Here is a 40,818-nt window from a genome sequence, read left to right on the forward strand (position 1 = left end):
TACCATTGCTCACCCACGGCGCGCTCTTTGCGCCAGCAGGTCAGCATCCAGGAGCGATACTCTTCGACATCCTTCTGTTGATCCTGAGTCTGGTGATTGCCGCGCGCGTATTTTGGCTGCGGCATCCGGCTGCCGATCACACATCCTACATGATTTACACCTACTGGTACTGTTTTCTACTGGCTGCCGCTATTGTCGTGCTCTAAAGCTAGATCCGTTCACCAGCCAATCATTTGGGGCACAGTGTTTTCCTGTGCCCCAACACCATTAGCAGGTTGCGCAGCGCTTAGAACCGACTCCACAGATACTGGTTGGTGACCTCGTGGTGGAACTGCACTTCTGCGCGCTTGATCAAGGTGCCGAGTTTGCGCGGACAGCGATCGGCAACCGTCGTCTTCAGATCGGCGAAGCGCGTCTGTACCTCTTCGCCGAGCAGGGCAGTGATCCATGCGCTCTGGCGGAAATTGGTAATCGCGTCGTAGATGTTGTCAGGCAGGGTAGCCGTGCCATTGCGCACATCGGTGGTAGGGAGTGGCCCTTCAAGACCGGTGCGCAAGAGGGCATAGATCGCCAGATAGGGGTTGGCATCGGGCGCAATCGAGCGTACTTCAATGCGGGCCGAGCGGGCATTGCCGATGGGGATGCGAACCATTGAGCCGCGATCGGTCGGTGAAGCCTTGATCTGGTTGGGAGCCTCGAAGTGTGGATCAAGCCGACGGTAAGCGTTGACGCTTGAGTTCAGGATCAGACAGAGATCTTGAGCATTGTTCAAGATCCGGTCGATAAAGCTCCAGGCCAGCTCTGATAGGCGCTCAGGGCCGTTGGCATCGTAGAAGAGATTCACTCCCTGTCGCGAAAGCGAGATGTTGGTGTGCATGCCATTGCCGTTCACGCCGGTGACCGGCTTGGGCAGGAAGCTGGCAGTCATATCAAGCTTGCTGGCAATCTGGCGACAGATCAGCTTGTAGAGCAGAATCTGGTCGGCGGCAATGGTGGCTTCGGTGTAGCTGTAGTTCATCTCGAACTGCGATGGCGCTACTTCGGGGTGATCCTTCTCGTTTTCGAACCCCATTGCCCGTTGCGCTTCAGCCGCCATGTCGATGAACTGGCGCAGCGGATCGCCGGGGAGCGAGTGGTAATAGCCGCCGGTGCTGACCATCGTGAATTCACCCGTCTCGCGGAAGCGCTGCTCGGCATTGCGACCCTTGAAGAGAAACCCTTCAATTTCGGTAGCGATGTTGCAGGTGAGGCCGTCGCGCTGGTACAGCTCATGCGCGTAGCGATGTAACCGACCGCGCAGGTCGGCTTCGTATGGGGTGCCGTCCTGGTTCAGCACATACCCGAAGACCAGCACTTTGCCCGGGCCGAAGATGTCTGCTGGCAACCAGTAGAAGGCCGACCAGTCAATGGCGAGGCGCAGATCCGACTCGGCCTGCACTGAGAAGCCACGCACTGATGAGCCATCGAAAGTGAGATTGTCGGCGGATGATAGCAAAAACTTCTTGTCGTAATCGAGCATGTGCAGGCGACCTTCGAGGTCGGTAAAACAGACGGTGACGGCCTTGATCCGACGCTCGTCGGTCAGGTAGCGCATGCGTTCCTCGCGCATCACGTCGGGCGAGACGCGGGCCAGGCGCTGGCGCTTGACACTCAGGTTTAGTTCCTCAAGTTGCTCGTAGGGAATTTCGAGAAAATCGCGCAGCTCGGTCATAGTTGGATTCCTTCATGCTACGAAGTCGATAAATTGTTGAGGGGTATTATACCCGGATGAGCAACAACCGCTGTTGATTTGGTGAATGATACAGATGTGGCGCAGAGTTAGCCTGGTAGACGGATTTCGTCGATCTGCCAGCCTGATAGCGTGAATCTGACCACAACTTCAAGCCGATTTGCGCGGTGATGACAGGTAAAGCGCAGGGGAATGGTCAGTCGGGCGCCGGGCATCGGCCAGTCTGGCGCGCGGTATGGCCCCAACGCCAGATTGGGTTGATGCCGGGCGAGTTGCCGTTCGGCGATCAGGATGTGGAGTGAAGCCGGCGTTTGCATCCGATCGGCAAAGTCAGTCAGTTCCGACGGGTTATTGCGTTCGATTGCAGCAAGCAGGTCGTAAATGGCTGCGGTGGGCATGCGATATGGCCGCGTGACTGCCATCAGGCCGCGCGCAATCCGAGCCGGTAGCGCGTGGTCAAGTGGCAAAAGGGCAACGCTGGCGATGACGCTGAGCGCGCAGCACCAGTAGCAAAGCAGGTAACTTGTTCGCATGACGGCGTGCCTTTGGCGTGCCGGCAAGAGCCAGATGACGCTCTTGCCGGCAACGCAATCTATTTCAGTGTGCGCAGATACGCCATCAAATCAGCCATCTCCTGGTCGGTGAGATTGTGGGGTGGCATGTAGCCGATACGTCCGGTGCCACCGGTGCGGATCCATTCAGCGACGTTTGCTTCGCTCCGCTCTTTACCATTTGGCAGCAAACCATTGTAATCAACACCTTTGGGCAATACCGGCCCTTTGGCGCTGAAGAGGCCAGCTAAGCCTGGCCCGACTAGCACTTCTCGGTTCGTGGTGTGGCAGGCTGCGCATGGCCCGAAGAGATCTTTGCCACGAGTAGCATCGCCTTGCGCTGAAATTGATGTATCGGCAAGAGCTGCTGGTAGCTCGGTAGCGGGACCGGAAGAGGCGTTATTGCGATTGCTGCCACAGGCAGAGAGCAGCGCGATGAACACGATCAACAACAACCCGAAGATCTTTGCAGTCCAGTGCGTCATAAGTGTGCTCCTTGCGGATAGCTAAATCTATCACCTGCGCTCATGCGCAGACATCATCATTTCTGCAAACCGGGCAGGCCATTCCTGTTGACCAGGACGGTTGATTTGGGCTTGCCGCCGACTCTGCGTATGGGTGGCAGTCGGTCGGCGTCAGGTGAGAGAGAAACGCAAGGAGTGAGCGCGTGGCGGTGGCGTCGGTGGCGATAGGTCGCAAGTCGGTGGTCGTGATTGAGGGATAATGATAACGAGCAGGATTAGCGGCACGATAGCCAAAAGAGCCAGCGCGAGAGGCGGCAATGATTCATATATAGCGCGCGGCCGTGCCGTTTCGATCGGCGTTGGTTCAGTGGCGGTCTGGTCGGTGGTCGCGCCGGGATGCAGAACGCATAAGAAGTAATTGGTGGCGGACTGGCTTATCAACCACTCCTGAATCAGACAATGCAGCACACAGCTTAGTGGACTGAGCAGAGCCAGTTCGAGAACAACAAGGATGGTTAGGGCATGTAAACCCCGGTTGCGCAAGAGATTCAATTGCCGGAGCAGCCGGTTCATGCGAAAGATCGTGCTGTTTTTCACAGCATTATCCTAGCGAGCGGCGCTCAGGATGTCAAGAGTTCAACATCAGACTCTGGAGGAAATGCCGGTGAAGAAGTGACCAGACAATTGCAAAGGCGCAACTATGAGGCGCAAGATTGGTGATGACACGCAAATCTTGCGCCTGGCGCCAATCTAACTGTGGGTAAAGGTCGATCGGGGGTGAGTTGTCGGATCGGGTGTGACGGTTGGCTCAGGAGTGGGGCCGGTATCGCTCCAACCTTGATTTTCGAGCGTCATCGCCACCTCGGCGATGGTCATATCATGGTTACATACAATTTGACAGGCGAGACGGTATTCACCCAGCAGATTACGCTCTTGGAGCTTTGCATATTCAGCCGCCGTCATCTCATCTGGCTCGCCAGCGGCAAACTTAACCCGGCAGGTCGTGCAGCGCGCATAACCACCGCAGCGGTGTCCAATCGCGATTCCGGCCTGCTCGATTGCCAGCACCAGCCTCGTGTTGGCGGCAACCTCAATCGAACGGTCACCAATCGTAACAGTGGGCATACTACCTCCACCAGCTTTTCAGAAAACGATAGTAGTGTATATTCAAACTACCATCAGAACGTGATCACGTCAATCGTTGGCATTGCAGGCGCAAATCGGATTGCGGTGTTGAGGCGATGAGCGAATGGACAGGCGAAAGCGACGAGGGTAGACAGCCCTTCCGTGGTCTGCGCGATGGCCTGGATCAATCGCAGTGCATGAACTCCGTAGTGAACAAGAGCAGACTCGTCAGTTGCAACGCTTCGCCGCTTCAAGCCCGGAGATACGTCACCGCCTTGCCTCTTACGCCCGGCCATACGCAGTCGTGGCAAAAGCCGGTCTGCGCGCGTATCGGTGAGCTTGAGGCGGCGCTGACCGATCACCGCTGCTCGCGGTCAGGTTATGGCTTCAGCGATTGAGCTGCTGAAGCAGGTGATTCAAATACGCGCGCAGCTCGGCAGCATTGGCGGCGCTATGGCTATCAATGATTTGATCGTCTGGTAGTTGTTCGATCAGTCTGAGCGCTCGCTGTGAAGAGCGACGAGCAGTATCGGGTTGTTTGAGCCGCGCTGCGACATTTGCCATCCCGACATACCCCATGATGAACTGTGGGTTCAGATAGACGCTACGGCGATAATCGGCCAATGCGGTTTCAAAGTCACCGTGATGTTCGGCTATCTGGGCCTGGAGGTAGTAAGCCGGAGCAAAGAGCGGGTATGCCTTCAGCAGCGCTCGCAAAATGCTCTCGGCGGTATTCCAGTCACCCTGGTCGGCGGCAGTTTGGGCCGCGCGCAGGAAATCTTCGGGCGACTCCGCCGGAGCTGTAACTGGGGCTGGCGGCGCGCTGGCGCGCGATGGGGCGGGCTTTGGCGGAGCAGGCGGCGGTGTTGCCAATGGCGCTGGCGTTGGTTCAAGGGATGATGGCAGCGCTGACGCGGGCGCAAAAGGCGCTGCCGATAAAGGTTTGCGGTAGAGCACAGTGCCAGGAGCGTTGTGAGTTTCAAACTGGCGGTACAGTTCAACGTTTGGCTCGGCGTGCCCGACCACCAGCCAGCCGCCAGGAATGAGTGAGTCGTAGAGGCGTTGGACGACCTGACGGGTTGTCGCTTCGTCAAAATAGATCATAACGTTGCGACAAAAGATAATATCGAAGGCGATGATACCCAATTGCGGCGAGGGGTAGACCGGTTCGACCAGATTGAGCTGAGCGAAGGTCACATCGGCTCGAATCTCGCGTCGCAACTGCCATTGCCCTCCTACCGGCACAAAGTAGCGGTCGCGCACCTCCGGCGGAGTTTCACGAAACGACCAGTTTCCGAAACAGGCTTCGCGCGCACGGGCGAGAAAATGCCGGTTGATGTCGGTAGCGAGAATGCTGATCTGCCAGGGCGGATCGGATGGCAATTGCTCGCGGAGGGTGATGGCAATGGAGTAAGGCTCTTCACCGGTAGCGCAGCCTGCGCTCCAGACGCGCAGATAGCGCACCATGGAACGGCGCTGGATCAGGTCAGGCAGAATGATTTCACGCAGGGCGGCAAATTGGGCTGCGTTGCGAAAGAAATAAGTTTCGCCAATAGTCAGCTCGGCGATCAATTCATCCCAGGCCGCAGGGTAGCGTTCTATCAGCGAGAAGAGCTTGCAAGGATCGCTAATGCCAAAGTGCTGGGCCGCGCGCTGTAATCCATAGATCAGGTCAGCGCGGCGCTGCTCTGGATAGTGCAGGCCAGCGCGCTCGCGGATGAGCGTGGCAAAGCGGTCATAAAGCTCTTCTGTGATGACATTCATAGTCGCTCCCTCATACCTGGCGCTGAAACGATTCTTACCGTGGCGATCCAAGCAGCGCAGCAATTGATAGCCCTAATCGTTCGAGCGGAAGCTCGTGCCGCACGGCGCCAAGCGCTTTGGCCGCTTTAGGCATACCGTAGACGACGCACGAAGCTTCATCCTGGCCGAAAGTTGGGCTGCCAGCCGCTGCCAGCGCAGCGAGTCCATGCGCGCCATCTTCGCCCATGCCGGTCAAGATAACGCCAATCGCGCTTGCGCCGTAATGTCTGGCCACGCTTTCAAACAGGTGATCGGCGCTAGGGCAATAGCGATCGGCTTCGCCAGCAGGTAGCACACCGGCGCTACCGCGTTGGGTAATGACGAGATGCAGGCCATCGGCTGGCAGGTACACGTGACCGGTTTGGAGCGCTGTTTCGCGATTGATCACGTGAACCGGCTGAGGGATAACGCTCCCCAGCCAGCCGGCCATTGCCGGCACGAATCCGCTGGCTACGTGTTGGGCAATCACAATCGGGGCAGGCACGCTGGCGCCAAGATCGGTCAATACCGATTGCAACGCCGCCGGTCCGCCAGTTGAAGCCGCAATTGCCAGTAGTTGATAATGTGAACCTGGTTCGCGTTTGATCGCCACCGGTGTTGAACGTGGAGGATGACGGGTAACGACTTTGACTCCTGACATGAGGCGCAAGGTGCGGATAAAGTGTTCGCGGTCGGTGGCGCTGGTCGGATCGGTCGACGCTATCGGTTTGCGCACCACAGCCAGCGCGCCGGCGGCCAGCGCTGCCATTGCGCGTTGTTCGGCATTGCCGGCGCTGGCGCTGAAGAGCACAATCGGCGTCGGTCGTTGCTGCATAATCTGGCGGGTTGCTTCGTAGCCATCAAATACTGGCAGATGAATATCCATCGCAACCACGTTTGGGCGCAAGCGAATGGTTGATTGCACGGCCTCGTGTCCGTTCATCGCGGTGCCGGCAACTATCAGGTCTGGCGTTGCTTCGATATACGAACGCAGTAATGTAAGCTGACTGGGCGAGTCTTCGACTAACAAAACCCGAATGGGATCGCGACGGTCGCTCATGATGCGCACTACCCTGGCCACATCAGGAGTTGATGTGACGATAATCAGAACCGACATGATGAGTATAGACAGTCGTGGTAGTGTTGTCGAGGTATGCAAGCAACGCCGGGGGATCCAACACCGGAACAATCCCTTCGGGAGTGCGAAAGGAAGCCTTCAGCAGATCAGTGCCAAAGGTGAGTGGCGTAATATTGTCAGACGAGATTTGCTGGACGCCATACACCCCATCAACCAGCAATCCCAGTTGAGGCTGGTCGGTATCAATGCTGAGTACCATCACCATGCTCTGCAAACTGATGCTCAATGGCTGGTCAAGCAGCCGATGCCCGATCAACACCGGGATGAGGGTACCGCGCAGATCGAGCAGGCCAGCAATGATCGGTGGCGCGCCAGCAATTGGGGTTAGCTCAGGCAACCGCGCGATCTGCTGCACGGCTGTCAGAGGTAGCGCAAAGGTTTGCCGACCAACTTGAAAGGTGACAAAAATGGAGGTTGTCATAATACTCACTCGTATCTGAGATTGACGCGCTAAACGGTGCGGAATTTCATCGTGACCAGGTGACCTTGTGGCGAAGAAGTGACATTTGTCTCATCAACGAGGGAAAACGCTGTTTGCACAGGTTCCTGGCGGGCAATGTGCTGGTACGCTTCACGTTCTGACTCACATTCGACAACGAGAGGATGGTGAACATCTCTATCATCGCAGTGGATCACGATAGCGCTGGCGTAGCAGTGATGGATCAATGCGCGCGCCACTTCACTGACCGCAGCGGTAATGCGAGCCTGTTGCGCTGGCGGCAGTTCCATCGCTCGCGCACTCTGACGTAGCGCCTGCCGAAGCTGAATCAGGTCAGCTTCCGTGCTGATGATGAGTTGTTGGGGCGGCACATGTTTCATAACGCATCTCAGAGTAAACGCTCAATTGTTGCCAGCAGCGCCTGTTGATCAAACGCTCGCTTCACGATGTATGCATCGGCGCCAGCGGCTAGACCCCGCTCGCGATCGGTTGGATTATCAAGTGATGTGACCAGGACTACCGGTATAGCGCGGAGATGCGGATCCGAGCGAATCCGCTCGGTCAGCTCAAAACCGTTAATGCGTGGCATATCTACATCGCTCAGCACAAGCTGGCACCCTTGCTGATCGCGCAAAGCGCGCAGACGCTCAAGCGCCTCCTGGCCATTGGTGGCAAGAACAACGTGATACCCCGCCGACTCGAGAATATTCTTTTCAAGGGTGCGAGTGGTAATTGAGTCGTCAACTACCAGGATCGTGGGTGTTCGGCGTGGCTCGACCGGACGATCAGGGGGTAGCAGATGCTGCGATGAGGTCATTGCGGCGCGCAATAAATCAACCGAATCGAGAATGGGAGCAACACTGCCATCGGCCAGAATGGCAGCACCACTCACAAATCGCACTCGCTGCAATGGGAGCGGCAGACGATGAACAACCAGCTCTAGTTCCTCGCTGACGGCATCAACCAGGAACGCGACACGGCGTTCGTTAACGCCGAGCAGAATCGCTGGCGATGGCGTATCCAGGTCAATGGCAGTCGGTGTTTTCAATCCTAGAAGCTGACCGAGCGCAATCAAGGGCAAGGGCCGACCTTCGACCAGCAACGCAGTGCGACCTTCCAGCGCGCGGATATGGTCGCGACGAGCCTGAACAATCCGCTGCATGCTATCCAGTGGCAGCGCAAAGGTGTGCCCGGCAACTTTCACGAGCAGGCCGTGCGAACGTTGCAAGGTCAGCGGCAGGCTGAGATTGAAGGTAGTGCCTTGCCCAGGAGTGGAGGTGACAGTCACCTGCCCACCCATCCGTTCAACCGTTGTGCGCACAACATCAAGACCGACGCCGCGGCCTGAAAGAGAACTTACGCTAGTCTTGGTCGAGAAACCGGGCATAAAGATGAGATCAAGCGCCGCATGATCATCAGCGCGATCGGTGTCGCGGGCGCTGACAATGCCGGAAGCAAGCGCCTGCTGCCAGATCCGGGCCGGATCGATACCGGCGCCATCATCGCTGACACTCAGGTTCAGTCGATCGGCAGTGGCGCGCGCTGTCAGCTTGATCAAACCTGTTGGCGCTTTGCCGGCTGCTTCGCGTTCGGCGGGTAATTCGATCCCGTGATCAACGGCGTTGCGCAGCAGATGGAGGCAAATCATCCGCACTTTATCGAGCACTTGCCGATCGGCTTCAGCGCCGCCGTCATCGATGACGAATTCAACCTGCTTGCCTGCGCTGCGGGCCAGTTCGCGCACGTGCAGGCGCAACGGGCCAATAATTTCGGTCAGTGGCGCCATCCGGGTTTGCTGAATCTGCGCCTGCAAGCGCGCGCTAATTGCGGCCAGGCGGTCGTGATCTTCGCGCGCGCGCGTCGCCAGTTGGGCAACCTTCGTTTGCAGAGTATCAATAAGCTCATTTGCCAGTTCCAGTGTTGTTAGCAGCGCTTGCTGGTCATCGATAACACTGCGCGACGAACCGCGACGCGAGTCCGTTCGCAGTAGTGGTCGGGCTTTGCGCCAGGCTCGCCGCCAGCGCTCAGTGAGCGGCGCCAGATCGTGTAAATCGCGCGCCAACTGGCGTGAACGCAACGTGCAGGTGAGCAATTCACCGGCCTCGTGCATCAGGTGATCAAGCACGCTCACTTCGACGCGAACGCTCATATCAGTGGTTGCGGCGCCGGTTGTGCTATCGCTGACGGCGCGCGCAGGTGTGGTCGGCGGAACAGTAGTGGCGGGGGCAGGCGATTGAACAATGGCTGACAACTGTGCCAGCATTGCTGCGAAGGCCGCTTCGTCGGCAATGTTGCCCGGCACGGCCTGATTCATCAACTCGCCGATCAGATCGAGCGATTGGTAGATCACATCGCAGATGTCTGGACTGAGGGTGAGCTGATTTTGACGCAAGGCGGCAAAAATATTTTCTACCTGATGGGCAAGCTGTTCCACCGTTGCCACGCCGGCGGCGCGCGCGCCACCTTTCAGACTATGGGCAGCGCGAAACAGGCGGTCGATCATCTCACGCCGCTGCGGATGATCCGGCTGGCGTTCCAGGTCAAGCAGAATATCGGCAATCGCTTGACGATGTTCGGCCTGCTCAGCCCGGAAGACGGCCAGCACTTGCGATTGGATGTCGTCAGGAGAGAGCATAGCATCCTCGCCTCGGCGCAATAGAATTCCTCAAGCAATGGCGATAGCCGTTTGCGCTTTCAGAGCCGGTAAGAGGCCACTGTCTGCTGCAACTTCTGCGCCAGGATATGCAGGTCTTGGGCGGCGCGTTCAGCCTGCCGGGTCGAAGCCAGCGCCTGAGTTGTAGCTTGCTGAATGTTCGTCATAGCCTGACCGATCTGCTCCATACCGACCATCTGTTGCTGGGCTGCGGCGGCCATCTGGATGTTCGCCTGGGCGCCGCTTTCGACCTCGCTGGCGATGCGATGAATGATCCGTCCGGCCTGCGCGGCCAGGGTAACACCTTGTTCAACCCCTTTAGCGCCCTCCTCGGTGACCATCACTGCCGCATTGGTGGCCTTCTGAATCTCGGCCAGAATATCGCGCACCTGCTGCGCAGCCGCCTTCGAGCGTTCTGCCAGCTCGCGCACGTGTTGAGCAACGACAGCGAAGCTGCGTCCTTGCTCGCCTGCTCGCGCCGCTTCGATGGCGGCATTCAGGGCCAGTAAATTGCTCTGATCGGCCAGTTCGCTCACGGTGGTCATAATCACGCCGATAGCCTGCGTCTGTTCGGCCAGGCCAAGGATGGTCTGGGCAATTGTCTCGACGCGCGAACGAATTTGATTCATGCCATTAATCGTATCCTCAACTGCCTGCGCGCCCTGGCGGGCAATCTCAAGCGCAGTTTGGCTGTCGTTGGCGACCTGGGTGGCCTGTTTGGCTGTCTGCACTGAGATGGCCTTGACCTCATCAATCGTGGTTGCGGTCTGCGTTAGCGCCGCTGATTGCTCGGCAGCAGACGAGGCCTGTTGCGTGGTAGCGGCCAAAATCTCGGCGGCGGCGGTGGCAATATCGGCATTGGCGTGCTGAACCTGAGCCGCAATTGCGCGCAAACCTTCGACCATGGTATTCAGTTGCTGGCCGAGGAGAGCGAGATCGTCGTTATTGTTCGCGACCGGGAGGCGAACGGTGAGATTGCCGCGGGCCACTTCGGCTGCAAACGCACTATAGTCACGCACCACCTGTTCGAGATACTCTTTGGCGATTTTGGTGGCACTGGCGGCGCGCAATTCCTCATTGGCGCGTCGTTGTTCTTCCAACTGATTGCGGATGGTGCTGGCCATCTGGCTGAAAGCGACTGCCAGCCGACCAACTTCATCTTTCCCGTCAGGGAGGTGATAGTGTTCGCTGATCTTGCCGTTTGCCATCTGCATCGCGGCGCCGGTCACCATCCCCAGCCGTCGATCAATGCTGCCCGCAATAAACAGTGTGAGCAAGGTGCCCAGCGTGATAGCTGCAAATGTGCCGCCAATCAATACCATTTGTAGATTACTCGTTGCATTTGCCGACTCCGCCAGCATTTCATCGAGCAGATCCTGTTCGAAACTGACCAGTTGTTTCATCAGGTCGCTAATGCGGATGAATCGGTTGCGACCGATCCGGCTGGCCACCATCTGAATCACCTGGTCAATCGAGGCTTCACCGCGGATCACGGCATAGCGCAGCTCAATCAATGGTTGGGCAGCTTCAGCTTTCCATAATGTCACTTCATCGTCGATTTCGTTAATCAACTGATAACCAATGGTCTGATCTGGAACGATGTCGCGTAACTCGGCCAGCAGATCGTTGTACTGCTTCTGCCCACTTTCATATTTGTCAAGGAAGGTCGGATCGCCCGTGATCAGAAAGCCGCGCTCGCCCGATTCCATCATGTGCAGGCTGGCTTCCATCTGATAAGTATGTTGAATCACTGCATATGTTTTTTGCAACTCTTGTTCGCGCTCTTGCGCAGTCTGGAGCGCCTGGAATGCCGCAACTGCGACGAAGATCATTCCGATCAGGATGAGACTGACAATAAGCAGGATTTTATTGCGCAGACTGATTGAATTGAGGAAGGCCATAGCCGGCTCCTTCTCGATACTTATGCCTGATTGGCATCGGCCAGGGCAATTGCCTGGGCTACGACGTTGTGCAATTCCAGAGCCACGTCATCTTTGAAGAGGTAATCGTCAGCGCCGAGCGCCAGCGCTTTTTCCACGCTGGTGATCTGATCGCGGTGTGAAAGCATGACAACCGGGATGTGACGAGTGGCGCGATCTCGTTTCAGCCGGTCGAGGACTTGAAAACCGTCGAGCATCGGCAGATCAATATCGAGCAAGATGAGATGTGGACGCAACGCGCAGGCAGCGCGCCAACCATCAAGGCCATTGTCCGCAATCTGCACCCGATAACCGGCCTGCTCGAGCATAAGGCGAAAGTTGAGTGCCTGACTTGGGCTATCTTCAATGAGCAGAATGTCGGGACAATTCATAAGCGCTCCTCCTACGGATGAGTCGGTTCATCGGCAGAGTCCACAGCCAGGCGCGGGTCATGTAACAGTCCGGTGGGATCGAGATGAATGGACAACTGCTCATCAACGCCGAGCACCCAATGGACGCCGTGGCCGGCAATGGACGACGGCGTTGGCAAGAGGGTTGGTGTTTGGGGCTGTACCGCCAGCACCTGATCGACCAGGAGCGCCGCTTCGATTGCGCCATCGCTGACGATGAGCAAATGCATTGAAGGATTGGGCATTGTCGGCGCCAATCCGAGTAGTGGCCGGATGTCAAGGCAGACGACCAGTCGCCCGCGCACGTTAATCAGGCCCAGAACGGCGGGTGGTACTGCCGGCAGTGGCGCGATTGACTCGAAACGGAGCACTTCACGGGTGGCGGCGGCAGGTAGACTATAACGTTCGTCGCCGAGCGAGAATTGCAGGAAGAGTTCGCCAATGGCGGCAGTGGCGTTTTGATCGCGACCGGCGAGCGCGCGGGCGCGTTCGCGGAGGATCTCGCGGGTGTCAGGGTTGGAAAGCAGATCGATGAGATCCATAGATGGCCTCATTGCCAGTTGCTACGAATGCAGAAGACTTGTGCGCTGTGATGGGTATTGGAATTGAGCTAGAGTTTGTCTCCTTATCGATGACAGATTTTCAATCTGAATGACCGGCGTCAATCGAGAGGAATATATTGTTTGTAACTTCTATTATCGCGCGTTATCCGTTGTTGGCGAGTTGTGGATGCGTATCAAATAATGACTTTTCTGTCAACTATGCTACTGCGTGGTTGTTACGAACATGTTACTGGAGAAGTCAATGTCTAAATATTCAGGTAATTGTGATACCTGTGCCGGCGATCACTTCGCCAATCTCCCAGATCGGCTGGCCAGCGGCGACACAAAGGTCCCGCAGCGCCGTAGCCGCCGTCGGCGGCACTGCAATGAGCAGGCCGCCCGAAGTCTGCGGATCGGCCAGGAGTAGCTGATGCGCGGGCGAGATGGTAGGGGCGAAAGAGGTGTATGCGGCAGCATGGTCGAGGTTGCGTCGCAGACCGCCGGGCACCATACCGGCTTCGGCATATGATAACGCGCCGGGCAGGGCTGGCACGTCAGTTGCGTTGATGCGCAGACCAACTGCGCTCTGGCGGGCAATTTCCGCAGCGTGACCGAGCAAGCCGTAACCGGTCACATCGGTCGCAGCATGCGCTTCAACCCGAGACATCAATTCGGCAATCTGGCGGTTGAGCGTGAGCATTGAGGAGATGGCGGTTGCCAGGTCAGTGGCAACGACAGCGTTTCGTTTGGCCGCGGTAGTAATCAGACCAGTACCGAGCGGTTTGCTCAGCAATAATCGATCGCCGGGCTGAGCGCCGGCTTTGGTGATGATGCGAGCCGGATGAACCAGGCCGGTCACGCACAAGCCGTACTTCGGTTCGCGGTCGGTGACGGTGTGGCCGCCTACCACAACAGCGCCGGCCTCGGCGGCCTTGTCGATGCCGCCTTGCAAAATTGCGGCGATGATGGACTGATCGAGATCGTCGGGAAAGGCAGCGATGGCGAGCGCGAGAATCGGCTTCCCTCCCATGGCGTAGACATCGCTCAGCGCATTTGCGGCAGCGATGGCGCCATAGGTATAGGGGTCATCGACAATCGGCGGGAAGAAATCGACTGTCTGCACCAGCGCCGTGTCGGGATTGAGCTGGTAGACTGCTGCGTCATCGCTTTCGGCCAACCCGATCAGCACCTGGGGATGGGTTGGCGCGCGCAGTGCAGCCAGCACCGAAGCCAGGGCACCCGGCCCCAACTTCGCTGCTCAGCCGGCGCAGGCAGCCAGATTGGTTAGCCGGATGCGTTCGCGTTCGTCGGTCATCGCGCTTGTCCTGGTGGTAAAGTTATGATGAGCTATCAATGCTAATAATAAGCGCAAAAACGCGCAGACGCAAAGGGTTGAACACTATCGAATCGATGCAGTTCCTTCCCTCTTGCCGTAGCTACGCGATTCTATAGACGCTGTGGAGTATTGAGCCGCAGCGGATTGCTATTTGACCCGAACGATACGGTTCGCCGTTTCAAGGCATAGGCAATGCCTTCCTGCAAGGTAGCTTTCGTTATGATCTCCTTCAGATCGATCCCGATTCCAACCAGCGTTTGGGCAATTTCCGGGCTAATTCCGGTTAAGAGGACCTGTGTGCCGAGCAAACTGGCAGCCTGGGCAGTGCGGATCAGCGCGCCGGCAACCTGGGTGTCAACCACATTGACGCCGGTAATGTCGATAATCGCCACGGTGGCCTGATAGCGGCTGACCCCGTTCAGGAGCGCCTCCATGATCTGTTGCGCGCGGGTTGAGTCAATAGCGCCGATTAGCGGCATTGCCACGATACCGTCAGCAATCGGTATCAGTGGAGTACTCAGCTCGCGCAAGATCGCCTGTTGCGCCTCAATGATCTGCTCTTGCAGCGCCAACCGTTGTCGTTCCTGTTCGACGCGCAATTGTTCGCTGATGTCGTGGTTGATCGAGGCATAGCCGATCAGATGACCGCGGCGATTGCGCAACACCGGCGCCGCAACCTGCATGGTGATCGTCGAGCCATCGCGATGACGATAGCGCAACGTTGTGCGCCCGATTCCGTGTTGTCGGGCATGGCGGATAAGGGTGTCGAAGGATGGTTGATCGGCTGGTTCGATCAGATCGCGCCACAATCTGCCGGCTAGCGTGTCGTAGCCAAGCAAGGCTGCGAAAGCCGGGTTGGCGTAAGTGATTCGCAAATCGGGGTCGGTAATGCCAATCCCGTCAGGCGCATTCTCGACCAATAACCGAAACGTATGTAGCCCCTCTTCCTGGCGACGCAATTCGGTAATATCTTCGTAGAATCCGAGCACCCCGATGATGGCGCCATCGCGTTGCAGCGGAACCTTGCCGGTGCGGACATAAATTGTTGAGCCGTCACTTCGTGTCAGCGACTCTTCGATATTCAATTTCGGGCCGGTGTTCATGATGACTCGGTCGCTGTATTGGTAGACCGGCGCCTGTTTGTGCCATGGCAGATCGAAATCGGTTTTGCCGATAATTTCGTTGAAGCTGCTCAGTCCGGCATCGCTCAAGACGCGCCGATTACAACCGAGAAATCGCGACTCTTTATCTTTCCAGAAGACGCCAACCGGCAGATTGTCGATCACGGTGTAGAGCATGTCGCGTTTTTCGCGCAGTTCCTGGCGGAGCCGCACAAGCGGTGAAATATCGTGACCGATTGAGGTAAATCCAGCTACGTGACCCTGGTTGTCATAATGGATTGTCACCGACCACAGAAACGAGAAGACGGTACCGTCGCGATGGATGATGCGATTCTCACTTTCAGCCGTGCGTAGACCCTGCTGCACCCACTCGATAACCTGTTGCTGTAACCGTTCGCGGTCGTCAGGGTAAGTAAGTTCCAGGACGCTCTTGCCGATACACTCTTCTGGCAGGTAGCCAAAATAGCGTTGCGCAGCGCTGTTAGCATAGGTAATAATGCCTTGCAAATCCGCTTCCGTCACGAGGAGTGAAGCGCCATCGAGCGCAGCGGAGAGTCGGGAAAGGCGGGCAGGATCAGAATCGTGGCCGAAGGAGGTGAATGAAGTGTCGGCGGGCACGGACGACCTCCGATACGAAAACCGATTATCTCATTAGAGAACGGGCTACCAGCCGGTGGCAGCCCGTTCTGCGCACGCTACTCATGGTAATCAGAAAGGTTTATTACGTCAATGCTGGTGTAAACGATTTTTTAACGAATCGGTGAAAGGTTTCAGAAACGCGGATGGCTCTCCAGTTGCTGAACGAGCGCTTCGAACAGATCGCTCTCGGTAATAATGCCGATGACGCGGTTTTGTTCATCGATGACCGGCAATCCGCCGATCTTATTTTCAATCATCAACAACGCCGCTTCGCGCAAACCGGTTTCAGGCGTGACTGCAATCGGATTTTCGGTCATCACCTCATAGACCTTCACATTGCGTAGCGCCTGAGCAATATCGACCGGATCCAAACCGGCAACCCGCATGACATCGGCGCCGCGAATGTCACCCTGAGTAATAATTCCGCGCAATTCACCGGTATCTACCACAACCGGTAGCCGCCGGATGTCGTGTTCGCGCATCAACGCCAGCGCTTCACTCAGCGGCGCAGCAAGGTTGATGGTAATGGCCGGCGCGCGCATCCAGTATCGAATCTCCTGTTCTGCCGGCACAGCCGGTTTGGGTTTGTTCGTCATGATGCGCCTCCTTGCGCTGATAAGACGATCTAATTTACTTTTATCGTACCAGAAATCACAGCTCAGTATGGTGAAAGGTTGCGGGGTCGTAGTAATTATGCGACAACCAGATCGCTGGTTCGGTTCTGAGATCATTTGCTGTCGCCGAAGGTGGTACAATACCTCTGCCGACAGAAGGGAGGAAACGTTGTGGCGCGCTGTTGTGCTTCGTTGTTGCTGTCAATCTTCATCGGGCTGATGGCCTGCGCAGCTCCGCCGTCGAACCAGCCCTCAGCAACGCCTACCAGCGTGGTCGTGTCGCTCCCGCTGGCATTTGGGCCAGAATTAACGGCAACCGCCACGCCAGCGGTTGTATCGCTTCCGCTGGTCGGCGCGGCAGAATCGGCTTTAGCTCAGACACCGCCGTTGTTGCCCTACCGGGTGGTAGCCAGTTACCCGCACGATCCAAATGCCTGGACGCAGGGTCTGATCGTCGCCGGTTCGGGTCGGTTGTACGAAGGTACCGGCGATTATGCCAATTCGTCACTGCGCGAAGTTGATCTGGTGACCGGTCAGGTCTTGCGGAGCGTTGATCTTGGTAATCCGACGCTGTACGGTGAAGGAATCGCTCAGATCGGCGATCGGATCTTTCAATTGACCTGGCAGAATGGCCAGGGCTTCGTTTACGATGCGCAGTCGTTTACGCGCATCGGCACATTCTCATATCCAACGCCGCCAGCCACGATGCCACGCGAAGGATGGGGCCTGACGTATGACGGCGTCCATCTGATTATGAGTGATGGCACAGCGACGCTCTATTTCATCGACCCGGAGGCCACGGTTGCCAGCGGTCAGTTGACAGTAGTTCGCTCGGTGACGGTGCGGAACGGCAATCAACCGCTTCATCGCTTGAATGAGTTAGAGTACATCAACGGTGTGATCTTTGCCAATGTCTGGTACAGTGACTTAATTGTGCTCGTCGATCCGGAACAAGGTCAGGTGATTGGCGCGCTCGATATGAGCGATCTGCTCACGCCGCAAGAACGCGCTACCGCCGATGTGCTCAATGGGATTGCCTACGATCCGGCCAGTGACTTGATCTTTGTAACCGGGAAATACTGGCCGCGTCTGTTTGCGATTGCGCTCGAACAGAAACTTTACCTGCCGCTGATCGCCGGTCCGGCTGGTCAGTAGCGCCGTATTTTTTTACCCGGATGGGTTTCAACCGACAGGAGTCTTTCTATGACCACAGCGAGCGGCCTTCAGTACATTGAAGTTCAGGCCGGCCACGGCGCACAGCCGCAACCCGGCGCTGTCGTTGCCGTACACTACCGCGGCATGCTTGCCGACGGTTCAGTGTTTGATAGTTCGTATGAGCGGGGCGAGCCGATCCGTTTTCCGCTTGGCGTCGGTATGGTTATTCCCGGTTGGGATGAGGGAATTGGCCTGATGCGCGTGGGTGGCAAGGCGCGCCTCATTATTCCGCCTCATCTCGGCTATGGCGTGATGGGGTATCCGCCGGTCATTCCACCGAACGCAACGCTGACCTTTGATGTTGAGTTGGTCGAGATTATGCCCGGCCCGCCTGACACGCCGCAGGATCTGCCAGCCGAACGTTACATTACCACAGCGAGCGGCCTCAAGTATGCCGATCTCGTGACAGGTGATGGTCCAACGGCGACTGCTGGCCAGACAGTGACCGTGCATTACACCGGCTGGCTGACCGATGGCAGCATGTTCGATAGTTCGCTCAGTCGCGGCGAACCGTTTGTCTTTCCACTTGGCGCGGGGCATGTCATTCGCGGTTGGGATGAGGGTGTCGCCGGCATGCGGGTGGGCGGACAGCGACAGTTGGTGATACCGGCGGCGCTGGCTTATGGCAACCGTGGCGCTGGCGGCGTGATTCCGCCGGGGGCGACGTTGATCTTCGAAGTGGAGTTGCTGGAGGTGGATTGATGCGGATCGAAGCGATCGAATTGCGGCGCATCAAGTTGCCGTATCGCGCGCCGTTCGAGACGAGTGGCTGGCGGGAAGAGGCGAACCATTCGGTCATTGTGACGTTGCATAGCGAGGGTGTTGTTGGTTGGGGTGAAGCGCCGGTCGGCGCCGGGCCCTGGTACAACGAGGAGACGCAGGCGACGGCCTGGGTGATGATGCGCGAGATTCTGGCGCCAATGCTGTTGGGGCGCGATCTGAGCCGACCTGAAGAGGTTGACGCGATCTTTGCCCGCGTTCGCGGCAACCGCATGGCGCGCGCCGGGATCGAGTTCGCGGCCTGGGATTTGTTCGGGCGCGCGCGCGGTCAGAGCCTGAGCGCAATGCTCGGCGGCACGCGCCGTCGGGTCGAGGTGGGAGTCAGTGTTGGTGTCCAACCTTCTATCGAAGCGCTGCTCGATGTCGTTGAAGGCTATGTTAGCGCCGGTTACCGGCGGGTGAAGCTGAAGATTAAGCCGGGTTGGGATATTGAGCCAACGCGGGCTGTGCGCGAGCGCTGGCCCGATCTGCGCCTACAGGTTGATGCTAACAGCATCTATACCCTCGATCAGGCGGATCACCTGGCCAGACTCGATGAATTTGAGCTGTTGCTGATCGAACAGCCGCTGGCACACGATGACATTATTGATCACGCAAAGTTGCAGCGTCGGCTGCGCGCGCCGATTTGCCTTGACGAGAGTATTGTCTCGCCCGACCATGCTCGTTGGGCAATCGAGTTGCGCGCCTGTGGCGTGATCAACATCAAGCCGTCGCGGGTGGGTGGCTTTACTGCTGCCCGTCAGATCCACGATATGGCGCAGGCTGCCGGTATTCCGGTCTGGTGCGGCGGCATGCTCGAAACCGGGATCGGTCGCGCGGCAAATGTGGGCCTGGCCAGTCTGCCCAATTTCAGTTTACCCGGCGATATTAGCGCTAACGATCGCTACTTCCGGCAAGATATTGTCACGAATCCGTTCACGCTCAATGCCGATAGCACATTGACTGTGCCTGAAGGGCCGGGAAGCGGCGCTGAGGTTGATCTGGAACGCTTGCAGGCGGTGACGATCGATTATGTGATGCTGAGAGCATAGTGCGGGATATGTATGGAACAACGTTCCATTCAGTGGATAGTGAGTGGCGTTGTCGCGTTGGCGCTGGTTGGGTTGTTGCTGGCGATCAATCTGGCCTGGCAACCGGCTCAACCGGCGTCAGTGCCGGTTGCCGCCGACCCCTGGCCAACCGCGCCGCCAACCTTCACGCCTCTGCCGGCCACTCTGCCACCGCTAGCGCCTACGTTGATTCCGTTGCCTGATCTGCGCCGCATCGATCCCTCAATTGAGCTGGCGGTGAAATTTCCGGTCACAACGGTTGCCTCGGTCAGCGGCGCGCAGAGCTTTTTCGGACGCGATGAGATTACCTTGAAAGTCACCGCAGAAGTGCGGCTGGCGGTTGATCTGAGCCAGGCTCAGATTCAGCGCGAGGGGAATAGTTTAACCATTCGCTTGCCCCGCGCTGCCGTTGCCGGCGAGCCAAATCCAATCGAGATTGCCGTGATCGGCGAATCGAGACGCTGGATCGGATCGCAGATCACAGCTACGCAGAACCAGGCTCTAGCCCAGGCGCGCGCCGAAATCCGCGAACGAGTTGCCAGCGATCCCGAGCTGATCAGTCTTGCCAGCGAGGTGTGTTACCGCCGCCTTGAACGCTGGCTGATCGATGAATTGGGGTTTAGCCGGGTTGTGATCGAACCGCTCATTCCCTAACCTGCCCCGGAGGTTGTTGTGCGCTGGCTGAAACTGGTCTGGAATGGATTGGCGATTGCCGCGATCCTGTTTCTGGTCTGGAGCGTTTATCAGGCTTTCCAGCAAATATCTGCCCCCACTACCGTGACGACTACCACTGTTGGCCCACAAATCATTGAGGCTGTGCGGCGGGTCAACAAGCAGATCTTCATTGAACACTACGCCGGGGTTGAAGTGCGCCATCTCGATGCGCCTGATGGGTGGGCTGCCTTTTTGCGCAATCTGGGGGTACGGCAAGAATTTTTGGTCTTGATTCGGGGGCGGGTGCCGGCAGGTATCGATCTGTCGCAACTGCGCGATGAAGACATTTGGGTCAGTAGCGATGGCCGGCGGGTTCAGGTTACGCTACCGCCGCCAGAGGTCTTTTACGAGCAGGTAACGCTTGATCTGGCAAATAGTCGGATCATCGAGAATACTGACTTCTGCCCTGGCTTCATTTGCCCGCAGAGCAGTCTGGAAAGCTTTTTCCAATCGGTCGATGCTGAGGCGAAGTCGGCGCTGGTCGAGGCTGCCATTGAGGCCGGCATTCTTGCGCAGGCTGCGCGGGACGCTGAAGCCTACTATACTCAGTTGCTCAACAGCCTCGGCATTGCCGAAGTGCGGGTCATTGTGCGCGGGTATAGCGCGCCTTAACCGGGTGGCGTTGCCGGTTGGCTGCGCTGTTGAAGGCGTATCGCTGTTTGCTTCGTGGCGCAGAGCGCGCCAATTCTACACAGACCAATGGCTGCTGCCACCCTTCACCAATGGTATGCGTTCGGCTGGCGAGCGCATTGCTTCCCTGTCATGAACCGGAAGGGCCAAGCCAGCGAAAAATCAAAATGAATTGATGCATCTGGTTGGCGACAAAGGCATACGGATAACCGAACGGGTAGAGATTCTGGCTCTGGTCGTGCCAGATCTGGTAACCGCGATATTCGAGGCCAGCGATCTGGCGTAGCGCGATCACCAGATCAGCATGGAGCATGTTGTGATGGTCGGGTGTCGGCTGGAAATCTTTGGCAAAGAGCACGACGTAGCCACCGGGGCGAAGTGTGTGGAGCGATGTGGCGATAATTGCCGACAATTCGGCGATGAATTCGTGATACGGCAAATTGCCAAGATCAGCCGGTGAAGCGGTAAACGGTGTCGGGTCGGCGCGACCGCGTTTTTTGCGTTCGCCAGTCTTGGGCCGGGCCATCATCGCCGCATACGGTGGATCGGTCAGGATAAGATCGAAGGGACGTTCGCGTACTTCGGGCAAATCGAGCAGATGACGCGCATCGGCCACCAGATAGGGTTGTGGGGTAATCCGTAGTTCGGCGCAGACTGCATGGTAAATAGCGGCATATTCGGGAGATAGATCAATCCCGACTGCGGTGCGTCCCTCCAGTGTGCTGGCAATCAGGGTGCCGCCTACTCCGGCAAAGAGATCGAGAATGTGACCGTCGCGTCGGGTGAAGAACCGAATCAGTTCGGCCATCAATTGCGGTGGTTTTGGCGAGGGATGTTTGCGGCGCAAATGATGGGCAAAACTGCCGGGGCCACGAGTTGGATACGCCGTGCTAATCACCGAGCGTAGCGCGTATGTCCACGCTCGCGCATCGAGATCATTGAGTCGGTTGCGCGCATCACGGTCGCTCATGAATGTGGTGATGTAGTAGCGTTACGACATCGTATTGGTCAGGATTGCGCCGGGGCGTGCCGGCGCTGATGAGGGCTTCTGGCGCGCCGGTTACGCCCACAGCAGCTTCACCTGGAGGTTTCAGTGATCCCTCCGCCACGCATCGATCATCGCGGTAAACTGCGCGAACAGATAGGTTGCATCGTGCGGTCCTGGCCCGGCTTCGGGGTGGTACTGGACGCTGAAGCAGTGCAGGTCAGGGCAACTGAAGCCTTCAAGTGTCTGATCGTTCAGATTGATGTGGGTTAGCTCGACGTTGGCCGGCAGCGAGTCAGGGTCAACGGCAAAACCATGGTTCTGCGAGGTAATCTCAACCTTTCCGCTCGGTATGTGACGCACCGGATGATTGGCGCCATGGTGTCCAAACGGCAGCTTGTAGGTGCGTCCGCCAAGAGCCAGGCCCATCAATTGGTGGCCGAGGCAGATGCCAAAGATCGGGCGTTTGCCGAGCAACGCCCGCATGTTGGCAACCGCATAGGTAGCCGCTGCCGGGTCGCCTGGCCCATTCGAGAAAAAGATACCGTCTGGTTTCAACGCCAGCACCTCTTCCGGCGATGTCGTCGCCGGCACAACGGTCACCCGACAGCCATGATCGGCCAGTCGGCGCAAGATGGTGCGCTTAAGACCGAAATCGTAAGCAACGATGTGGTAGGTCAGCTCTTGGGCCGGGCCATTGGGGTAAGGTGGCGTAAACGGGACGCTGTTGGTCGTCCAGTGGTACGGCTCAGGGCAGGTTACGACCTGAGTCAAGTCCAGCCCTTCCATAGGAGGGGCGGCGCGACATTTTGCCAGTAGCGTTTCAATTGACTCACCGGTGGTCGAGATAATTCCGCGCATAGCGCCGGCGGTACGGATGTGGCGGGTCAATGCGCGAGTATCAACATTGCTGATCGCGACGATACCGTAATCGCGTAACAATTGGGCCAGGCTGCCCCGCGCGCGCCACGAGCTATAGTGTTCGCTGTAACTGCGCACGATGAAGCCAGCCACCTGGGGCTGGATCGATTCGGGGTCGAAATCGTTTACGCCAGTGTTGCCGATATGCGGCGCGGTCATTGTGACGAGCTGGCCACAGTAAGAAGGATCGGTCAAAATCTCTTGATAACCGGTCATGCCGGTATGGAAGACCACCTCGCCGATGCGTTCGCCTGGCGCGCCAAATGAGCGTCCCGGGAAGACGCGACCATCTTCGAGGACAAGCACTGCATCCATTGTTGTGTTCTCGTGGTGGGGCGCGGGCTGTTAGCCGTTGCCTGCCGATTCATCGCTGGTATTGTAACATAAGCGTCCGCGAGCCGATGTTGGCGCGCAGGTGCTCTCGTCAGACAGAGCGGGTGGTCATGGGCATGACGAAAAAGGTCTGGATGGGCATTGTGGAGGGCAGTTAGCGGGCTGGCAGCTTCGCGCACTTCCGCGTGGGGTTACGGTAAGAATACGGCTGCTCAGCCCGATCATCGTCAACTGTGTGTGGTGACTGATCTGAACGGAGGCGACGATGAATTCGACAATGCCGGTTGATCAATTGCGCGCAGCAGATTGGCCATTTCAATCGCGGCCAGGGCAGCATCGGCGCCACGATTGCCGGCTTTCGTGCCGGCGCGTTCGATGGCCTGATCAATCGTATCGGTCGTTAACAAACCAAACAGGATCGGCACACCGGTCGTCAGCGAGGTAGCCGCAATGCCGCCGGCTGCCTGTCCGGCCACATAATCGAAGTGGCTGGTTGCGCCGCGAATGACCACGCCGAGACAGATGATCGCGTCGTAGACCGGTCGATCAGCCGTTGTCCGACGCTCGGCCATCCGTCTGGCAACGAGCGGAATTTCAAATGCGCCTGGCGTCCAGGCAATATCAATATCGGCCTCGGCCACACCGTGCCGGATGAGCGTGTCAAGCGCGCCACGCAAGAGTTCGCGTCCGATCGTGTCGTTGAAACGTGAAATAACGATGCCAAAGCGGAGACCGGTTCCTACCAGATGTCCTTCGAAAATCACGCGCCTATCTCCTTAGTTACTACAAATGTTCAGGAAGCAGATGACCGAGCTTGTCACGTTTGGTTGCGAGATAGCGGCGATTGGCCGGATTGGCTGCGACGTGAAGCGGGACACGTTCGCGCACTGCGATGCCATACCGCTCAAGACCGGTGATTTTAGCCGGATTGTTGGTAAGCAGACGCACCTGTTTCATGCTCAAACAGCGCAAGATTTGGGCCGCAATAGCATAATCGCGGGCATCAGCCGGCAAGCCGAGCTGATAATTGGCCTCGACTGTATCGAAGCCTTGATCTTGCAGCGCATATGCTCGTAGTTTGTTGAGCAGGCCAATTCCGCGACCTTCCTGACGCAAGTAAACAATCGCGCCGTAGCCGGCAGCAGCGATCTGGCGTTGCGCAGTGGCTAACTGTGCGCCGCAGTCACAGCGTTGCGAACCGAGCGCATCGCCGGTCAGACATTCAGAATGGAGGCGCACCAGCGGGAGGTTGCCGTTGGGGGCGCCGAACACCAGCGCCAGATGGGTTTCGCCAGTTATCGTATGTTCAAACGCAATCATGCGGAAAATACCGTGAGCGGTAGGCAGCGCCGCTTCTGCTACCGGACGCGCAATCGTTTCAGTGCGATAGCGGTAAGCAATGATGTCAGCAACTGAAACCAGCTTGAGATCGTGACGAGCAGCAAAGGCAGCCAGTTCTGGCAATCGCGCCATTGTGCCGTCAGCGCTCATGATCTCACAGATGACTGCCGCCGGATACAGTCCGGCCAAGCGGGCCAGATCGAGCGAAGCCTCGGTTTGTCCCGGTCGGCTCAGTACACCACCGTCAGCGGCGCGGAGGGGAAAGACGTGGCCCGGACGGGCAAGATCTTCCGGTCGCGTTGCCGGATCGATCAGCGCGCGGATGGTTGTTGCGCGGTCGAAGGCTGAAATGCCGGTTGTAACCCCATGGCGCGCTTCAACCGAAACGGTAAAGGCAGTGCCGAAACGAGTGGTATTCTCGGCTGGTGGCACCATCAGCGGTAGTCGCAATTCATCCAGCCGCTCGCCAGTCATCGCGACGCAAATCAAGCCACGTCCTTCACGCGCCATGAAGTTTATCGCCTGCGGCGTCGCAAATTCGGCTGCAATGGCCAGATCGCCTTCATTTTCGCGATCTTCATCATCGACAATAATGACAAACTTGCCGGCGCGAAGATCGGCTAACGCAGCTTCAATGCTCGCGAATGGCATGGTATGCCTCCTGAATAAACTTTTCTGCGTACTTCGCCAGTGCGTCAACCTCAAGATTTACCCGACTGCCAACTGGTTTACGCGGCAGCGTGATGTGGCGCTGGGTGTACGCAATCAACATAAACGTGAACGCATCGGCCAGAACATCGACAACCGTCAGGCTGGCGCCATCAACTGCGATGTAGCCTTTCGGAACGATATAGCGCAGCAATGCCGGCTCGGCGGCAACGGTGACCCAGAGCGAATCGCCTTCCGGTCGAAATGCGCGCACCACACCGGTGCCATCGACGTGACCCTGCACGAAATGGCCGCCAATGCGCCCATTCGCCGCAAGCGAGCGTTCGAGATTGACACCATCACCGGGTTGCAAATCACCCAGATTTGTGCGCCGTAGCGTTTCGGGTGAGAGACCAACGGTGAAAGTCTGATCGGTGAGATCCGTCACTGTGAGACATGCGCCATTAACCGCGATGCTGTGACCCAAGGCGGCGTCTTCCAGGACGGTCTTGGCTCGCACAGTGAGCGACCAGCCGCCGTTAACCTGCGTCAGTGTTTCTACGGTGCCGATTTCTTCGATAATGCCGGTAAACATCATCCTTCCTCCGGATAGATCACATCGGCCTGAATCCAGACATCAGGCCCGGTAGTGGTTGTTTCCGACGAATCCGCCGTCTTTATGCATTCAACGGCACATTGGCGCAAGCGCGCTGCGTGAGCAAGCTGCGCCCACCCTTCGCCGCCGATCGGGCCGGGTGCGCCGCGTCCGCCGATAATGATAGGGGCGATGCAGGCCATGACCCTATCCACGAGGCGTTGTTTGAACAGCGCGCCAAGCAGCTCGCTGCCACTTTCGACAAAGACGGTCAACAAACCGCGCCGACCGATTTCAGTCATGAGATCTGGCAGACTGACCCGACTAGCCGGATCGGTTGGTAAGACCCACACGTCAACGCCGCGCGCTGCCAGTTCGCGATGGTATCCGGTGGGGCTATGGATAGTGGTGGCTACGACGGTTTTGCCCGGTAGCGATGGATCAAAGACTCTGGCCGAAAGTGGCACTCGACCGCGACTATCGGCAACGATCCGTAAGGGGTGACGAACATCACCCGCTGCATCAGCGTTGCTGAGCCGGGTAGTGAGTAAAGGATCATCGGCAATCACCGTTCCGGCTCCAACGAGGATGACATCGGTCAGATTGCGCAGATAATGAACGCGCTGCCGTGAAGCGGGGTTGCTGATCCAGCGTGATTGACCAGCGCTGGTGGCGATTTTGCCGTCGAGGCTCATGGCAAATTTGGCCGTAACGAATGGTTGACCGGTAGTGATATGTTTGAAATAGGGCCGGTTGAGTTGATAGGCTTCTGCTTCACATAAACCCTGAGAGACGCGAATGCCGGCAGCGGCGAGCCGGGCATGTCCCCGGCCATTTACTTTAGGGTTAGGATCGCCGATAGCGTAATAGACCTCGGCGATGCCTGCCGCTATCAGCGCATCGGCGCAAGGTGGGGTTCGTCCGTAATGAGCGCATGGTTCAAGGGTGACGTACATCGTTGCGCCGCGAGCCGCTTCGCCAGCTTGACGCAGCGCCTCAATTTCAGCGTGAGGTTCGCCGGCCCGCTGATGGTACCCTTCGCCAACGATGCATCCCTCGTTGACGATGACCGCGCCGACCAGAGGATTGGGGCTGGTGCGACCTTCTGCGCGTCGAGCTAGCTCCAGGGCGCGCCTCATGTAGGAGAAATGGGAGTTGTGTTCGTCCATAACAAAACCCCAAAGGATGAACTGCGCGAACCGCATCCTTCGGGGCAAGGACGATCATAGATCACGGCGATAGATTACTTGCCGCGCTTCATACAATTGCCCCGAACAAGCTGATCTTGTCCGGGGCATTGCAGGCATGCACAGCACCGTTCTGTGTGGCGAACACAAAACAGTGTTGGTCAGCCAACCTTCTTTCATCCCGACTGTACGGTCGGCTCCGGAGTTTCACCGGATCGTGCCGATGGCAGGTTGCTATCGGCTCGTGGGCTTTACCACCGATCGGGAATTGTCTGCCATCCGTATGGTAACGAATGTCAGACTCACCCTGCCCCGAAGGTTTGATATCTGGTTGTGTAAAGTATTGTACAACATGTTGAGCGAGTTGGTGCAACCGTTCCGGCAAAATACTTGCGCGTGTCACTTTTGCGCAACAATAGAGACTGCGCGCAGTTTACCGGAATAGCCGGTTGAGCGGGCAGCAATTTTAGTCTGAAATACAGTCATCTGCCATTGGGCGCAATCTGACGCGCGTTGTTTCATCAAGTCAGGCGGTACGAGCGGTGAAGACACCTCTCAACTCAACCGCTCGCGACATGCGCATTTCTGGTCATGGCGATACACTGTAGCGCAATCTCCCGGCATCTGCCATCAGGCTCGGTCGAGTGAGATGCGCTGGCAGCGCCCCTTTCGTTGTTCGATGCAGCGCGCTGCCCGTTTTCCAGAATAGATCGGGCATATCGCTTTTGCCGCCGTCTGGCGCACAAACGCTGTTGGGGTATAGTCGCGGCCAGATATGGAATCAGTATCAGGATCACGGTACCAGGTTCACCTTGCAAACCGGCGCAACCCGGCGCGCTGGCGTTGCTTTACAGGAATGATCCCGTCAATGCACATCTTGCAACTCTACAAAGACTATCCGCCGGTACACGGCGGGATTGAAGGCCATCTCCAATTGCTCAGCGAAGGGCTGGTGGCGCGTGGTCATCGGGTGACTGTTCTCTTCACCTCGCTCGATCGCCGTGGTTGGCGTGAACAACGCAACGGGGTTGAACTGATCGCAACGCCCCGCTGGCTGACAGTCGCGCGCGCGCCGATCAGTCCATCTCTACCCGGCTATCTCACCCAGATTAAACCCGATCTCATCCATGCCCACCATCCATATCCCTTCGGCGATCTGGCACTCCTGTTCACGCGCGCGCCGCTGGTCGTCACCTACCATAGCGACATTGTGCGCCAGCGAGTGTTGGGTAGGTTGACAGCGCCACTCATTCACCATACCTTGCGCCGCGCGGCACGCATTATTGCCACCAGCCCGAATCTGGTCGCGACCTCAGCCTGGTTGAAGCCTTATCGCGAACGAGTGCGGGTAGTGCCGTTTGGTCTGCCACCGCTGCCGTTACCCGATCCCACGCTGGTCGCCGATCTGCGCCGTCATTTCCCCGGTCCCAATGCGCTCTTCGTCGGGCGATTGCGCTACTACAAAGGAGTTGATCGGTTGATCGCGGCCATTGCCCTGCTGCAAGACGGTCATGCAATGATTGCCGGCGGCGATGCCACTGTGCGCGGCGCAGACCTGCGCCGGCTTGCCGCCGACCTGGGAGTGGCTGACCGGGTACACGTTTTGGGGCCAGTCGATCCGGCTACGCTCCGCGCTCTCTACGCCATTGCCGATGTGTTGGTGTTGCCCTCAGTGGCGCGCAGTGAAGCGTTTGGCATCGTCCAAATCGAGGCGCAGTTTGCCGGTTTGCCGGTCATCTGCACCGAACTGGGCACCGGAACCAGTTATGTGACTCAACACAGTCGTACCGGTCTGGTTGTGCCACCCAACGACCCAACTGCGCTGGCTCAGGCTCTTGCCGATCTCTTTACCCATCCTGAGCGGGCGCGCGCGCTGGGTAGTGCCGGACGCGAACGGGCAATGACCGAATTTCGTCTTGAGCGCATGCTGGAACGGATTGAGGCAGTCTACACCGAGGCGTTGCAAGCGTCGCGAGGCGATAATGGGCTACACAGTGTCTGATCACGACGCTCTGGCGGCAAGCCATCTCTATGTCTCACAAGGGCCTCTATCGCCGCTCTGTGGCAGTGTCTTGGGCAATCGCCTTTCTGGCAATGTGTGGCCTGTGCGGAAAGAGGCACCCTCTGCGTTCGCGCTGGCTATCGCCGTTTTGCGTCGCTGTGGCGTCGGTTCTATAATAGCCCGCACCCGTATGATTGTGGATGGGAGTAGCCTATGCAACGCTTCACTGCCTATGTGAACCAACACCGCGCTCGTTTTCTTGCCGAATTGGCTGAAATCGCGCGCATCCCGTCGGTGGCGGCCCAAAATCGCGGGATTGCCGAGGCCGCTGCATTCGTCGAACAGCGCCTCCGTCGTCTCGGCGCCGAGACCCGCCTTCTTGCCGCAGATGGCGGCAATCCAATGGTCTATGCCACGATTGGCAATGGCCCTCGCACCTTGTTGATCTACGATCATTACGATGTCCAGCCTGCCGAGCCACTGGAACTGTGGGACAGCCCGCCGTTTGAGTTGACTGAGCGCGATGGCAAGTTGTACGGGCGTGGTGTGGCCGACAACAAGGGCAATCTGATGCTGCGTATCCAGGCTATCGAAGCCTGGTTGGCGACTCAGGGTGATTTGCCGATTCGCATCATTTTTGCCGTTGAAGGAGAAGAAGAGGTCAGCTCGCGCACTCTGCCGGCTGTGTGCCGGGAATATGCTGAATTGCTGCGGGCTGATGGATGTCTGTGGGAGACAGGTGGAGTTGACATCAGTGAACGGCCAACGGTAACCTGTGGCGCCAAGGGGATCCAGTATGTCGAGCTGGTAGCGCGCGGCGCCAGCTACGACCTGCATTCATCGTATGCCACCTTCGTCCCCAATCCGGCATGGCGGCTGGTATGGGCACTCAACACATTAAAAGGCCCCGATGGAAGGGTGCGCATTCCCGGCTTCTACGATCGGGTACGTCCGCCGACTGCCGACGATCTGGCTGCGCTGGCAACCATTCCGACCAATGACGATGAGTTACTGGCCGACTTTGGCCTGACCGAATTTCTCGATGGCGCGCGCGGGCTGGAACGGCTGCGTCGTCACCTGTTTGAGCCGACCTGCACCATTTGCGGTCTCGTCAGTGGCTACACGGGCGAAGGCAGCAAAACGGTACTGCCGAATGAAGCGCGGGTCAAGATCGACTTTCGCCTGGTGCCCGATATGGAACCGGCTGAAGTGTTAGCGCAGTTGCGGCGACATCTCGATGCTGAAGGATTCAGCGACATCGAGATCATCGATCTGGGTGGCGAGCATCCGGCGCGCGGCCCGCTCGATGCGGCAATCGTGCAGGCTGCGGTAGCTTCAGCGCGCGAAGTGTATGGAAGCGAACCCATTCTCTACCCAACAATGGCCGGCACCGGCCCGGTCTACCCTCTCTGCACTGCGCTGGGCACACCGGTCGCGAGTGGCGCCGGATGTGGCTATCACGGCGCGCGGGTTCATTCCCCCAACGAAAACATTCGCCTGGCCGACTACTGGCGGGCAATCGAATGGATGGGCAGCCTGATCAGGCATTTTGCCGGTTGAGTGGCAGTTGTGATTGCGGAATGCCGGGTCTACGGCTGGTATGAATAAGTCCACATTCGTTCCGGGCGCTTTGTGGGGTGGGCACAAGGCCCACCCTGACAAGGGACTGCTTACCGGGTAATATCAATCATTGCTGCGCGCGCATGACCTCTCGATCAGTCCGCGCGGTGTGATACCTGCTCCACCGGTACATCATCCGCAGCAGGGACACGACGTTCAACGCTGGCTCGTTCCATAAACGTCTGACGGCTGCGGGATCGGAATATTCATCGCTCGCAAGACCTCTCGACTCTTTTCATCAGTCGGCATCCAGCCGACGATAAATAGAGATTCCAGGAAAGAATATGTCATGCGCAATGGACGGAATCGGATCAGCGTCGATGGCGCAATCTCCAGCTCGATCTCATAATCAGCGCGCGAAATCCGATCACCGAGGAGTATATCGGTCTCGTTCCAGATACGGTCAAAATCGTCGTGCTTCTGCAGGTCAGTGACAAGGTTCGTATACCATTCATCAAACCGATAATGAATATTTGTCACCTTAAACAGATACACATTTCTTAACGCTGTCTCTTCCCACGACCCGCCCGGCGCGCGCATGCGATCGCGAACCCCCAATGTCCGGTCGAAGGTCAGGTGGAGCAAATTGAGCCGACCGGCCAACCGCAGATGTTTGATCCTGGAATCCTCCCAACCGAGCAGGGTTTGTATATGGCGATTCCACCCCTGCACATTAAAGTCGCGTGTTACCAGGTAGGCCGGGAATGGCAGATACCGCATCATGTTCAAATAGATGTCAATCAGTTTATTCAGCTCATCCGGCCTCAACTGGACACCAACCGGCTCATAGTGCGCGGCCAGCAAGACCTCGTTGCGCTCCAGTGACGTGCATTCAAGGTGATCACACAGTTTTAGCAGTTCGTCGCGGCTCAGCAGCAAGCTCTTTTCCGGGCGATAGCGGGCATTGCGATATGTGGAAACCAGTTCTTCCATCTCTTCGAGGGTAAACCGTTTGCCGTTGGAATGGTGGTCCTGATACTTCTGTTTCCGTTGCTCGCGGATCCGTTCAAGGATGTGTACTACTTCCCGCAGCCGTTCATTGTCTTCATTGGGTTTGGTGATGCGTCGGCGAGTCATGGGGTGGCTCCCTGGTGAAGTGTGTGCATATATACACTGGATATGGCTCTGAAATTATTATACGCTTTCAACAAACTATTTTGCAACCAAAAACACATTTCAGCGACAAGAAAAGAGCAATTTAGATAATAATGTTATAAATTCTTTTTAAACTGTTACATTATCGCTGTCTGGTGTAAAAATTAGAACGTTACTGTTGGGTACATGTATCTTCCTTTATTGGGAAATTTCTTTCATGAAATTTATTGCTTTCTTCAGATCTTTATAACTACATTTTTTGAATAGTAATTGTTAAAGTAAAAAATGGTAAAAATTTTTACTGTTAATTTTGTGTTTATGGATTGTTAAAATATATAATAAATTATTGTTTATAAAAATATTTCAAAATAAATTTTTTATTATGTAAATCAATAAAAATTTTTTAACTTGTTTGAAAGTATTTTTATCAAAAATTTAAATCAAAAACAGAACATCAGCGGTATCATCTAAATTACTATCAGTGATACTAATTGTGATGCAGAAGAGGGATCTGTATGCAACAACACGCACACCGGTTATTGCTGATGCTTATTCTGTTCGCTCTGATCGGTATGTTCCTTCCAGGCGTACCTCGCACGCAGGCAGAAAGTGGCTCACCTGGTGTCGGACAGATCGGTGATCCGTCACCGCAGGCTGAACTCGCCTCCACCATCGATGGCGTCTATGTCTGGTTTGGGGTGGAATGGGGTAAAACCTCCATCTTTCTGCGCATCTGTTCTGATGCGCCGAATTTCCAGCTTCGCTCCGAGCAGCCGGGAGTGTGGATCACGGAGATTTTCAATCGAACTGACAAATCGGGCGGCTGTTCACCATCAGCCACCTCATCCTGGCGGATGGTGTACAACGCAAGTCCCGGTGAAGAGTTCAACATCTATGCCACCGCCAGCGAGAGCTGGTACGACGAAGCAGCGTTCATGGAGCGGGCAACGCGGGCGCGCTGCGTTGTCACCGGCCTGGGCGCTGGATACTGCACTCCCGCTGAATATCAGTCGCCTCGTTATCGCATTCCCCCGTTCAGCGCGCCGCGCGGTAACATCGAAAGCCACAATGATGGCGCGACCATTGCTGGTGTCATCCAGCTAAGTGGTTTTGCTATCGACATCGGCACCCATTCGGGAACGGGTGTCAATGAGGTGCATGTTTACTTCGGTGACACCTTTCTGGGGGCTGCCAGCTATGGCAACCCGCGTGGTGATGTGGCAAGCGCCTACGGCGACTCGCGCTATACTCATTCCGGCTGGACGTATACACTGGATACGCGGTCACTGCCGAATGGCCCTGGCGTGATACGAGTGTCGTATCGCAGCACAGTCAACGGTCAGTGGACGTGGATGCAGCGTAGTGTGGTGGTAGGAAATCCGCCCGCTGCGCCGGGGAATCCGGTGCTGACCGGCGTGACCAAACATAGCGTGTCGATCAGGTGGCAGGACAATTCGCACGACGAATACGGTTTCAAGCTGTATCGCCGGGACTTCGCAACTAATACCTGGGTACTGCATGCCCTTGTCGGGGCAAACGTTACCAGTTTCACCTTCACGGAGCTGAACTGTGGTACCCGGTATGGTTTCACTGTCACTTCCTACAATGCTTACGGTGAAACACCAATCCCGTCCGATGGCTGGTTGGATGTGACCACCAGTGTATGTACGTACAACGTTAGCGGCCACGTTCGCACCGGCAGCGGTGCGCCGCTAGCAGGGGTGACCGTAACTGCCGGCACGCGCAGCGCCATCACGGATAGCAATGGCTATTATGCGCTCAACGACATACCGGCGGGAAGCTATACACTGACGCCTTCTCTAAACGGGTATACCTTCAATCCAGGGAGCCGTGCGATTACGGTGAATGGACATCTGAATAACCAGAACTTCACCGCCGAACCTGGACGTCCCGTCCCGCCACCGTCGCCGGCTCCGCCGCCTTCTACCGGCTGGCGCGTGCCCTTCTTCGCGCAAGCCGACTCCCAGTGGGGAAATGCGCGGATGCAGACCTGCAATCTCCGTATTGCTGACGTTGGATGCGCCCTGACTTCGCTCGCAATGCTACTCAACTCCTACGGAGCGTCAACCAATCCTGGCGCGCTCAATAGCTGCCTCGGCTCGGTTGCCTGTCCGCTGTACTGGGGCCATAGCAATGTCAGGACGTGTAGCGGCAACCGGGTGTCATTCAGAGAATGGCCGGCTTTCAGTTATGCGAAGCTCGAGGCGGCGCTGCGTGACGGGCCGGCAATCCTGGAGCTGTCCAATCCCCGCACGGGGTATATGCACTTCGTGATTGTGATCAGCGGCAGCGGCGCCAATCCGGCCAACTATGTCGCGCACGATCCGGGCCGACGCAATGGTGCAAACAAACCGTTGAGTGAAGTGATCAACTTCTGGCGCACCTACAACAATTTTGGCTTCGAGCCACGCAGCTTGCGCCTCTACAACGGCACACCCACACGGGCCAGCCTCAGCAGCGAGTTGCAGGCCGAACTCCCGCCGCTGGAGGCTCCAGAGTTAGCGGCAGGCGAAGTAGTCGGCGGCGCGGCCGTCTTGTATGATGTCGGCCAGAATGCGCTGATTTTGGAGCTGGCCGCGCAGAGCAGCGCTGGCAGCGTGACCGAGATGCGCATCTGGACGAGTGCGCAAGCGAGTGATCGCTGGCAGCCATTTGCTCGCTATGTGGAAGTGCCGATGCATCAGCGCATCTTCGTGCAGTTCCGCGATGCCAGAGGGAACACCTCGGCGGTCATCGAGGCTCGCGTGCCCGTTGCGCCAGCCGCAGTGTCGATCTCGCACACCTTGTTTGTGCCCATCGTTATCCGGTAATCGATAACGTTCTGGCAGGCGACGACAGTGGTCTTCGTCGCCCGCTGGCAAGCTGTCATCCCCCGCGTGTGTCGAAGCAAAGCCGCGTAGCTAAGATAACGCCAAGCAATACTCTAAATATCAACGCGCAACTACTGCCAGGCCAGCTTGCTGAGAGACAGATCTTGCTGAACTTAAAGCCATTGTTCTATAAGAGCCGTTCACACTTCCACAGTCTCACCATCCCAACCCATACAACCAGCGTAATTGGCTGCGACTCACCCACGCCGGGGTTGCTCTGATTGCCAGGTTGCGCAATCGGCGCAGCCGGTCATCCTGGAGATGCGCGATCCGTCCATACCAGCGGGCAGTCTGGACAATGCGCCGCGCCCGCGGCAGACGCTGCCGTTCGTAGGCTTGCAGCCCTGCGGTGATGGTCGAACAGCGAACGAGCTGCTCTGCCAGCGCGAGCGCATCTTCGATCGCCTGCGCGCCGCCCTGACCGAGATTGGGGGTCATGGCATGGGCGGCATCGCCCACGAGCGCGACGCGTCCCTGCCACCAGTGCGGCAATGGCGCCAGCTCATACAGATCGGTGGTGATGATCTCGTCTGCCACGGTATGCTGGATGATGGCGGGAATCGGATCGGGGAAGGTCGCGTAGTGCTGGATGAGCCGGGCAACTCGCTGATCTGACGAGAGCTTGCTGCCGGGGGGAGCGATAAACGGCGCATACCAGTAGACCTGATCAAACGCGATGGCTGAGAAGCCGAAACGGTGCGCGCCGCCCCACACCTCCCAGGCAACCTGCTGTAACGAGGCCGGCAATGACATGCGAGCAATGCCCCGGTAACAGCTTTGGCCGCTGTAACGAAGCTGAGCATTCGGGAACAGGGTCTGGCGGATGACCGAGTTGATGCCGTCTGCGCCTACCAGCAGATCGCCGGTTGCTGTCGTGCCGTCGGCGAAGTGAGCGGTAACCCTGTCGTCACGCAGACTGAAACCAATGCACTGTTTTCCCAGATGGAGCGTTGCCGGACGGATGCGCTCAATGAGGGCCTGATGCACATCCGCCCGGCGGATCGCAACGGTGGTGTGACCAAACGTGGCGCGCATCTGTGACAGATCAATCACGCTCAGCATGCCAGCGGCGCTGTCGCGCAGCTCTAGCCGATCCAGAGGCACGCCCTTCTGCAACATTGCGCGGTCTAAGGCCAGCCGTTGAAGCGCAAGCATGGCATTGGTTGGCATCCAGATACCTTTGCCGATCGGTTTCAAGTCACTCGCCGCTTCATAGACGAGCGCCGTGATGCCCTGCTGCTGAAGGGCGATGGCCGTGGTCAGGCCGGCAATGCCGCCACCGATTACGATCACTGTATTCAAACGGTTCTCCTATGCCTGTCGTAGCTCGCGAAAACCCAACAACCGCATACCGTTGAGCGTCACCAGCAGCGAAGCCCCCACATCGGCCAGCACTGCCATCCACATCGTGCCGAAACCGGCCAGCACTAGCGCGATGAAGAGCAGCTTGATTCCGATACTGAAAGCGACATTAGCCGCGATGGTGCGCATTGTGGCGCGACTGAGCGCAATTGCAAACGGCAACTGGCGCAGATCACCGCCCAGCAGGGTGATGTCAGCCGTTTCCATCGCTTGCGTCGTGCCGCCAGCATCCGTCCCAATCGCGATGCCGACATCAGCGCTGGCCAGCGCCGGCGCATCGTTAATGCCATCGCCGACCATCGCGACAGCGCCATTCGATCGCCGCAAGTCGCTTACTGCCTGCGCTTTGTCTTCCGGCAGCAGACCGGCGCGCGTGTCATTCACTCCTAGTTCGCCAGCGATCCGTTTGGCGGTTGCCGGATCGTCACCGGTGAGCATAACCACGTGTAATCCTTGCTGGCGAAGGGTGCTGATCGCGCTGCGACTCTCCGGACGCACCGTGTCGGCTACGGTAATCGTGCCACGATACTCGCCGCCAACACCAACCATCAGCGGCGTGCGGCCAAGCTGACTGTCGCGCTGCGCCGCCAGACAGTGCTGCTCGTCGTGACTCAGGGTTTGGTCGAAGACGCGATGGCTGCCAATAAGCACTTCGGCGCCGTTGACAATCCCTTGTACCCCTTTGCCGACCAGCGCCCGCACCTGTTCGGCGGCAGGCAGGGCCAGCCCTCGTGAGGTGGCGGCGCTGACGATGGCGCGGGCAAGCGGATGCTCGGAACGATGCTCGACCGCGCCGGCCAGGACAAGCAGTTCGTCGCAGGCCGGACAGTGTCCGATTGGCGCTTCGGATGCGGCGGTGCATCCTACTGCGCGCAAACCGACTACCGCTGGCTTGCCGCTGGTAAGCGTGCCGGTTTTGTCTACCGCGACTGTGGTGACCCGCGCCAGCGTCTCGAGATAGGCGCCACCCTTGATCAAGACCCCATGGCGCGCAGCAGTGCTCAGCGCGCTGACCAGGCTGACCGGAGTGCTGATGACCAGCGCGCACGGACAGGCAACGACCAGTAAGGCCAGGCCGCGGTAGAACCAGCCAAAGGTGTGTGGATCGGGATTCCAGAAGGGCTGACCGAATACGAGTGGCGGCACAATCGCGATCAGCGCGGCCAGGATGACAACCAGCGGGGTGTAGATACGGGCAAACCGATCAACGAATCGTTGCACCGGCGCCCGCCGCTCTTGCGCCTCTTCAACCAGCCGGATCATGCGGGCAATCGCGCTCTCGGCAGCCAGACGCTCAACCCTCATCTCGAGACTGCCTTCGCCGTTCATCGTACCGGCGAACAATGGATCGCCAGCGTTGCGTTCAATGAGCCGACTCTCACCGGTAATTGGCGCCTGATTGACCAGCGAACTCCCGGCAACAACTGTGCCGTCAACCGGGATCCGTTCGCCGGGTCGGATCAGCAGCCGATCGCCAATCTGCAATTCGGCTACCGGCACAATTCGCTCACCCTCAGGCAAGAGCACGGTTGCCGTCGGCGGTGTCAATTCCAGCAAACTGCGGATGGCGTGGCGGGCGCGGCTGGCCGTATAACCTTCCAGCGCCTCGCCAATCGCGTACAACACCATCACCAGACCCGCTTCAACATAGGCGCCGATAATCACCGCGCCGACAGCGGCGATACTCATCAGCGCATCAATGCTCAGTTCGCGATTTGCGCGCAGCGCGCGCCACGCCTTCAGTGCAATCGGCGGCCCAACCAGGGCCAGCGCCGCCAGGGCCAGCGCGTCGATCCAGACCGCTTCCCAGCGCAGCAATTCATGGAGCACAGTTCCCGGTAATACCAGGATCAACCCGATCAACGCCAGTTGTGTTTCGCGTTTGCTTAACATAAAGCGTAACAGGGTTGGCGGTGGTTCGGGCTTCGTTTCGGTAGCCTGCGCGATCTCGTACCCTAGCTCGCGCACACGGTTCATCACTACCGTCGGATCCACGTCACCGGTGACGCGCAATCTGGCCGTGGTGAAATTGAGCCTGCACGCGGTCACTCCTTCCAGTCGCGCTACTCCGCGCTCGATTGCGCGCGCGCATTCAGGGCAATCCATTCCTTCGATGGTAAACTGCTGGTTGTTCATGGTCGTTATTCCTCAGCAGTGCAATAGTGCGATTGTTGACTTCACTCTACTCTATTCATGCGCGAAGTCAAGAGGGTAGAGTAAAAATGACACTATGTCTTAATTGTAGTCGGAACGTCTTTGCCAGGCGACTCAAGCCGGCTCGTAAACTCTATGATATACTTGCGCATGCAACCAAGTCACTATCCGCCAGAAAGGCGAGGAAACCGATGAGAGACACAACGATTCGTATCGGAGTGTTGACCAGCGGCGGCGATGCGCCGGGTATGAATGCGGCAGTGCGCGCAGTGGTACGCACCGGCATCAGCCGTGGCTGTGAAGTATACGCGATCTATGAAGGGTATCAGGGCTTGATCCAGGGCGGCAAGTTGATTCGCCGCATGGATTGGAGTTCGGTTGGGGGCATCATCCATCGCGGTGGCACAATTATCGGCACGGCGCGTAGCGCTGAGTTTCGCACCCGCGAAGGTCGGCGTCGGGCTGCTGCCAATTTGCTGGCCTACGGCATCGATCGGTTAGTGGTGATCGGCGGCGACGGCAGCTTGACCGGCGCCGATCTGTTTCGCCGGGAATGGCCGGAGCTGCTGTCTGAGCTGGTGGAAGCTGGTGAGGTGAGCGAAGATCAAGCCGCAGCCCACCCCCATCTCCGTATCGCAGGTATCGTCGGCAGCATTGATAATGACTTTTGCGGAACCGATATGACGATCGGCGCCGATACGGCCTTGCATCGGATCACCGAAGCGATTGATGCGATCAGCTCTACGGCGGCCAGTCACCAGCGCACGTTTGTGATCGAGGTGATGGGGCGGAATTGTGGGTATCTGGCGCTGATGGGAGCGATTGCTGGTGGCGCCGATTGGGTGTTCATTCCAGAGATGCCGCCACAGATGGATGATTGGGAGCAGCATATGTGCAATGTGCTGCGCATCGGGCGTGAGCATGGCCGGCGAGACAGTATTGTTGTGGTGGCTGAGGGGGCGCGTGATCGCAACGGCAATCCGATTACAGCGGGTTATGTGCGGAAGGTGCTCGAAGAGCGGTTAGGCGAGGATACGCGGGTGACCATCCTTGGTCACGTGCAGCGTGGTGGCGCGCCAAGCGCATTTGATCGCTGGATGAGTTCGTTGTTGGGCGCAACAGCAGTTGAGGAGTTATTGACTGACAATACCGATGCTGAACCGAAGCTGATCGGTCTGCGTGAGAATCGGGTGGTTCGGTTGCCGTTGATGAATTGTGTTAGCGATACCCACCAGGTAGCCGAAGCGATTGCCCAACGCGACTATGAGCGGGCGCTGGCGCTACGCGGCAATAGTTTTGTCGAGGCTTACCGCACGCTCGGCACTCTCATCCAGTCGCAGCCATCGCCACCCGATCAATTGCGCCGTGGTTATCGCTTTGCAGTGATGCATAGCGGCGGGCCGGCGCCGGGCATGAATACGGCGGTGCGAGCTGCTGTGCGCATCGGTATCGATCGCGGCCATACGATTCTCGGCGTTCGCAATGGTTTTCAGGGTCTGATCGATGGCGACATCTTCGAAATGGATTGGATGAGTGTCAGCGGTTGGGCAACGATGGGCGGCGCCGAGCTGGGGACGAATCGCAAAATTCCCCAGGGAAGCGAGCTGTATCAGATTGCGCGCAACATCGAACGGTTTGGGATAGACGGGATTTTGATGATTGGCGGCTGGGCTGGCTATCAGGCGGCGTATAAGCTTTACAGCGAGCGGTCGATCTTTCCCGCCTTCAACATTCCGATCATCTGTCTGCCGGCTACAATCGACAACAATTTACCCGGCTCGGAGCTGAGTCTTGGCGCCGATACCGCACTTAACAGCATCGTGCATGCGATTGACCGCATCAAGCAGTCGGCGGTAGCTTCGCGGCGCTGTTTCATTGTCGAGGTCATGGGGCGTGATTGTGGGTATCTGGCGCTGATGAGCGGATTGGCAACGGGAGCTGAGCGGGTCTATTTGCCGGAAGAAGGGATCAGTCTCCGCTCACTGCAAGCCGATCTCGATGAGATGATACACTGGTTCCGACGCGGCAAGCGATTGAGCCTGATCATCCGCAACGAAAAGGCGAATCCCGTCTACACAACCTCGTTCATCTGCTCGCTATTTGAAGAAGAGGGTGGCAAACTGTTTGAAGTACGTCAGGCAATCCTCGGTCATTTGCAGCAAGGTGGTGACCCATCGCCCTTCGACCGGATTCAGGCGACCCGGCTGGCCGTGCGTTGCATTGAGTTCCTGATCGAGCACGCTGATCGGCGTGAGTCGGTCGGCGCGTTTATCGGCTATCGGGGCGGCAAGGTGCAAATCCATCAGCTTGATGATATGCCAAGATTGATGGATTCGGTCTACGCCCGGCCACGCGAGCAGTGGTGGATGGCATTGCGACAGATGGCACAGTTGTTGACCACTCCTCCAATGCACCGTGGTGATGGCTGAGCGTGAATGGCGTCACAGTCAGGCAGAAGCGGGTGCGTTGAGGAAAGCGGCAGTCTTTTCGGATTGAGCGAGCGGCGCGCGGGTTGAGGGTGGGTGCTGGTAGGTGAGGATTGCGCTCCGGCTGACTGGGCCGAAAACCGGTTGCGCGCGATCGTATCTGGTGGGCAAAGAAGCTATGAAACGCTCCAAACTGGCTGCGCGCAGCACAGATGGGTTACGCGGATTCAACTGCGGATTGAGCGAGCGGCGCGCGGGTTGAGGGTGGGTGCTGGTAGGTGAGGATTGCGCTCCGGCTGACTGGGCCGAAAACCGGTTGCGCGCGATCGTATCTGGTGGGCAAAGAAGCTATGAAACGCTCCAAACTGGCTGCGCGCAGCACAGATGGGTTACGCGGATTCAACTGCG

The 40,818-nt window shown here is 57.7% G+C and carries 35 protein-coding genes, 1 pseudogene and 1 riboswitch; of the genes and pseudogenes, 11 read left to right on the forward strand and 25 right to left on the reverse strand.

The genetic code is table 11. The features are described from left to right. Nucleotides 1-206, forward strand: a pseudogene (locus Q0650_RS04115) (ubiquinone biosynthesis protein UbiA); the annotation flags it as partial. 80 nt (nt 207-286) lie between these two features. Here the strand turns inward: Q0650_RS04115 and Q0650_RS04120 are convergent. The 5 genes from Q0650_RS04120 to Q0650_RS04140 form a co-directional block, all read right to left on the reverse strand. Then, the gene (locus tag Q0650_RS04120) at nt 287-1,711 is read right to left on the reverse strand and encodes a glutamine synthetase family protein (protein ID WP_298816202.1); all 1,425 of its coding nucleotides are present in this window, start codon (nt 1,709-1,711) and stop codon (nt 287-289) included. Nucleotides 1,712-1,818: 107 nt separating this feature from the next. After that, nucleotides 1,819-2,262: a hypothetical protein gene (locus Q0650_RS04125; protein WP_298816204.1), complete on the reverse strand. Its 444-nt coding sequence runs from the start codon at nt 2,260-2,262 to the stop codon at nt 1,819-1,821. Between the two features lie 59 nt (nt 2,263-2,321). After that, nucleotides 2,322-2,765: a cytochrome c family protein gene (locus Q0650_RS04130; protein ID WP_298816206.1), complete on the reverse strand. Its 444-nt coding sequence runs from the start codon at nt 2,763-2,765 to the stop codon at nt 2,322-2,324. 150 nt (nt 2,766-2,915) lie between these two features. Continuing rightward, the gene (locus tag Q0650_RS04135) at nt 2,916-3,341 is read right to left on the reverse strand and encodes a hypothetical protein (RefSeq protein WP_298816208.1); all 426 of its coding nucleotides are present in this window, start codon (nt 3,339-3,341) and stop codon (nt 2,916-2,918) included. 153 nt (nt 3,342-3,494) lie between these two features. Next, nucleotides 3,495-3,869 carry a 2Fe-2S iron-sulfur cluster-binding protein gene (locus Q0650_RS04140; protein WP_298816210.1) on the reverse strand — a complete coding sequence of 125 codons (375 nt, stop codon included), beginning with the start codon at nt 3,867-3,869 and terminating at the stop codon, nt 3,495-3,497. Between the two features lie 193 nt (nt 3,870-4,062). On the opposite strand from Q0650_RS04140, the gene Q0650_RS04145 reads away from it, so the two are divergent. Further along, nucleotides 4,063-4,206: a hypothetical protein gene (locus Q0650_RS04145; protein WP_298816212.1), complete on the forward strand. Its 144-nt coding sequence runs from the start codon at nt 4,063-4,065 to the stop codon at nt 4,204-4,206. A 50-nt stretch (nt 4,207-4,256) separates the two neighbouring features. Here the strand turns inward: Q0650_RS04145 and Q0650_RS04150 are convergent, their stop codons facing one another. From Q0650_RS04150 to Q0650_RS04200, 11 genes are all read right to left on the reverse strand, one after another. Beyond that, complete coding sequence (locus Q0650_RS04150; RefSeq protein ID WP_298816214.1) at nt 4,257-5,633, reverse strand: CheR family methyltransferase; 1,377 nt, start codon at nt 5,631-5,633, stop codon at nt 4,257-4,259. A 34-nt stretch (nt 5,634-5,667) separates the two neighbouring features. Then, nucleotides 5,668-6,711 carry a chemotaxis-specific protein-glutamate methyltransferase CheB gene (cheB, locus tag Q0650_RS04155; protein ID WP_298816216.1) on the reverse strand — a complete coding sequence of 348 codons (1,044 nt, stop codon included), beginning with the start codon at nt 6,709-6,711 and terminating at the stop codon, nt 5,668-5,670. A gap of 22 nt (nt 6,712-6,733) precedes the next feature. Next, a complete protein-coding gene (locus tag Q0650_RS04160; protein WP_298816218.1) occupies nt 6,734-7,210 on the reverse strand; it encodes a chemotaxis protein CheW in 477 nt (158 codons plus the stop codon). Nucleotides 7,211-7,239: 29 nt separating this feature from the next. Next, a complete protein-coding gene (locus Q0650_RS04165; protein WP_298816220.1) occupies nt 7,240-7,608 on the reverse strand; it encodes a hypothetical protein in 369 nt (122 codons plus the stop codon). 8 nt (nt 7,609-7,616) lie between these two features. Beyond that, nucleotides 7,617-9,863 (reverse strand): hybrid sensor histidine kinase/response regulator, encoded by a 2,247-nt coding sequence (locus tag Q0650_RS04170; RefSeq protein ID WP_298816222.1) that lies wholly within the window; start codon nt 9,861-9,863, stop codon nt 7,617-7,619. A 59-nt stretch (nt 9,864-9,922) separates the two neighbouring features. Further along, the gene (locus tag Q0650_RS04175; RefSeq protein WP_298816224.1) at nt 9,923-11,782 is read right to left on the reverse strand and encodes a methyl-accepting chemotaxis protein; all 1,860 of its coding nucleotides are present in this window, start codon (nt 11,780-11,782) and stop codon (nt 9,923-9,925) included. Nucleotides 11,783-11,802: 20 nt separating this feature from the next. Beyond that, a complete protein-coding gene (locus Q0650_RS04180; RefSeq protein ID WP_298816226.1) occupies nt 11,803-12,192 on the reverse strand; it encodes a PleD family two-component system response regulator in 390 nt (129 codons plus the stop codon). A gap of 11 nt (nt 12,193-12,203) precedes the next feature. Next, nucleotides 12,204-12,752 carry a chemotaxis protein CheW gene (locus Q0650_RS04185; RefSeq protein ID WP_298816227.1) on the reverse strand — a complete coding sequence of 183 codons (549 nt, stop codon included), beginning with the start codon at nt 12,750-12,752 and terminating at the stop codon, nt 12,204-12,206. A gap of 274 nt (nt 12,753-13,026) precedes the next feature. Then, nucleotides 13,027-14,067 (reverse strand): selenide, water dikinase SelD, encoded by a 1,041-nt coding sequence (selD, locus tag Q0650_RS04190; RefSeq protein ID WP_298816229.1) that lies wholly within the window; start codon nt 14,065-14,067, stop codon nt 13,027-13,029. A gap of 131 nt (nt 14,068-14,198) precedes the next feature. Further along, nucleotides 14,199-15,827: a PAS domain S-box protein gene (locus Q0650_RS04195; protein ID WP_298816231.1), complete on the reverse strand. Its 1,629-nt coding sequence runs from the start codon at nt 15,825-15,827 to the stop codon at nt 14,199-14,201. Between the two features lie 152 nt (nt 15,828-15,979). Further along, the gene (locus Q0650_RS04200; RefSeq protein ID WP_298816233.1) at nt 15,980-16,444 is read right to left on the reverse strand and encodes a CBS domain-containing protein; all 465 of its coding nucleotides are present in this window, start codon (nt 16,442-16,444) and stop codon (nt 15,980-15,982) included. A 189-nt stretch (nt 16,445-16,633) separates the two neighbouring features. Between Q0650_RS04200 and Q0650_RS04205 the strand changes: the two genes are divergently transcribed. The 5 genes from Q0650_RS04205 to Q0650_RS04225 are packed head-to-tail and all read left to right on the forward strand — an operon-like array spanning nt 16,634 to nt 20,832. Further along, the gene (locus tag Q0650_RS04205; RefSeq protein ID WP_298816235.1) at nt 16,634-17,617 is read left to right on the forward strand and encodes a glutaminyl-peptide cyclotransferase; all 984 of its coding nucleotides are present in this window, start codon (nt 16,634-16,636) and stop codon (nt 17,615-17,617) included. Nucleotides 17,618-17,665: 48 nt separating this feature from the next. Then, nucleotides 17,666-18,379, forward strand: coding sequence for an FKBP-type peptidyl-prolyl cis-trans isomerase (locus Q0650_RS04210; RefSeq protein ID WP_298816237.1), 714 nt, complete (start codon nt 17,666-17,668; stop codon nt 18,377-18,379). Then, nucleotides 18,379-19,488: an o-succinylbenzoate synthase gene (menC, locus tag Q0650_RS04215; RefSeq protein ID WP_298816239.1), complete on the forward strand. Its 1,110-nt coding sequence runs from the start codon at nt 18,379-18,381 to the stop codon at nt 19,486-19,488. The genes Q0650_RS04210 and menC overlap by 1 nt, the downstream gene beginning before the upstream one ends. A 12-nt stretch (nt 19,489-19,500) precedes the next feature. Continuing rightward, nucleotides 19,501-20,160, forward strand: coding sequence for a DUF4230 domain-containing protein (locus tag Q0650_RS04220; protein ID WP_298816240.1), 660 nt, complete (start codon nt 19,501-19,503; stop codon nt 20,158-20,160). Between the two features lie 18 nt (nt 20,161-20,178). Further along, on the forward strand, nt 20,179-20,832 hold the full coding sequence (locus Q0650_RS04225; RefSeq protein ID WP_298816242.1) for a DUF4230 domain-containing protein: 654 nt from the start codon (nt 20,179-20,181) through the stop codon (nt 20,830-20,832). Nucleotides 20,833-20,980: 148 nt separating this feature from the next. On the opposite strand, the gene Q0650_RS04230 is transcribed toward Q0650_RS04225, so the two are convergent. The 6 genes from Q0650_RS04230 to ribD all read right to left on the reverse strand — a co-directional run bounded on the left by Q0650_RS04230 (nt 20,981) and on the right by ribD (nt 26,842). After that, nucleotides 20,981-21,820 (reverse strand): TRM11 family methyltransferase, encoded by an 840-nt coding sequence (locus tag Q0650_RS04230; protein WP_298816244.1) that lies wholly within the window; start codon nt 21,818-21,820, stop codon nt 20,981-20,983. Nucleotides 21,821-21,940: 120 nt separating this feature from the next. Beyond that, nucleotides 21,941-23,071 carry a glutamine-hydrolyzing carbamoyl-phosphate synthase small subunit gene (gene carA, locus Q0650_RS04235; protein ID WP_298816246.1) on the reverse strand — a complete coding sequence of 377 codons (1,131 nt, stop codon included), beginning with the start codon at nt 23,069-23,071 and terminating at the stop codon, nt 21,941-21,943. A gap of 245 nt (nt 23,072-23,316) precedes the next feature. After that, complete coding sequence (gene ribH / locus Q0650_RS04240) at nt 23,317-23,853, reverse strand: 6,7-dimethyl-8-ribityllumazine synthase (protein WP_298816248.1); 537 nt, start codon at nt 23,851-23,853, stop codon at nt 23,317-23,319. A 19-nt stretch (nt 23,854-23,872) separates the two neighbouring features. Beyond that, the gene (locus tag Q0650_RS04245; protein ID WP_298816250.1) at nt 23,873-25,081 is read right to left on the reverse strand and encodes a bifunctional 3,4-dihydroxy-2-butanone-4-phosphate synthase/GTP cyclohydrolase II; all 1,209 of its coding nucleotides are present in this window, start codon (nt 25,079-25,081) and stop codon (nt 23,873-23,875) included. Next, nucleotides 25,062-25,676 carry a riboflavin synthase gene (locus Q0650_RS04250; protein WP_298816252.1) on the reverse strand — a complete coding sequence of 205 codons (615 nt, stop codon included), beginning with the start codon at nt 25,674-25,676 and terminating at the stop codon, nt 25,062-25,064. The genes Q0650_RS04245 and Q0650_RS04250 overlap by 20 nt, the downstream gene beginning before the upstream one ends. Continuing rightward, nucleotides 25,673-26,842: a bifunctional diaminohydroxyphosphoribosylaminopyrimidine deaminase/5-amino-6-(5-phosphoribosylamino)uracil reductase RibD gene (ribD, locus tag Q0650_RS04255; RefSeq protein WP_298816254.1), complete on the reverse strand. Its 1,170-nt coding sequence runs from the start codon at nt 26,840-26,842 to the stop codon at nt 25,673-25,675. The genes Q0650_RS04250 and ribD overlap by 4 nt, the downstream gene beginning before the upstream one ends. Before the next feature lie 182 nt (nt 26,843-27,024). Then, a riboswitch (FMN riboswitch) is annotated at nt 27,025-27,184 on the reverse strand. 544 nt (nt 27,185-27,728) lie between these two features. Between ribD and Q0650_RS04260 the strand changes: the two genes are divergently transcribed. Continuing rightward, on the forward strand, nt 27,729-28,862 hold the full coding sequence (locus Q0650_RS04260; protein WP_298816256.1) for a glycosyltransferase: 1,134 nt from the start codon (nt 27,729-27,731) through the stop codon (nt 28,860-28,862). Nucleotides 28,863-29,075: 213 nt separating this feature from the next. After that, on the forward strand, nt 29,076-30,422 hold the full coding sequence (locus Q0650_RS04265) for a M20/M25/M40 family metallo-hydrolase (RefSeq protein WP_298816260.1): 1,347 nt from the start codon (nt 29,076-29,078) through the stop codon (nt 30,420-30,422). 216 nt (nt 30,423-30,638) lie between these two features. On the opposite strand, the gene Q0650_RS04270 is transcribed toward Q0650_RS04265, so the two are convergent. Continuing rightward, nucleotides 30,639-31,559: a hypothetical protein gene (locus tag Q0650_RS04270; RefSeq protein WP_298816262.1), complete on the reverse strand. Its 921-nt coding sequence runs from the start codon at nt 31,557-31,559 to the stop codon at nt 30,639-30,641. Between the two features lie 533 nt (nt 31,560-32,092). Between Q0650_RS04270 and Q0650_RS04275 the strand changes: the two genes are divergently transcribed. After that, complete coding sequence (locus Q0650_RS04275; protein WP_298816264.1) at nt 32,093-34,408, forward strand: carboxypeptidase regulatory-like domain-containing protein; 2,316 nt, start codon at nt 32,093-32,095, stop codon at nt 34,406-34,408. Nucleotides 34,409-34,624: 216 nt separating this feature from the next. Here Q0650_RS04275 and Q0650_RS04280 read toward each other — a convergent pair whose 3' ends face one another. Next, nucleotides 34,625-35,761, reverse strand: a complete 1,137-nt coding sequence (locus tag Q0650_RS04280; protein ID WP_298816268.1) for an FAD-dependent monooxygenase — start codon at nt 35,759-35,761, stop codon at nt 34,625-34,627. An 18-nt stretch (nt 35,762-35,779) separates the two neighbouring features. Further along, nucleotides 35,780-37,966 (reverse strand): heavy metal translocating P-type ATPase, encoded by a 2,187-nt coding sequence (locus Q0650_RS04285; RefSeq protein WP_298816265.1) that lies wholly within the window; start codon nt 37,964-37,966, stop codon nt 35,780-35,782. Nucleotides 37,967-38,175: 209 nt separating this feature from the next. Here Q0650_RS04285 and Q0650_RS04290 point away from each other — a divergent pair, with 209 nt between their 5' ends. Next, nucleotides 38,176-40,413, forward strand: coding sequence for a 6-phosphofructokinase (locus Q0650_RS04290; protein ID WP_298816266.1), 2,238 nt, complete (start codon nt 38,176-38,178; stop codon nt 40,411-40,413). Nucleotides 40,414-40,818 lie beyond the last annotated feature (405 nt).

It is taken from the genome of uncultured Chloroflexus sp., from assembly GCF_937129525.1.
Classification (GTDB): Bacteria; Chloroflexota; Chloroflexia; order Chloroflexales; family Chloroflexaceae; genus Chloroflexus.

What these genes read in the sequence shown, in the direction of transcription:
- Q0650_RS04120 (WP_298816202.1), bottom strand. Translation starts at nt 1,711, where the DNA reads ATGACCGAGCTGCGCGATTTTCTCGAAATTCCCTACGAGCAACTTGAG.
- Q0650_RS04125 (WP_298816204.1), bottom strand. Translation starts at nt 2,262, where the DNA reads ATGCGAACAAGTTACCTGCTTTGCTACTGGTGCTGCGCGCTCAGCGTC.
- Q0650_RS04130 (WP_298816206.1), bottom strand. Translation starts at nt 2,765, where the DNA reads ATGACGCACTGGACTGCAAAGATCTTCGGGTTGTTGTTGATCGTGTTC.
- Q0650_RS04140 (WP_298816210.1), bottom strand. Translation starts at nt 3,869, where the DNA reads ATGCCCACTGTTACGATTGGTGACCGTTCGATTGAGGTTGCCGCCAAC.
- Q0650_RS04150 (WP_298816214.1), bottom strand. Translation starts at nt 5,633, where the DNA reads ATGAATGTCATCACAGAAGAGCTTTATGACCGCTTTGCCACGCTCATC.
- cheB (WP_298816216.1), bottom strand. Translation starts at nt 6,711, where the DNA reads ATGAGCGACCGTCGCGATCCCATTCGGGTTTTGTTAGTCGAAGACTCG.
- Q0650_RS04160 (WP_298816218.1), bottom strand. Translation starts at nt 7,210, where the DNA reads ATGACAACCTCCATTTTTGTCACCTTTCAAGTTGGTCGGCAAACCTTT.
- Q0650_RS04165 (WP_298816220.1), bottom strand. Translation starts at nt 7,608, where the DNA reads ATGAAACATGTGCCGCCCCAACAACTCATCATCAGCACGGAAGCTGAC.
- Q0650_RS04170 (WP_298816222.1), bottom strand. Translation starts at nt 9,863, where the DNA reads ATGCTCTCTCCTGACGACATCCAATCGCAAGTGCTGGCCGTCTTCCGG.
- Q0650_RS04175 (WP_298816224.1), bottom strand. Translation starts at nt 11,782, where the DNA reads ATGGCCTTCCTCAATTCAATCAGTCTGCGCAATAAAATCCTGCTTATT.
- Q0650_RS04180 (WP_298816226.1), bottom strand. Translation starts at nt 12,192, where the DNA reads ATGAATTGTCCCGACATTCTGCTCATTGAAGATAGCCCAAGTCAGGCA.
- Q0650_RS04185 (WP_298816227.1), bottom strand. Translation starts at nt 12,752, where the DNA reads ATGGATCTCATCGATCTGCTTTCCAACCCTGACACCCGCGAGATCCTC.
- Q0650_RS04200 (WP_298816233.1), bottom strand. Translation starts at nt 16,444, where the DNA reads ATGACGAACAAACCCAAACCGGCTGTGCCGGCAGAACAGGAGATTCGA.
- Q0650_RS04210 (WP_298816237.1), top strand. Translation starts at nt 17,666, where the DNA reads ATGACCACAGCGAGCGGCCTTCAGTACATTGAAGTTCAGGCCGGCCAC.
- menC (WP_298816239.1), top strand. Translation starts at nt 18,379, where the DNA reads ATGCGGATCGAAGCGATCGAATTGCGGCGCATCAAGTTGCCGTATCGC.
- Q0650_RS04220 (WP_298816240.1), top strand. Translation starts at nt 19,501, where the DNA reads ATGGAACAACGTTCCATTCAGTGGATAGTGAGTGGCGTTGTCGCGTTG.
- Q0650_RS04230 (WP_298816244.1), bottom strand. Translation starts at nt 21,820, where the DNA reads ATGAGCGACCGTGATGCGCGCAACCGACTCAATGATCTCGATGCGCGA.
- carA (WP_298816246.1), bottom strand. Translation starts at nt 23,071, where the DNA reads ATGGATGCAGTGCTTGTCCTCGAAGATGGTCGCGTCTTCCCGGGACGC.
- Q0650_RS04245 (WP_298816250.1), bottom strand. Translation starts at nt 25,081, where the DNA reads ATGCCATTCGCGAGCATTGAAGCTGCGTTAGCCGATCTTCGCGCCGGC.
- Q0650_RS04250 (WP_298816252.1), bottom strand. Translation starts at nt 25,676, where the DNA reads ATGATGTTTACCGGCATTATCGAAGAAATCGGCACCGTAGAAACACTG.
- ribD (WP_298816254.1), bottom strand. Translation starts at nt 26,842, where the DNA reads ATGGACGAACACAACTCCCATTTCTCCTACATGAGGCGCGCCCTGGAG.
- Q0650_RS04260 (WP_298816256.1), top strand. Translation starts at nt 27,729, where the DNA reads ATGCACATCTTGCAACTCTACAAAGACTATCCGCCGGTACACGGCGGG.
- Q0650_RS04265 (WP_298816260.1), top strand. Translation starts at nt 29,076, where the DNA reads ATGCAACGCTTCACTGCCTATGTGAACCAACACCGCGCTCGTTTTCTT.
- Q0650_RS04270 (WP_298816262.1), bottom strand. Translation starts at nt 31,559, where the DNA reads ATGACTCGCCGACGCATCACCAAACCCAATGAAGACAATGAACGGCTG.
- Q0650_RS04275 (WP_298816264.1), top strand. Translation starts at nt 32,093, where the DNA reads ATGCAACAACACGCACACCGGTTATTGCTGATGCTTATTCTGTTCGCT.
- Q0650_RS04285 (WP_298816265.1), bottom strand. Translation starts at nt 37,966, where the DNA reads ATGAACAACCAGCAGTTTACCATCGAAGGAATGGATTGCCCTGAATGC.
- Q0650_RS04290 (WP_298816266.1), top strand. Translation starts at nt 38,176, where the DNA reads ATGAGAGACACAACGATTCGTATCGGAGTGTTGACCAGCGGCGGCGAT.